This is a genomic window from Pseudomonas linyingensis (assembly GCF_900109175.1).
Classification (GTDB): Bacteria; Pseudomonadota; Gammaproteobacteria; order Pseudomonadales; family Pseudomonadaceae; genus Geopseudomonas; species Geopseudomonas linyingensis.
Genome location: NZ_FNZE01000006.1, coordinates 230,687 through 283,376, shown reverse-complemented (window position 1 = coordinate 283,376; position 52,690 = coordinate 230,687). Strand labels below are relative to the sequence as shown.

Below are 52,690 nucleotides of genomic sequence, written 5' to 3'. Positions count from 1 at the left end.
CCATGATCAAACTCTTCAGTTCACATCATTGCGGGTTTTGAGAAAACCCTAAACTTGGCTCAGCAATCGCAAATAAACTCATGAATTCACGAGACTACTTGTGATGCTGATAATCTTGCGACTGTCAGTCTTATCTCACAAGCACCCACACGAATTGCTTGATTCAACTTGTTAAAGAGCGTTTCGATCAAGTCTTTCGTCTCAACCGAGGCCGCGAATTCTACAGCAGCCTTGCATTCTGTCAAGCGTTTTTCGAAACTTTCTTTTCTACTCAACCACTTGCGTAACTCTCTCACTGCCGTAACCCGGAGGCCGCTGCAGCGAGGAGGCGAATAATACAGCCTTAAAACAGACTGTCAATACCCTCGCGAAACATTGTCCAACGAGCCTAGCTCTCTCCCTCGAACCATGCCAGCTTATCGCGGAGCCGTACCACCTCGCCCACGATCACCAGCGTCGGCGCATGCACCTCATGTTGTGCCACCAACTGCGGGAGGTTGGCCAGAGTGCCGGTAAACACTCGCTGGTGGCGCGTGGTTCCCTGCTGCACTAAGGCCGCGGGAGTCTCTGCAGCGCGCCCGTGCCTGATCAGTTGCTCGCAGATCAGCGGCAAGCCGACCAGCCCCATATAGAACACCAGCGTCTGCCCCGGAGCGACCAGATCGCCCCATGGCAGGTCACAGCTGTGATCCTTCAGATGACCGGTGACAAAACGTACCGACTGCGCGTAATCGCGGTGAGTCAGCGGAATACCTGCATAGGTGGAACAACCGGACGCAGCGGTGATGCCCGGCACCACCTGGAAGGGAATGCCTTCGGCAGCCAATTCCTCGATCTCTTCCCCGCCCCGACCGAAGATGAACGGATCCCCCCCTTTCAGGCGCAGCACGCGCTTGCCATGCTTCGCCAAGTCCACCAACTGGCGATTGATCTGCTCCTGCGGCAGGGCATGCTCGCTACGGCGCTTGCCAACATAGATGCGCTCGGCATCGCGCCGGCACATATCGACGATCGCCGGCGCAACCAGTCGATCGTAGAGCACCACATCGGCCTGCTGCATCAGGCGCAGGGCACGGAAGGTCAGCAGGTCGGGATCGCCGGGGCCGGCGCCGACCAAGTACACCTCGCCCAGTTCGCGCTCGGCGCTGCCGGCCAGCTTGTCAGCCAGCAGGCGCTCGGCCTCCGCCTCGCGGCCTGCCAGCACCTGCTCGGCGATCGCCCCCTGGAATACCTCCTCCCAGAACACCCGGCGCTGCTGCACATCGGTGAAGCGCTGTTTCACCGCACAGCGGAACTTCTGCGCCAGCCCGGCAAGACGGCCATAGGCGGCGGGGATCAGCGTCTCCAGGCGAGCACGCATCAGCCGGGTAAGCACCGGGGCGTCGCCGCCGCTGGACACCGCCACCATCAGCGGCGAGCGATCGACAATGGCCGGGAAGATCACACTGCATAGCGCCGGGGCATCAACCACGTTGACCGGCAGGCTGCGCGTGCCAGCCTCACGAGACACTCGGGCATTGAGCTGCTCGTCGTCGGTAGCGGCGATCACCAGCGCACAGCCATCGAGGTCGCTCTCCTGGTAACCGCGCTCAAGCAGCTCGCCAGCGCCCTGCTCGACCAAAGCGCGCAGCGCATCTTCGATCAGCGGCGCGACCACCCGCAGACGGGCTCCGGCCTCAGCCAGCAGACGCGCCTTGCGCAGAGCGATCTCGCCACCGCCGACCACCAAGACCTGGCGACCACGCAGATTGTGAAACAGAGGAAGAAAGTCCATGGACAGCCTCACGGCAGATGCCGGCCGAATGGAAAAAGCCGGCGACGGGAGTCGCCGACCAGTCTTACGCCCGCGCTGAAACAGCGCGGGCTACTCAGGAACTTGCGGGAAGCGCCTGAAGGTTTTCAGACAGCGATCAACCGATCATCTCAAGATCGCCCATATACGGCTTGAGCACTTCCGGCACGCGGACCGAACCGTCAGCCTGCTGGTAGTTCTCCAGCACAGCGACCAAGGTGCGGCCGACGGCCAGGCCGGAGCCGTTGAGGGTGTGCACCAGCTCGGGCTTGCCGGTTTCCGGATTGCGCCAGCGCGCCTGCATGCGACGCGCCTGAAAGTCGCCGCAATTGGAGCAGGAAGAAATCTCCCGGTACTTGCCCTGGCTCGGCACCCACACCTCCAAGTCGTAGGTCTTGGTAGCGCCGAAGCCCATGTCGCCGGTGCACAGCGCCAGCTTGCGATAGGGCAGCTCCAGCAACTGCAGAACCTTCTCGGCATGGCCGGTCAATGCCTCAAGCGCCTCGAAAGACTTGCCGGGCTCGACCACCTGGACCAGCTCGACCTTGTCGAACTGGTGCTGGCGGATCATGCCGCGGGTGTCGCGGCCGGAGGCACCGGCCTCACTGCGAAAGCAAGGAGTGTGGGCAACGAACTTGAGCGGCAACTGCTTGGCGTCGAGGATCTCACCGGAAACGATGTTGGTGAGCGACACCTCGGCAGTCGGAATCAGGTAGAGGTCGGCCTCGCCTTCACGACTGATCTTGAACAGGTCTTCCTCGAACTTGGGCAACTGGCCGGTACCCAGCAGGGCCGGAGCCTGCACCAGGTACGGCGTGTAAGCCTCCTCGTAGCCGTGCTCGCCGGTGTGCAGGTTGAGCATGAACTGCGCCAGCGCGCGGTGCAGACGTGCAATCGGCCCGCGCATCAGCGCAAAACGCGCGCCGGAGAGTTTGGCTGCGGCCTCGAAATCGAGCCAACCATGCTGCTCGCCGAGGGCGACGTGGTCCTTGACCTCGAAGTCGAACTCACGCGGAACACCCCAGCGACTCACCTCGAGGTTCTCTTCCTCGCTGGCGCCAACCGGCACGGACTCGTGTGGCAGGTTCGGAATGGTCAGCAGCAACGCGTCCAGCTCGGCCTGGATCGCGTCCAACTCCTGCTTGGCCGCCGTCAGCTCGCCCCCCATGCGCTCGACGTCGGCCATCAACGGGGCAATATCCTCGCCGCGCTGCTTGGCCTGGCCGATTCCCTTGGAGCGGGCGTTACGCTCCGCCTGCAACTGTTCGGTGCGGGTCTGGGTTTCCTTGCGCCGGCTTTCCAGCGCCTCGAGGCGCGCTACATCCAGTTGAAAACCGCGAGCCGCCAGACGCTGGGCCACTTCCTGCGGCTGGCCACGAACCAGTTTGGAGTCGAGCATGGAGAGTTCTCATTCAGTCGAGACAGTAGAAATAAGGATTATCGGACCACAGCCTGCGCCAGCCGCAAGGGTCCGGGCCATCCCGTCGCGCTGCCCGTCGTTACGGGATGCGCATGATCAGGGGCAAGAGTTTACCCGGAGCCGGGCCGAAACGGGCAGTCGCCCGCCGTTTTTGCCGCGCAGCCATCACACCCGAGCCAGGATCAGCCCCGCCCAGGTCGCCAGCAGACCACCGCATACACTCAGGCCGGCATAGCCCAGCGCCGTAACCGGTTGCCCGCTTTCCAGAAGACGAAGAGTGTCCAGGGAGAAGGACGAGAAAGTCGTCAGTCCGCCGAGAAAACCAACAACCAGGCCCGCACGAAGGGCCAGCGGCACCTCGGGACGCAGCAGGAAGACCCCGTAGAGATAGCCGATCAGCAGGCAGCCGGCGAGATTCACCGCCAGGGTGGCCCAGTAGAAATGCTGCGGCCAGTGGGCACTGACCCAGTTGGCCGTGGAGAAGCGCAGCAAACAGCCGGCGGCGCCACCAGCTGCCACGGCGAGAGTCACAACGATCATGGTTTTTTTCGCCGCCGCGGGCTGTTGCGGTCCAGCTCGTTCAGGTGCGCAAGCTTTTCGCGGATCTTCAGCTCCAGGCCTCTCGGTACCGGCTGGTAGTAGCGCTGCGCTTCCAGGGCCTCGGGAAAATAGTCCTCGCCGGCAGCATAGGCTTCCGGCTCATCATGGGCGTAGCGGTACTCGTCGCCGTAGCCGAGACTCTTCATCAGCTTGGTCGGCGCGTTGCGCAGGTGCAGCGGCACCTCCAGCGAACCGTAGGCCGCCGCATCGCGCATCGCAGCCTTGAAGCCCGCGTACACCGCGTTGCTCTTCGGTGCGCAGGCCAGATAAACGATGGCTTGCGCGATGGCGAGTTCACCCTCCGGACTACCGAGGCGTTCCTGCACCTCCCAGGCCGCCAGACACAGGTTGAGGGCACGAGGATCGGCGTTGCCGATGTCCTCGCTGGCCATGCGCACCACCCGGCGCGCCAGATACAGCGGATCGCAGCCGCCATCGAGCATGCGCGCGAACCAGTACAATGCGGCATCCGGACTGGAGCCGCGTACCGACTTGTGCAAGGCGCTGATCTGGTCGTAGAAGGCCTCGCCGCCCTTATCGAAACGCCGGCGACTGTCGCCCAGCAAGTTCTCCAACAGCTCGATGCCAATTTCCTCGCCATCCTCCACCAGGTCGGCCGCATTCTCCAGAAAGTTGAGCAGCCGTCGGCCGTCGCCATCGGCCGCCGCCAGCAGCAGGCTGGTCGCCTCCTCGCTGATGCGCAGCTGACGCTTGCCCAGGCCACGCTCCTCGCTCAGCGCCCGCGCCAGCAATTGACGCAAGGCCGCTTCGTCGAGGCTTTTCAGCACGTAGACCCGCGCCCGCGACAGCAGCGCGTTGTTCAACTCGAAGGAAGGATTCTCGGTGGTGGCCCCAATGAAGATCAGCGTGCCGTCTTCGACATAGGGCAGGAAGGCATCCTGCTGCGCCTTGTTGAAGCGATGCACCTCATCGACGAACAGGATGGTACGCCGCCCATACTGCGCAGCCTGCTGCTTGGCCACCTCGACGGCCTGCCGGATCTCCTTGACCCCGGCCAGCACCGCGGAAATGGTTTCGAAGTGAGCATCCCCGATCTCGGCCAGCAGCCGCGCCAGCGTGGTCTTGCCCACCCCCGGCGGCCCCCAGAAGATCATCGAATGCAGGGCCCCCTGCTCCAGCGCTTCACGCAGGGGCTTGCCGTGTCCGAGCACATGCTCCTGGCCGACATAATCATCCAGTCGGGTTGGGCGCATGCGGGCAGCCAGCGGCTGAGCAACGGGGGCGTGGTCGAACAGATCCATGGGCAGGGCTTACTGCTCTTCGATCACGTCGACGCCGGCCGGCGCATTGAAGGTGAACTGGCCGCTGTCCAGCGGCTGATTCATCTTCACACCGAGAAACAGGATATTGGTGCGCTGGCCGATGCTGTCGATCAGCTGCATGTCGTTGATGACGCCATTGCGAAAGGACAGGCGCAGGGTGTCGAACAGCGTGTCCTTGGCCTTCGGTTTGAGAATGAAGTCCACCACGCTGCCACCTTCCTTGTGGGTGATGGTGAAGTTCTCGCGGATCTTCGACACGTCACCGGACAACAGCAGTGCCGGGGTATGGCTCATACGCTGATCCATCGCCTGAATGGTCACCTGCTCGAGATCCGGGTCGTACAACCAGACCTTCTCGCCATTGGACACCAGCAATTGCTCCATCGGCGCATCGGTATGCCAGCGCAGCAGCCCCGGGCGTTTGAGCGCCATCTCGCCGCTGGCCTCCTGCAACTGAGTGCCGGAGCCATCCAGGGTCAGCTGCGAGAAGCGCCCGCTCAGGGTCTGCGCCTGGCCCAGCAGCTCGGTCAGGCGCTGCACGGACTGCTCATCCCCGGCGGCATGGGCAGTCAGCCCGGTCACGGCCAGAGCAGCCAGCATCAACACACGTATCAGACGCATAGAACCTCGCTCAATCTCGAACCGGCGTCGGCGCGATCACTTCGCGCGAGCCATTGGTATTCATGGGGGTGACGACGCCAGCCATTTCCATCGCCTCGATCATCCGTGCGGCGCGGTTGTAACCGATCTTAAGCTTGCGCTGCACTGCGGAAATCGATGCCCGGCGGCTTTCGGTAACAAAGCGCACGGCCTCGTCGTACAGCGGATCTTCCTCGCTCCCTTCACCACTGTCGCCACCGGTCGAATCATAGGATCCACTGCCGCCCTCTTCGGTTCCCGCGAGGATGTCCTCGATGTAGTCCGGCGCACCACGCTGCTTCCAGGCATCCACCGTGCGATGCACCTCGTCGTCGGAAACGAAGGCACCGTGCACCCGGATCGGCAGACCGGTGCCTGGCGGCATGTAGAGCATGTCGCCATGACCAAGCAGCTGCTCGGCACCGCCCTGATCGAGAATGGTCCGCGAGTCGATCTTGCTAGACACCTGGAAAGCGATCCGCGTCGGGATATTCGCCTTGATCAGACCCGTAATCACATCCACCGACGGGCGCTGGGTGGCGAGAATCAGGTGGATGCCGGCAGCCCGCGCCTTCTGCGCGATCCGCGCGATCAGCTCCTCGACCTTCTTGCCGACGATCATCATCATGTCGGCGAATTCGTCGACCACCACCACGATGGTCGGCAGGCTCTTCAGCAGCGGCACCACGTCATCCGGGCTCTCGCGGCGAAACAGCGGATCGGTCAGCGGCGTCCCGGCCTCCTCGGCGTCCTTGATCTTGCGATTGAAGCCCGCCAGGTTGCGCACTCCCATGGCAGCCATCAGGCGGTAGCGGCGATCCATCTCGGCCACGCTCCAGCGCAGGGCGTTGGCGGCCTCCTTCATGTCGGTGACCACCGGGCAGAGCAGGTGCGGAATGCCCTCGTAGATCGACAACTCAAGCATCTTCGGGTCGATCATGATCAGACGCACCTGCTCGGGCGTCGATTTGTAGAGGAGCGACAGCAGCATGGCATTGACCCCGACCGACTTGCCCGAGCCAGTGGTCCCGGCCACCAGCAGGTGCGGCATCTTCGCCAAGTCGGCAGTCACCGGCCGGCCGCCGATGTCGTGACCGAGGGCGATGGTCACCGGCGACTTGGCCTCCTCGTACTCCGGCGTCGACAACACCTCGGAGAACCGCACGATCTGCCGGTCTTCATTGGGAATTTCGATACCCACGGTGGTCTTGCCCGGAATCACTTCGACCACCCGCACGCTGATCACCGCCAGCGAACGCGCCAGATCCTTGGCCAGGTTGGTAATACGACTGACCTTGATGCCGGCCGCCGGCTGGATCTCGAAGCGGGTGATCACCGGGCCGGGATGGGCTGCGACTACCTGCACCTCGACCCCGAACTCCTTGAGCTTGATCTCCAGCAGGCGCGACATGGACTCCAGCGACTCCGGAGAGAAGCTGTTGGGCCTCTTCTGGGCCGGATCGAGCAGCGACAGCGGCGGCAGCGTGCCCGCCACCGCCTCATCGACATAGTGCACCATCGGCTTCGGCGCCTCGAGCGGACGGCGAATCTCTGCAGGACGCGACTCGATGACCCGGACTTCGGCAACCTTCGGCTCGACCGCCCTGAGTTCCTGAGCGTCCCGGCTTGCCCGTAGCGACGCCGCAGCCCCCAGGGCATCGGTCACGGCACTGGCAATGCTCGCCATCACCGGCGTGGCCGGCTTGTCAGCGACAGGCTTGGCCAGCGGCTCCAGATCCAGGTCCGACTCGTCGTCGATTGCAGTCAGACCCAAAACGGGCTCGATGCGCTCACCAGGACTCGTACCCATGACCGTGCGTGTCGAAGGCGACGGCGCCATCACTAACGGCACGGATTTGGCGGGCGAGACAGGCGGCGCGCTGCTTGCCAGCCGGGCAGACGGGGCAGGCTGCGGGGTAGACTCGCGGGCTCCATCAACCTCGCGCAACTGCAACCGCAGCTGGCGATTCGCCTGGCGGGCGCTCCACCAGCGACTGCCCGCCGTGTGGATCAGCTCGCACAGGTCGAGGGTGATCTTGCCGGTCAGATCCATGACCCGGAACCACGACAGATCGGTGAACACCGTGAGACCAAAAAGAAACAGCGCGATGAACAACAACGTGCTGCCCTGAACATTCAGCGCATCCTCGCCCCACTCACCCAGACTCTTGCCGAAAACACCACCGGCCGGCTCTGCGGCGCTGTCGCCCATGACCCCGAACTGGATTTGCGCCAGCGCCGCCATGGACACCAGCAGCAGGGAAAAGCCGATAAGCCGGGAGGAGAACAGCCAGCCATTCCACTGCAGCGGCTGATGGCGCGCGAGGAACAGGTCAAGCACCTTGATGGCAGCCAGTACCGGCAGCAGATAGGCGGCATAACCCAGGCCGAAACGGAAAAAACTGGCGATCCAGGCTCCGACCCGGCCGGCCGCATTCTGCACCTGTACCGAGCCGGTCGAAACATTGACTCCAGGATCCAGGGGGGAATAGGTCAGCAGGGCCATGAAGAAGAAAACACACAACACAATCAGCCCAATCATTGCCGCCTCTTTCAGGCGATAGTGCAACTGCTGGCGCCACGCAGCAGAAGAGGCGTCGCCCCTTGCATTGCTGGCGCCTCTGGCCCTGACTTTGGTGGTATTTGCGGAACTCTTCAAAACGTGTTTCTTCCTGCGCACAGCCAGCGTTCAAAATCGGTAGACAGTCAAAACACTGCCTATTGTAAGACTTTACCTGGAGGATGCCATTCAGGCCGCCCAACCGCTCGAGCAAAAACGCCGCCTTGCCGACACACAGCTGAGACACCCGGATTTTGCCGACCCCACCTGCCCGGTGTAGCATGCTTGGCATCAGTTTCAAGGCGGCTCAATTGGAGCACGCATTATCTTTTGTGACAAAGACTTATGGGGTGTTTTATGAGTGAAGCCAAACATTCGCGCCTGGTCATCCTCGGCTCCGGCCCGGCCGGCTACACCGCCGCCGTGTATGCAGCCCGCGCCAACCTGAAGCCCTTGCTGATCACCGGCCTGCAGGCTGGCGGCCAGCTGACCACCACCACCGAAGTCGACAACTGGCCCGGCGATATCGAAGGCCTGACCGGTCCGGCCCTGATGGAGCGCATGCAGAAACACGCCGAGCGCTTTGCCACCGAGATCGTCTATGACCACATCCACACCGCCGAGTTGCAACAGCGGCCGTTCGTCCTCAAGGGCGACAGCGGTACCTACACCTGCGACGCCCTGATCATCGCCACCGGTGCCTCAGCCCAGTACCTCGGCCTGCCCTCCGAGGAAGCCTTCATGGGCAAGGGCGTATCCGCCTGCGCCACCTGCGACGGCTTTTTCTATCGCAACCAGGTGGTCTGCGTGATCGGTGGCGGCAACACCGCCGTCGAAGAAGCCCTGTACCTGTCCAACATCGCCAGGGAAGTCCACCTGATCCATCGCCGCGACAAGCTGCGCGCCGAGAAGATCCTGCAGGACAAGCTGCTGGAGAAGGCTGCGAACGGCAACATCCGCCTGCACTGGAACCAGACCTTGGACGAGGTGCTGGGCGATGCCAGCGGCGTGACCGGCGTACGCATCAAGGACATGCACAGCGGCACCATGAGCGAGCTGCAGTTGACCGGCGTGTTCATCGCCATCGGCCACAAACCCAACACCGACCTGTTCGAAGGCCAGCTGGCCATGCGTGACGGTTACCTGCAGGTCAAGGGCGGCAGCGAGGGCAATGCCACCGCCGCCAGCATCGACGGCGTATTCGCCGCGGGAGACGTGGCCGACCACGTCTACCGCCAGGCGATCACCTCGGCCGGCGCGGGCTGCATGGCCGCGCTCGACGCCGAACGCTACCTCGACCAGTAAAGGCAACGCGGGCTCCCGGGCCCGCGCCTCCCCGCCACCATGGTCAACTGGCTATCTGCCCACTCCCTGGGCTTCCCTCCGTTGGCGCGCGCCCTGCGCGAGCCGGACGGTCTGCTCGCGGCCGGCGGCGATCTCAGTCCCGAACGACTGATCAGCGCCTACCGGCATGGCTGCTTCCCCTGGTTCCAGGCGGGCCAACCGATCCTGTGGTGGTCGCCCGATCCGCGCATGGTGCTGTTCCCGAACGAACTGCACGTCTCGCGCAGCCTGCGCAAGGCCATTCGCCAGGCGCACTTCGAGGTGAGTTTCGATCGCGACTTTGCCGGCGTGATCCACGCCTGCGCCGAGCCACGCAGTTACGCCGACGGCACCTGGATCACTCCGGCGATGCAGGCGTCGTATCTGGAACTGCACCGCCGCGGCATCGCCCACTCGGTCGAAGTCTGGCAGGAAGGCGAACTGATCGGCGGCCTCTACGGCCTAGCCATCGGCCGCTTGTTCTTCGGCGAGTCGATGTTCAGCCGCGCCACCGACGCCTCGAAGATCGGCTTTGTCACCCTGGTCGAGCATCTGCGCGATTGCGGCTTCGCTCTGATCGACTGCCAGATGCACACCACTCACCTGGCCAGCTTCGGCGCTCGGCAAATTTCCCGCGCCGACTTTGCCGCCTATCTGGCCCGCCATCTCGACCAGACAGGCCCAACACCCTGGGCGAAGGATGAGGCGTGACATACACTGGTTATGAGCTTCTCGCACAGCCCGTTACGGCGAGGATTGCGCCATGACCGAATTTGCCGAGCTGAAGTTCTATGCCACCCAGGCACACGACTGCAGCTATCTGCCTGGCCGCAAGGCTACGACCCTGTTTCTCGACCCGCACCAGGCGATCGATGCGCAGATGTATGCCGATTTGTCCGAAATGGGCTTTCGTCGCAGCGGCGAGCACCTGTACCGACCTCACTGCCAACACTGCCAGGCCTGCATCCCGGCACGCATCCCGACAGAGCGCTTCCACGCGAATCGCCAACAGAAGCGCATCCTCAAGCGCAACCTTGACCTCAGGGTACGCGCCGTACGTCCGGTAGCCAGCGAGGAGTACTACGACCTCTACGCGCGCTATATCATGCAACGCCATGCCGATGGCGACATGTACCCACCCAGCCGCGAGCAGTTCGCCAGCTTCCTGCTGCGCGACCTGCCGTTCTGCATATTCTTCGAGTTCCGCCTGGGTGAGCGCCTGCTGGCCGTCGCGGTGACCGACGTACTACCCAACGGCCTGTCGGCGGTCTATACCTTCTTCGATCCGCTCGAGGAAAAGCGCAGCCTCGGTCGCCTGGCGATTCTCTGGCAGATCGCGGAAGCGGCGCGACGCGGACTTCCAGCCGTCTATCTCGGCTACTGGATTCGCGACTGCCGCAAGATGCGCTACAAGAGCGAGTACCGCCCCCTGGAACTCTACGTGAACCAGCACTGGGTGACGCTCGAGTGAGGCCACTTGGCGCAAGAGGGGATTTTCGGGCACAATGCCTGCCGCTTTTGCCCGACCACGTCAACCGGGCCATCCTAAGGTAATTGAGGGTTTTACTGCATGTCGAAAGAAGACAGCTTCGAAATGGAAGGCACTGTCGTCGACACCCTGCCCAACACCATGTTCCGTGTGGAGTTGGAAAACGGGCACGTCGTCACCGCGCACATCTCCGGCAAGATGCGCAAGAACTACATCCGTATCCTGACCGGCGACAAGGTGCGCGTCGAACTGACGCCCTACGACCTGAGCAAGGGTCGCATCACCTACCGCGCCCGTTGATCGGCGCCAGGTCATGAACGAAAACGCCCGGCTTCGCCGGGCGTTTTCGTTTCTGCGAGCGCATCAGGTCAGGCCGGCAGGGCCTGCGTCTCGTACTCGAAGGCCAGCTCGCCATCGCGCACATCGATATGCACCGTGCCACCATGCTCGGCCAACTCGCCAAACAGGATCTGCTCGGCCAGTGGTCGCTTGACCTTCTCCTGAATCAACCGCGCCATCGGTCGGGCGCCCATCTGCGCATCATAGCCGCGCTCGGCCAGCCAGCCACGCGCCGCCTCGCTGACATCCAGCAGCACCCGCTTGTCCTCCAGTTGCGCCTGCAGCTCGGTGAGGAACTTGTCGACCACACTCTTGATGATCGCGTGATCGAGGCGGCCGAACTGGATGATGGTGTCCAGGCGGTTGCGGAACTCCGGAGTGAAGCTCTTCCTGATCACTTCCATGGCATCACTGGAGTGGTCCTGCTGGGTGAAGCCGATCGATGCGCGCGCCGCGGTTTCCGCTCCGGCATTGGTGGTCATGATCAGTATCACGTTACGGAAGTCCGCCTTGCGACCGTTGTTGTCGGTCAGAGTGCCATGGTCCATCACCTGCAGTAGCAGGTTGAACACCTCCGGATGCGCCTTTTCGATCTCGTCGAGCAGCAGCACACAATGCGGGGTCTTGGTGATCGCCTCGGTCAGCAGGCCACCCTGATCGAAACCAACGTAGCCGGGCGGCGCACCGATCAGGCGCGACACGGTATGCCGCTCCATGTACTCGGACATGTCGAAACGCACCAGCTCCACGCCCATGGCCTTGGCCAACTGGCGCGCCACCTCGGTCTTGCCGACCCCGGTGGGGCCGGCGAAGAGGAACGAGCCGACCGGCTTGTCGGGTGCCTTGAGACCGGCGCGCGACAGCTTGATGGCGGTCGACAGCGCATCGATCGCGGCGTCCTGACCGAACACGGTCAATTTCAGGTCCCGCTCGAGGTTGCGCAGCAGCTCCTTGTCCGAGCTGGTGACGTGCTTGGGCGGAATCCGCGCAATCTTCGCCACCACGTCCTCGACCTGGGCGACATCGATGCACGCCGCACGCCGCGCCTCGGGCAGCAGGCGCTGGTAGGCCCCGGCCTCGTCGATCACGTCGATGGCCTTGTCCGGCATGTGCCGGTCATTGATGTAGCGCGCCGCCAACTCCGCCGCCGCACGCAGCGCCTCGTCGGTGTAACTGATCTTGTGGTGCTGCTCGAAGCGGCTCTTCAGCCCCTTGAGAATACCGATGGTGTCATCCACCGAAGGCTCGAGCACGTCGACCTTCTGGAAGCGCCGCGCCAGCGCACGGTCCTTCTCGAAGATGCCGCGAAACTCCTGGAAGGTGGTCGAGCCGATACAGCGCATCTCACCTGACGACAGCAGCGGCTTGAGCAGGTTCGAGGCATCCATCACCCCGCCCGACGCCGCACCGGCACCGATGATGGTGTGGATCTCGTCGATGAACAGGATTGCGTGCGGCCGGCGGCGCAGCTCGTTGAGCAGTGCCTTGAAGCGCTTCTCGAAGTCGCCGCGGTACTTGGTACCGGCCAGCAGGGCACCGAGGTCGAGCGAGTAGACCACGCTGTTGGCCAGCAGGTCAGGCACCTGGCCATCGACGATGCGCTTGGCCAGGCCCTCGGCAATCGCCGTCTTGCCCACCCCGGCCTCACCGACCAGCAGCGGGTTGTTCTTGCGCCGGCGGGCGAGAATCTGCGCGACGCGCTCGACCTCATGCTCGCGACCGACCAGCGGATCGATGCGACCCTGACGCGCCAGCTCGTTGAGGTTGCCGGCGTAGGCATCCAGCGGATTGCCGGACACCGGATTCTCACCGCCCTCCTCGTCCTGGGATTCCTGCTCCTGCTCGTGCGACTCGCTCTCGCCTGGTACCTTGGAGATGCCGTGGGCGATGTAATTGACCACATCGATGCGCGCGACGCTCTGCTGCTTGAGCAGGAATACCGCTTGGCTTTCCTGCTCGCTGAAGATCGCCACCAACACATTGGCACCGGTCACTTCACGCTTGCCGGAACTCTGCACATGGAAGACCGCACGCTGCAGCACGCGCTGGAAACCAAGGGTCGGCTGGGTTTCGCGCTCGTCCTCATGCACCGGGATCAGCGGCGTGGTCGAGTCGATGAATTCGCGCAGATCGTGCCGCAGCTTGTCCATGTTTGCCCCGCAGGCACGCAGGACGGTAGCGGCGGCACCGTTGTCCAGAAGGGCCAGCAAGAGGTGCTCGACCGTCATGAATTCATGACGTTTGACCCGAGCATCCTTGAAGGCGAGATTGAGGGTGACTTCAAGTTCGCGGTTCAACATACTTCACCTCACTTCACCTCATGCCCAAGGGCCCACAATCAGTCGTCTTTCTCTATCTCGCAGAGTAGTGGGTGCTGACACTCCCGAGCGTACTGGTTGACCTGCATCGCCTTGGTCTCAGCGATATCTCGGGTAAAGACCCCGCATACCGCCCGCCCCTCAGTATGTACCGCCAGCATGATCCTGGTTGCCGTCTCCCGGTCCATGCTGAAGAATCCCTCCAGTACCTCCACCACGAAATCCATCGGCGTGTAATCGTCGTTGAGCAGGATCACCTTGTACATCGCCGGCGGCTTGAGTGCCGGCTTGGCCTCTTGGACCGCGATACCCGCATCCTCATCCACGAACGGTTCGTGGGAGTCCTGATTGAATGTTAGTCGAATCTGGCGGCTTGCATGCATGCTGGAATGGACAACACTGGCTGTAGGGATGGGAGGACAAGGTCGAGTTTGAACTGCTCGGCAACCGAATGCCGCTCTGCCTTGACTATCGGAAAAACGATGTTACAAACACAAAGCCATACCCACACAAGGTAGACGGGCATCGCGGCGCGGATCAGGCTCTCCGCGCCAAGATTCTCGATGGATGATACTCCAGCAATGGAGTCCTTTGCAGAGGGAAGTCAGCATGCTGAGCGGCAAGGTCAAATGGTTCAACAACGCCAAGGGTTACGGTTTCATCGTCGCCGACGACCGGGATGAAGACCTGTTCGCGCACTACTCGGCCATCCAGGGCGATGGCTACAAGACGCTCAAGGCCGGCCAGTCGGTCAACTTCGAAATCCTCCAGGGCCCCAAGGGCCTGCATGCCATCAACATCCTGCCGCTCGGCACCCCACAGCACCAGCGCACGCCCGACGACTGACGGCGCTACCTGCCCCATCGCGACCACAAACGAAAAGGCCGGTCGCAAAGACCGGCCTTTTCTGCATGCCGCCCGGGGCTTACATGTGGGCAATCATCGCATCGCCGAACTGCGAGCAGGACAGCAGCTGGGCATCGTCCATAAGCCGCTCGAAGTCATAGGTCACAGTCTTGGCGGCGATCGCGCCGTCCATGCCCTTGATGATCAGGTCGGCCGCTTCGCTCCAGCCCATGTGGCGCAGCATCATCTCGGCGGAGAGGATGACCGAACCCGGGTTGACCTTGTCCTGTCCGGCGTACTTGGGTGCAGTGCCGTGGGTCGCCTCGAACATGGCCACGGTATCGGATAGGTTGGCCCCCGGCGCGATACCGATGCCCCCCACTTCGGCCGCGAGGGCGTCGGACAGGTAGTCGCCATTGAGGTTCAGGGTGGCGATCACGTCGTACTCGGCCGGACGCAGCAGGATCTGCTGCAGCATGGCATCGGCGATGGCGTCCTTGACCACGATGTTCTTGCCGGTGCGCGGGTTCTTGAACTGCATCCACGGCCCGCCGTCGAGCAACTCGGCACCGAACTCGTCACGGGCGATCTCGTAGCCCCAGTCCTTGAAGGCACCTTCGGTGAACTTCATGATGTTGCCCTTGTGCACGATGGTCAGCGACTCACGGTCGTTGTCCACCACGTACTGCAGGGCCTTGCGCACCAGGCGCTGGGTACCTTCCTTGGATACCGGCTTGATGCCGATACCGCAGTTTTCGGTGAAGCGGATCTTGGTGACGCCCATTTCCTCGGTGAGGAACTTGATGACCTTGTCCGCCTCCGGAGTCCCCGCCTTCCACTCGACACCGGCATAGATGTCTTCCGAGTTCTCACGGAAGATCACCATGTCCACGTCCTGCGGCTTCTTTACCGGGCTCGGCACGCCTTCGAACCAGCGCACCGGACGCAGGCAGACATACAGATCCAGCTGCTGGCGCAGAGCCACGTTCAGGGAGCGGATGCCGCCACCGACCGGCGTGGTCAGCGGCCCCTTGATGGAAACCACGTAGTCACGCACCGCGTCCAGGGTTTCCTGGGGCAGCCAGGTGTCCTGGTCGTACACTTGGGTAGCCTTCTCGCCGGCGTAGACCTCCATCCAGGCGATCTTGCGCTCGCCGCCGTAGGCCTTCTGCACGGCGGCATCGACCACCTTGATCATCACCGGACTGACATCGACACCGATGCCGTCGCCTTCGATGAACGGGATGACCGGGTTGTTCGGCACATTCAGGGACATGTCGGCATTGACAGTGATCTTGTCACCGCCCGCAGGCACCTGGATCTTCTGATATCCCATGCTGGACTCCGTTGCTTTTGTGGACTGGCATCTTGCTGACACCTGAGCTTAGCCAACGGGCCGCGGAGTGGAAAGGCGCGGCACTTCTGCCGTCTGCGCGCTCTGAGAGGCCGCCCGAGCCCGTGAAATCCGGGCTCGCGACGATTTCAGCCCCCGGCATGACACTCGCACCACGCCACCAAGGTACAAGGCAGGTGATGCTAAAGAAGGAAGCGGATCATGCTATAGTCCGCCCCCGACAGCGGGGGCATAGCAACTGAGCCAGTCTGCAGTGCGATTCCTGTCCCAATGTACCGCCCCCGCGCAATGGCCACCTACCGGCCAAGCGTCCGATGCGCTCGGAGTCGCCTCAAAAAGCATCCTCTGCGCACATCACGACTTTGTGTAACCACAGCCACACAGAGGGTTAGATTTAAAAAATGTCCATACGCTCAAAGATCATTTACACCTTCACCGACGAAGCACCTGCGCTGGCAACCTACTCCCTGCTTCCGATCATCAAAGCCTTCACTGCCTCCTCCGGCATCGCTGTGGAAACACGGGACATCTCCCTCGCAGGCCGCATCCTGGCAAGCTTCCCCGAGTACTTGAGCGAGGACCAGAAGATCGGCGACCACCTCGCCGAACTGGGCAAACTGGCCACCACGCCAGAGGCCAACATCATCAAGCTGCCCAACATCAGCGCCTCGGTTCCGCAGCTCAAGGCCGCCATCAAGGAACTCCAGCAGCAAGGCTACAAGCTGCCGGAATATCCCGAAGCCCCGGCCAATGACACCGAAAAAGACGTCAAGACCCGCTACGACAAGATCAAGGGCAGCGCCGTCAACCCGGTCCTGCGCGAAGGCAACTCCGACCGCCGCGCCCCGCTCTCGGTCAAGAACTATGCCCGCAAGCACCCCCACAAGATGGGTGCCTGGAGTGCCGACTCCAAGTCGCACGTAGCCCACATGGACAACGGCGACTTCTACGGCAGCGAAAAAGGCGCCCTGATCGAGGCCGCCGGCAGCGTGAAGATCGAACTGATCGCCGCTGACGGCAGCAGCAAGGTCCTCAAGGAAAAAACCGCCGTTCTGGCCGGTGAAATCATCGACGCTTCGGTCATGAGCCAGAAGGCTCTGCGCAGCTTCGTTGCCGCCCAAATCGAAGACGCCAAGCAGCAGGGCGTGCTGCTGTCGGCCCACCTGAAAGCCACCATGATGAAGGTCTCCGACCCGATCATGTTCGGCTACATCGTCGCCGAGTACTACAAGGACGCCCTCGAGAAGCATGCCGACGTTCTGAAGGAAATCGGCTTCAACCTCAACAACGGCATCGGCGACCTGTACGCGCGCATCAAGTCCCTGCCCGCCGAGAAGCAGGCCGAGATCGAGGCCGACATCCAGGCCGTCTATGCCCAGCGTCCGCCGCTGGCCATGGTGAACTCCGACAAGGGCATCACCAACCTGCACGTGCCGAGCGACGTCATCGTCGACGCCTCCATGCCGGCCATGATCCGCGACTCCGGCAAGATGTGGGGCGCCGATGGCCAGCTGCACGACACCAAGGCACTGATCCCCGACCGCTGCTACGCCGGCGTCTATCAGGTCGCCATCGAAGACTGCAAGAAGCACGGCGCCTTCGACCCGGTGACCATGGGCAGCGTGCCCAACGTCGGCCTGATGGCCCAGCAGGCTGAAGAGTACGGCTCCCACGACAAGACCTTCCAGATCCCGACCGATGGTGTGGTCCGCGTGACCGACGACAAGGGCCAGGTCCTGCTCGAGCAGGCCGTCGAAACCGGCGACATCTGGCGTATGTGCCAGGTCAAGGACGCCCCGATCCAGGATTGGGTCAAGCTGGCCGTCAATCGTGCCCGCGCCAGCAACACCCCGGCCGTGTTCTGGCTGGACCCGGCGCGCGCCCACGACGCCCTGGTGATCGAGAAGGTCCAGCAGTACCTGCAGGACCATGACACCAGCGGCCTGGACATCCAGATCATGTCGCCGGTCGAAGCCACCCAGTTCTCCATCGACCGCATCCGCGCCGGCCTGGACACCATCTCGGTGACCGGCAACGTGCTGCGCGACTACCTGACCGACCTGTTCCCGATCATGGAGCTGGGCACCAGCGCCAAGATGCTGTCGATCGTCCCGCTGATGAACGGTGGCGGCCTGTTCGAGACCGGCGCCGGCGGTTCGGCTCCCAAGCACGTCCAGCAGTTCCTGGAAGAAGGTCACCTGCGCTGGGACTCGCTCGGCGAGTTCCTGGCCCTGGCCGCCTCCCTCGAGCACCTCGGCAACACCTACGACAACGCCAAGGCGAAGGTGCTGGCCAAGACCCTGGACCAGGCCAACGGCCAGTTCCTCGATAGCAACAAGTCGCCGTCGCGCAAGGTCGGCCAGCTCGACAACCGCGGCAGCCACTTCTACCTGGCGCTGTACTGGGCCCAGGCCCTGGCCGCGCAGAGCGAGGACAAGGAACTGCAGGCGCAGTTCACCAACCTGGCCAAGGCGCTGGCCGACAACGAGGAAACCATCGTTGCCGAGCTGAATGGCGCCCAGGGCAAGCCGGTGGACATCGGCGGCTACTACCATGCCGATCCGGAGCTGACCAGCCAGGCCATGCGTCCGAGCGCCACCTTCAATGCCGCCCTGGCGGCACTGGCGTAAGCGCACCGACTGCATGACAGGCGACGCGAGTCGCCTTTAGCCTCGCAAGAACCCCGGCCCCGCGCCGGGGTTCTTGTTTCCGCGGCGCCTCGACATGCCGCGCCGATTCCGGAGCCCCTCATGAAACGCTTCACTCCGCACGTTACCGTGGCCACCGTGGTCGAGGATCAGGGTCGCTTTCTCCTCGTCGAGGAGCATGCCGAAGGCCGCGTGGTGCTCAACCAGCCGGCCGGCCATCTGGAAGCCGACGAAAGCCTGCTCCAGGCCGCCCTGCGCGAAACCCTCGAGGAAACCGGCTGGGAGGTGGAACTGACCGGCGTCACCGGCATCTACCTGTACACCGCCCCGGCCAACGGCGTGACCTACCAGCGCGTGTGCTTCGCCGCCCGCCCGCTGCGCCATCGCCCGGAACTGCCGCTGGACCACGGCATCATCGGCCCGCGCTGGCTGACCCGCGAGGAACTCGAGTCCCGCTCGTCCCAGTGGCGCAGCGTACTGGTGGCCCGCTGCATCGACGACTACCTGGCCGGCACCCCGTATCCGCTGGAGCTGATCCGCGAACCGGCCTGACCGACCCGCGCGCACGCCGCAGCAGTTTTCGCAGCAGCGGCGCAGCCTGATAGAATCTGCCCTTTGCACACCTGCAACGGTTTTCCCGGATGACTATGCGTGACCCAGCCAATACCCGCGTGATCGTCGGCATGTCCGGCGGCGTGGACTCCTCCGTCTCGGCCCTGCTCCTGATGCAGCAGGGTTATCAGGTCGAAGGCCTGTTCATGAAGAACTGGGAGGAGGACGACGGCACCGAGTACTGCACCGCCAGGGAAGACCTGGCCGACGCCCAGGCCGTTTGCGACAGGCTGGGCATCCAGCTGCACACCGCCAATTTCGCCGCCGAGTACTGGGACAACGTGTTCGAGCACTTCCTCGCCGAATACAAGGCCGGGCGCACGCCCAATCCGGACATCCTGTGCAACCGGGAAATCAAGTTCAAGGCATTCCTCGACTATGCCCTGATGCTCGGCGCCGACCTGATCGCCACCGGCCACTACGTGCGCCGCCGCGACGTCGACGGACGCAGCGAGCTGCTCAAGGGCCTCGACCCCAACAAGGACCAGAGCTACTTCCTGCACGCCGTCGGCGGCGAGCAGATCGGCAAGACCCTGTTCCCGGTCGGCGAGCTGGAGAAGCCGGAGGTGCGTGCCATTGCCGAGCTGCATGGCCTGGCCACCGCGAAGAAGAAAGACTCCACCGGCATCTGCTTCATCGGCGAGCGGCGCTTCCGCGACTTCCTCAAGCAGTACCTGCCGGCCCAGCCGGGCGACATCGAGACCACCGACGGCCAGGTGATCGGCCGCCACCACGGCCTGATGTACCACACCATCGGCCAGCGCCAGGGCCTGGGCATCGGCGGCATGAAGGATGCCGGCGACGACGCCTGGTACGTGCTGGCCAAGGACATGGCGCGCAACGTGCTGATGGTCGGCCAGGGCAACGAGCATCCCTGGCTGTTCTCGCGCAGCCTGGAGGCCTCGCAGATCTTCTGGGTCAACCCCGTCGACCTGGAGCAGCCGCGCCGGTTGACCGCCAAGGTGCGCTACCGCCAACAGGACCAGGCCTGCATCCTGGAGCGTACCGCCGACGGCTACCGCGCGACCTTCGAGCAGCCGCAGCGCGCCGTGACTCCAGGCCAGTCGGTGGTGTTCTACGACGGCGAAATCTGCCTCGGCGGCGGCGTGATCGAGTCCGCCACCCCCTGGGATGCGGAGATCCAGCGCCCATGACCCGCGAGCAGGAACGACTGATCGCCCTGGCCGGCGTGTTCGAAGCTGCCGCACTGGTCGACCGCCTGGCCAAGACTGGGCAGGTGCAGGAAGGCCCGCTGGCCTGCCTGCTCGGCAGCCTGCTGGTGCGCAACCCCAAGGACACCCTCGAGGTCTACGGCGGCGACCACCTCAACCTGCGCGATGGTCTGCGCGCCCTGGCCGGAGCGCTGGAGCGCAACCCCGGCAGCCTGCCGCGCGAATCGCTGCGCTACGCCCTGGCGCTGCTCACCCTGCAGCGCCAGCTGGACAAGCGCAGCGACATGCTGCAGGTGATCGGTAGTCGCCTGCAACAGATCGACAGCCAGAGCCAGATGTTCGGCGTCACCCACGACAACGTGATCTCCGCCTGCGCCGCGCTGTACCAGGACACCCTCAGCACCTTCCGCCAACGCATCCAGGTGCACGGCGAGATGCAGCACCTGCAAAACAGCCGCAACGCCGAAAAGATCCGCGCCCTACTGCTCGCCGGCATCCGCAGCGCCATGCTCTGGCACCAGCTCGGCGGCCATCGCTGGCAGCTGCTGTTCAGCCGGCGCAAGCTGCTCGACCAGCTGTATCCGCTGCTGCGCGGCTGAACACTCGATGCCTTCCTCCCCAGCCCCGTCCCGGCACTCCCTGCCGGGACGGGGCGCCGCGCTGCTGGCACTGTCGGCGCTGTTCTTCGCCCTGATGGGCGTGTTCATCCGCGAGGCCACCTTCAGCAACGTCAACAACGAGACGGTGGTGTTCTTCCGCAACGCGGTGGGCGTGCTGTTCTTCCTGCCGCTGGCGCTGACCCGCGGCCTGGCGCCGCTGCGCACCGCCCGCCCCCGGGCCCACCTCAAGCGCACCTTCTGCGGCCTGGCGGCGATGTACTGCTACTTCTACGCCCTCGCCCACCTGCCACTCACCGACGCCATGCTGTTCAGCTACGCCGCGCCGGTATTCACCCCACTGATCGCCTGGCGCTGGCTGCAGGAGCCGCTGACCAGGCGCATGCTGCTGGCCACCGCCATCGGCTTCGCCGGCGTGCTGCTGGTGGCCAAGCCCAGCGGAGCGCTGGTTTCCGGCATCTCGCTGATCGGCATCCTCGCCAGCGTGATGGCCGCCTGCGCCTTCGTGTCGATCCGCGAGATGAGCAACACCGAGCCGGCCTACCGCATCGTCTTCTACTTCGCCCTATTCAGCGCACTGATCTCGGCGCTGCCGCTGCTGTGGGCCTGGCAACCGCTGGAGCGTGGCCAACTGCTCCTGCTGCTAGGCGCCGGCCTGATGGCCAGTCTCGGCCAGCTGAGCATGTCGCAGGCCTACGCATTGGCCCCGCCAGGCCTGATCGGTCCGGTCGCCTACCTGGCCATCGTGTTCGGCGGGATCATCGCCTGGCTGCGCTGGGACGAGGTCCCCAGCAGCGCTTCGCTGCTCGGCGCCGGCTTGATCTTCGCCGCCAGCCTGACCCCGCTGCTGCGCCGCTCGGCCTGAGCGCGGGCCGGCTGCCGTCTTTCCGTGTATAATTCCGCCCCTTTCAGTAGCCCGACTGTCAGAGAACGTCCCCATGCAGCTCTCCTCGCTCACTGCGGTATCCCCCGTCGATGGCCGCTACGGCAGCAAAACCAGCGCCCTGCGCCCGATCTTCAGCGAATTCGGCCTGATCCGTTGCCGCGTTCAGGTGGAAGTGCGCTGGCTGCAGCGCCTGGCTGCCCACGCCGGCATCCCGGAAGTCGCGCCGTTCTCCGCCGAGGCCAACGCCCTGCTCGACGAGCTGGCGGAAAACTTCCAGCTCGAGCATGCCCAGCGCATCAAAGACATCGAGCGCACCACCAACCACGATGTCAAGGCCGTGGAGTACCTGCTCAAGGAGCAGGCCGCCAAGCTGCCGGAACTGGCGGCGGTGAGCGAATTCATCCACTTTGCCTGCACCAGCGAGGACATCAACAACCTGTCCCATGCGCTGATGCTGCGTGAAGGCCGCGACGACGTGCTGCTGCCGCTGATGCGCCAGGTGGCCGAGGCGATCCGCGTCCTGGCCGTGCAGTTCGCCGACGTGCCGATGCTGTCGCGCACCCACGGCCAGCCGGCCTCGCCGACCACCATGGGCAAGGAACTGGCCAACGTGGTCTACCGCCTCGAGCGGCAGATCGCGCAGGTCGCCGCCGTGCCGCTGCTGGGCAAGATCAACGGCGCCGTGGGCAACTACAACGCCCACCTGTCGGCCTACCCGAACGTCGACTGGGAAGCCAACGCCCGCGAATTCATCGAAGGCGACCTCGGCCTGGCGTTCAACCCCTACACCACCCAGATCGAACCGCACGACTACATCGCCGAGCTGTTCGACGCCATCGCCCGCTTCAACACCATCCTCATCGACTTCGATCGCGACATCTGGGGCTACATCTCCCTCGGCTACTTCAAGCAGAAGACCGTGGCCGGCGAGATCGGCTCCTCGACCATGCCGCACAAGGTCAACCCGATCGACTTCGAGAACTCCGAGGGCAACCTCGGCATCGCCAACGCCCTGCTCCAGCACCTGGCCAGCAAGCTGCCGATCTCCCGCTGGCAGCGCGACCTGACCGACTCCACCGTGCTGCGCAACCTCGGTGTCGGCCTGGCCCACAGCCTGATCGCCTACGAGGCCAGCCTCAAGGGCATTGGCAAGCTGGAACTCAACGCCCAGCGCCTGGCCGCCGATCTCGACGCCTGCTGGGAAGTGCTCGCCGAGCCAGTACAGACCGTGATGCGCCGCTACGCCGTGGAAAACGCCTACGAGAAGCTCAAGGAACTGACCCGCGGCAAGGGCATCAGCGCCGAGGCGCTGCGCGAGTTCATTGACGGCCTGGCCATCCCGGAGCAGGCCAAGGCCGAGCTGCGCGTCATGACCCCGGCCAGCTACATCGGCAACGCGGTGGCCCAGGCCAAGCGCATCTGATCCCAGCCTGAACGGCCCTTCGCCCGACCGTCCAGACTGGCAGCCACCTAGCCGGTCTCGAGGTCGGGCGTTTTCATTATTGAAGAGTTGGATATGGCACCCGATACCCCGCTGCAACTGCTGGGCGGCCTTACGCCCCGCGAATTCCTCCGCGACTACTGGCAGCAGAAACCGCTGCTTATCCGTCAGGCGATTCCCGGCTACCAGAGCCCGATTTCCCCGGACGAGCTGGCCGGCCTGTCGCTGGAGGAGGAAGTCGAGTCGCGCATCGTCCTCGAGCACGGCAACAGCCCCTGGGAGCTGCGCCGCGGCCCGTTCGCCGAGGATGCCTACCAGAACCTGCCCGAGCGCGACTGGACTCTGCTGGTGCAGGCCGTCGACCAGTTCGTCCCGGAAACCCGCGAGCTGATGGAGCAGTTCCTGTTCCTGCCCAGCTGGCGCATCGATGATCTGATGATCAGCTACGCCGCACCGGGCGGCGGCGTCGGCCCGCACTACGACAACTACGACGTATTCCTGCTCCAGGCCCACGGCCGCCGCCGCTGGAAGCTCGGCCAGCTGTGCGACAGCGACAGCCCGCTGCTCGAGCACCCGGACCTGCGCATCCTCGCCAACTTCGAGCAGAGCGACGAATGGGTGCTCGAGCCCGGCGACATGCTCTACCTGCCGCCGCGCCTGGCCCACTACGGCATCGCCGAGGACGAGTGCATGACCTTCTCGGTCGGCTTCCGCGCCCCCAGCGCCAGCGAAGTGCTCACCCACTTCACCGACTTTCTCGGCCAGTTCCTCCCCGACGAGGAGCGCTACAGCGATGCCGGCTGCCAGCCTGCCGGCGACCCGCACCAGATCCAGCGCGACGCCCTCGAGCGCCTGCGCGGCCTGATCGACCGCCACATGAGCGACGAAAAGCTGCTGCTGACCTGGTTCGGCCAGTTCATGACCGAGCCGCGCTACCCGGAACTGGTGGCCGGCGACGAGATCGACGAGGCCGAGTTCTTCGCCGCCCTTGGCGACGGCGCCGTGCTGGTGCGCAACCCCAGCGCGCGCATGGCCTGGAGCGAGGTCGACGACTACCTGGTGCTGTTCGCCAGTGGCAACAGTCGCCGCCTCGACGCCTCGCTGCGCGAGCTGCTCAAGCTGGTGTGCAGCGCCGACGCCCTGCACCTGGAAAACCTCGAGCCCTGGCTGGAAAGCGACGAGGCGCTGACCCTGATCCACGAACTTGTGAAGCAGGGCAGCCTGGAGTTTGCCGGCGATGAATAAGATCAGCGTACGGATTGCCGACTGGCACGCCGACAATGCCGACCTGCGGCGCATCCGCGAAGCGGTGTTCATCGTCGAGCAGGGCGTACCGCCGGAACTGGAGTGGGACGCCGACGACACCGATGCCGTGCACTTCCTGGCCTTTGAAGGCGACTTCGCCGTCGGCGCCAGCCGCCTGTTGCTGGACGGCCAGATCGGCCGGGTCTCGGTGCTCAAGGACTGGCGCGGCCTGCACATCGGCGAGCTGCTGATGCAGGCGACCATTGCCGAAGCCGAGCGCCGCGACCTCAAGCAGCAGCGGCTCACCGCCCAGGCCCACGCCATCCGCTTCTACGAGCGGCTAGGCTTCCGGGTAGCCAGCGAGGAATTCCTCGAGGCCGGCATCCCCCACGTCGACATGGTGCGCGACAGCGCCTGAGAGGCCCTCCGATGAGCAACGTCCCGGAACGCGATAACGACAACGGCAACGAACTGCCCGCCCTCGACTTCCACTCTCCGGGGCGTTTTGCCATCCACAATCCGTGCACCGAGGGCGGCGAGCCGACCATTCGGCCGGAACCGGCGCCCTTCATCCTGGGCCAGCATGAGCCCATGGAGGCCGCCAGCTCCCCTGAGCTACTGCGCAGCCATGCCCTCGCCCTGCTCAACCAGGCCGGCCGCAGCTTGTGCCTGTACACGCCGGACCTGGAACCCTGGCTGTACGACCATCGCGCCATCGGTGACGCCTGCAGTCGCTTCCTGCGCGCCCATCCGCGCAACCACCTGCGCATCCTGTTGCGCGACAGCAGCCTGGCCGTGCGTAACGGCCACCGCCTGCTACGCCTCGCCCGGCAGCTGCCGAGCAACTGCCAGATCCGCAAGCTGCATCCGGACTACCCTGCCGACGACCTCGCCTACCTGCTGGCTGACGACTGCGGTCTGCTGTTACGAGCGGCGCCCCAGCTGCCAGCAGCCCAGGTCCACTACCAGGCCCGCGCACGTGTGCGCCAGTTGCAGCACCAGTTCGACCAGGCCTGGAACACCAGCCTGAGCGATCCCGACCTGCGGAGCTTCCTGCTGTGAGAGTGCGCCTGTTGCCGGTGATACTGGGTCTTCTGGGCAGCGTTGCCGTTCAGGCCGCCCCGCGCACCGAGATCCTGCCGCTGCACTATCGCAGCGCCGACGAGCTGCTGCCGCTGGTCCAGTCGCTGCTCGGCAGCGAGGGCCGCGTCAGCGCCTACGGCAACCAGCTGATCGTCAATGCCGAGCCGGACAAGCTGGCCGAACTGCAGGAGCTCCTGCAGCAGCTCGACACCCGCCCGCGCCGCCTGCTGATCAGCGTGGACAGCCAGCAGGAGCGCAGCGCCAACCGCCAGGGCTACCGGGTCGACGGCAGCATCGACGCCGGCAACGTCGAGATCATCGGAGGGCGCGGCGAGCATCATGGCCGCAACGAGGTGCGCATCATCAAGCGCAGCAGCCGCGGCACCGACAGCTCGCTGCAGCAGGTCCAGGCCACCGAAGGCTACCCGGCGCAGATCATGGTCGGCCAGAGCGTGCCGCTGACCAGCTACGGCCGCGACGACTACGGCTACCCGCGCGAGTACACCGAGTACCGCGACGTCAACCGCGGCTTCGAGGTGGTCGCCAGCGTGCAGGGCGACAGCGTCCAGCTGAGCATCCGCAGCCAGCAGGATCGCCTCGGCAACCGCTCCGGGGTGATCGACACGCAGAGCACCGATACCCGCATCAGCGGCCGCCTGGGCGAGTGGATCGACCTTGGCGGGATCAGCGAAAGCACCAGCGACCGCCACTCCGCCATCCTCTCCGGGCAAGCCGGCGGCTCCCGTCAAAACCAGGCGCTACGGCTCAAAGTCGAGCTTCTCGAGTGATCTAGAACTTTTGTAGTAGCTCTTAAAAAAAACTACAAAACCGATTGACGCCCCGCCTCTCTCCTAGCATGATGGCCTCGCTCCCGCTGACCAGAGGCCCGAAACGGCCCCCGGATCGCAGTCCAGACCACCCCTGGAATCGGTTCGTGTCAGTACCACCCACACGGCGGTGCGACAAGGTTGCGACTGGAACGAAGTTGTCCTGAGGGACGGGGAAGCACTGTTTCAACCGGCACGACCAACACGGCCCACCCGGCTGTTGTAGTCACCCCACCGGTCGTCACTACATCCCCTCCTGCGGCCTTCTGCCGAACCAGTCAGTACCTCGACGCTCTGCGGTGAGCTCTTGCAACAATACCGTCAGCACTCAGGTGTTGAATGGGAATGTCGGCGCTCAACGAACACATACATTGAAGGATTGACCATGTCCGCATACCAAAACGACATCAAGGCCATTGCCGCCCTGAAAGAACAATTCGGCAGCAGCTGGAGCGCGATCAACCCTGAGTCGGTCGCCCGCATGCGCGCTCAGAACCGCTTCAAGACCGGTCTGGAAATCGCCCAGTACACCGCCGACATCATGCGCAAGGACATGGCCGAGTACGACGCCGACTCGTCCGTCTACACCCAGTCGCTGGGCTGCTGGCACGGCTTCATCGGTCAGCAGAAGCTGATCTCGATCAAGAAGCACCTGAAGACCACCAACAAGAAGTACCTGTACCTGTCCGGCTGGATGGTTGCTGCCCTGCGTTCCGACTTCGGCCCGCTGCCGGACCAGTCGATGCACGAGAAGACCGCCGTCTCCGACCTGATCGAAGAGCTGTACACCTTCCTGCGTCAGGCCGACTCCCGCGAGCTGGACCTGCTGTTCACCGCCCTGGACGCCGCCCGCGAAGCCGGCGACACCGCCAAGGCCGCTGACATCCAGAACCAGATCGACAACTACGAAACCCACATCGTACCGATCATCGCCGACATCGACGCCGGCTTCGGCAACCCGGAAGCCACCTACCTTCTGGCCAAGCGCATGATCGAAGCAGGCGCTTGCTGCATCCAGATCGAGAACCAGGTTTCCGACGAGAAGCAGTGCGGTCACCAGGATGGCAAGGTTACCGTTCCGCACGTTGACTTCCTCGCCAAGATCGCTGCCGTTCGCTACGCCTTCCTCGAGCTGGGCATCGACAACGGCGTGATCGTTGCACGTACCGACTCCCTGGGTGCCGGCCTGACCAAGCAGATCGCCGTGACCCACCAGCCGGGCGACCTGGGCGACCAGTACAACTCCTTCCTGGATTGCGAAGAAATCACCGAAGCCGAACTGGGCAACGGCGACGTCGTGATCAAGCGTGAAGGCAAGCTGCTGCGTCCGAAGCGTCTGCCGAGCAACCTGTTCCAGTTCCGCAAGGGCACCGGCGAAGCGCGCTGCGTCCTCGACAGCATCACCTCGCTGCAGAACGGTGCCGACCTGCTGTGGATCGAAACCGAGAAGCCGCACGTTGGCCAGATCGCCGCGATGATGAACGAAGTTCGCAAGGTCATCCCGAACGCCAAGCTGGTGTACAACAACAGCCCGTCGTTCAACTGGACCCTGAACTTCCGCCAGCAAGCGTTCGACACCATGGTTGCCGCAGGCAAGGATGTTTCCGCCTACGACCGCGCCCAGCTGATGAGCGTCGAGTACGACGAAACCGAACTGGCCCAGGTCGCCGACGAGATGATCCGCACCTTCCAGCGCGATGGTTCCGCTCAAGCCGGCATCTTCCACCACCTGATCACCCTGCCGACCTACCACACCGCCGCGCTGTCCACCGACAACCTGGCCAAGGGCTACTTCGCCGAAGAAGGCATGCTGGCCTACGTGAAGGGCGTGCAGCGCCAGGAAATCCGTCAGGGCATCGCCTGCGTCAAGCACCAGAACATGGCTGGCTCCGACATCGGCGACAACCACAAGGAATACTTCGCTGGTGAAGCGGCCCTGAAGGCTGGCGGTAAAGACAACACCATGAACCAGTTCTAAGGAACCGGCTCACTCGACCGGATCCCAGGCCAGGTCGAGGCAGCAACAAAAAAACCCCAGTCGCAAGACTGGGGTTTTTCTATTGGCGCCCGGCAAAGCAAGCTGGGCCCCGGCAAAGAGGCCCCGACCTCAGCGCTGGGTCAGCGCATCCTTCGCCGCCTGGTTCTGCGGCTCGGCCAGCAGCCCCGTACTGGTCAGGCGCACCGCGTAGAGCGCGCCATCGGCCAGCGGCAGGAAGGTCACCCGTGTGCCTCGGGCATCGAACAGGAACAGATCATGCTGTCCCTCGCGCAACCAGCGCCACAGGTCGATGCCGTAGGGGCTGCTCGCCAGCACCACGCGACTCGGCTCGGCGCTGGCCTGCTGCTCCGCGGTCAGATAGCGCCCGCTCAACAACTCCAGGCGATAGCCTGGCTGCAGGCCGATCAGCGTCGCCAGCTTCTGCCAGCCGAATACCCGGGCATCCAGCTGCCACAGGTCGCCATTGAGGATCACATTGCGCTCGCGTAGGTCCTCGCGCAGGGTCACCCGGTAACGCTGGTCACCCTCGGCCTTGAAGCTCAGGGTCAGCAACGTCTCGCCCGACGACGGCAGCGGTGCATAACTGCGCAGATCGTAGGCCATGACCGCGACCAGCCCCGCCAGGGCAAGAATCGCCAGACCGCCGGTACCGCGCAGCCAGCCCAGCAACCAGCTGCGATCGAGCAGAATGCGCCCGGCGATCACCAGTACCAGAAGCGCCATCAAGGCGGCCACCCAGGCCAGTCCGTTGTATTGCATGGTGGGAATTCCCTGTTGCAGAAAGTGCCCGCATTATGCGGACGCCTCCGCCCCAGCGGCCAGCGCGAGCACCACACAATCTCTATCGGATCAAGGTTTGCAGGCCTCTGGAACGTGCGCAGGCGCCTTTCCATGGGCGCGCGCCTGCGACGGCTCTGCCTGTCCGCCCGGAGTCAATCGTGAGTGGTGCGGCGTTGACGGAGCAGCTAGCCTGGCAGCACGGGTTCGGCGGTGCCGGAACGACGCGCCAGATAGAGCTCGATCAGGTAACGGGCGATCGACCCGTGTGCCGGAAGCGGCGGCAACTGGTCGGGGGTGAACCAGCGCGCATCCTCGATTTCCTCCGGCTGCGGCACGATCTCGCCCGCCACATAGTCGGCATGGAAGCCGAGCATCAGCGAATGGGGAAATGGCCAGCTCTGGCTGGCGATGTAACGCAGATTGCCGACTTCGAGGGCGACCTCTTCACGCACTTCGCGGCGCACGCACTCCTCGATCGACTCGCCCGGCTCGACAAAACCGGCCAGGGTGCTGTAGACCCCGGCGGCAAAACGCGGCGAGCGCGCCAGCAGCAGCTCGTCGCCGCGGCTGATCAGCACGATGATGCTCGGCGACAGCCTCGGATAGTGGTGCAGCTCGCAGCTCGGGCAGGCCATCGCCCGCTCGCCGGACAGCGGTTGCAGAGGCCCTCCGCAGCTGCCGCAGAAGCGGTGCTGGCGTGCCCATGTCGCGACCTGGGCGGCGTAGCCGAGCATGCGGAAAGTCGCCAGATCACCCTCGTGCATGAACTGGCGCAAGCCTTTCCAGAAACCGCCGGGGAGCAAGTCCCCCGCGTTGTCCGCCAGCTCGAGCACGCAGACCGGCTGGCGGTTGAAATAGCCGACTCCGTGCTCGGCAAGCACCATGGGCTGGGGCAGGTGCGCCTGCAGCAAGGCCCGCGGAAAGAGGACGCCGCGGGCGTCACACAGAAATTGTTGCCGGCAATGCGCCAGCGCCCAACCTCCGGCCTGGCCGGCGTCGATGACGGCCGGTTGCCAGAGGTTGCTGCCGGTCATCAGGCGGCGACCTGCATACCCAGCGCCCGCACGCTGTCGGCCGCGAGATCGAGCACGTCCTGACGCCCCTCCGGTCGCAGGCTGGCGCCGCCCTCCAGGAAGAACTCGAGGCTGGTCAGCGCATCGGCCAGAGTCTCCAGCATCTGTTCGGAGGGGATCTGGGCATTCTCGATCATGTGCGTCTGGATGTAGCCGGCGCAGGCACCCACCAGTTCGGCGGCGCGCTCCAGACCGAGGAACCACAGGCCACCACGTACGGCCTGCAGGCTGGTCGGCACATTGGCCAGATTCAGCTTGTCGCCGCTGGATTCGAGATAGGCGGTGATCGCACGCTTGGCCAGGGCCAGACCGGCCTGCGCCTCGTCGATGACCACGATGCGCGCCTCGTCCAACTGGTGCGTGGCATAGGACTCGCCCTCGCCGCCCCTGGCGGTGGACCGTTGGCGCTGCTCGCTCTGCTCGAGCGTGGCCACCATGCTTTCCACATACAGCAGGGCATCAGCCAGACGCAGCAGCTCGTCCGCCGGCGGATTGTCGCTGCGCTCGCTCCAGGCCCCGACCATCGCCACCAGGCACTGCAGGGCGTTGCCTGCCGAACTCAGGCCGATCATGTCGAGCGTCTTGGCCAGCTTGCCGATCTGGGCATGCAGGGCCTGCTTGCTCTCGAGCTGCGCCGTGCCCCGCTCGATCAGGTCGAGGATATCTTTGACGCCGACCAGCTCGTCGCGGATCGCCAGCGACAGTGAGCGCATGACCTCCTGCCCCGGGCCGCCCAGACGTCTCGACTCCTCTTCCAGCAGATGGTCGGTGAACGGCAACGACGCCAGGCCGAAGATCCTGCGCATCTCGCTGGCGCGCTCGCCCTGGGTACCGGCCAGCGCGACCAGGTAGAGCATTTCCTTGAGCAGGCTGCGCGACGCCTCGAACTGCGGGTTGAGCAGCAACTGACGCAGGTCGCGGTCGATGCGCGCCAGCAGCTGCTTGCGTGCCTTGCTCGGGCGCATCTGCGCCTCGGCCATAGCCTCCAGGGCCGCAGCACCGATCCAGCACAGGCGCGAGCGCTCGCGGCCGCCCAGCAGATCGTCCAGTCGCCCCAGCGCCCGCGACATCAGCTTGAGGGCCGCGCTCAGATTCTGCTCGCGCAGCACGTTCATCAGGCCCAGCTGATACATCTGCCGCAGGCGGGCACCGTCGCGGTTCGCCGCACCGGGCTGGATCTCCACGTTGCGCTGCTGCGGACGCGGCTGGTCCAGACGCACGCTGAAGAAGTAGCTTTCCGGCAGGCTCGGTTGTCCCGTGGACTGGCGCAGCTCGTTGATGATCGGCAGCAGCAGCTCGGGAATTTCCTGGCGATGGATGTCGATGCCTTCCAGGTAGCGGCGCAGCACGAACAGCGCCTTGCCCAGCGCGGCCAACTGCCCGTCGCGCTCCTGACCGGCACCGGCCGGGATATCGGTGGCCAGCAGGAGGATCTCCTGGGCCAGCAGCTCGGCCCCCGCCAGCTCGATCAGTTTGAGAATTCCGCGAATCTGCTGCAGGTATTCAACCGCCTGCTGCAGCAGACTGACATTGAGTCGATCGGCGATGAACAGTTCCAGGCTCTGCTCGGCCTGTTCGATGGTCGCGAACAGCTCGCTGCGCACCAAACCAAGGGATGTGGCTCCGGTTACCATGCGCTTTGTCCGCCTCCAACGCGGTACGAATCCAGCACCCAGACTACGTCCTGTGGCCTCGCGCTGTACAAGCGGTGATCATCCTGAATACTGCTGTGAACTCTCGCCTCAAGCCATCGCGACACGGGGGCGCCTCCTGGCTGTTATTCGACTGAGCGCAGCTGACCGCTGCCCTCTTTTGGTCGGGCACTATAGCAAGCATCGGCGCAAAGGCGTATCCGACCTAAGTGACCCAGATCACGGCGCCCCCCACTTCAGGGGCAAACGCAGTCCACGCTGTAGTGCTGCGCCGCCTCTTCGAGGCCATGTTGCAGCCCGTGAACCCCGGACTCGAAGCCGGGGAACGCCTGCTCGAAATATCGGGTGAACTTCAGGTAGTCGATGATTGGCCGACTGGCTGCGCTGAACCGCTCGCCCGGCATGATCAGTGGAATTCCCGGTGGATAGGGTACCAGCATGACCGCCGCAACGCGCCCTTCCAGAGCATCCAGCGGCACCGCCTCGACTTCGCCGCGCACCAGCCGATCGTAAGCTTCGGCCGGCTTCAGCGCCAGCTCCGGCAACTGCCGGTACATCCGGCTCAGCGCCCGCGGCACCTGGTTGTCGTGGTAGCAGGCATGCAGCTGTGTGCATAGGTCACGCAATCCCATGCCGGCGTAGCGGGCGGCATCGGCTCGCGCCACCGATGGCAGCGCCTCGAGCAGCGGTGTATTGGCCGCATGCAGACGCTTGAACTCGAGTAGCTCGGTGACCAGCGTGCTCCATTTGCCCTTGGTGATGCTCATCGAGAACAACACCAGCAGCGAATACAGGCCGGTCTTCTCCACCACCACGCCGCGCTCCCAGAGGAACTTGCCGACCACCGCCGCCGGAATGCCCTGTTCCTCCAGGCTGCCATCGGCACACAGGCCGGGCATCACCAGGGTGACCTTGAGCGGATCAAGCAGCACGTAGTCCTCGGCGACCTCGCCGAAACCATGCCAGGCGGCCTGCGGTGCCAGCAACCAGTCGGCGGTCTGCACCTGCAGCGCTGACTCGACGTCGCCGGGCTGCCAGATATCGAACCACCAGTCGCCGTCCGGCAGGTGGTGGCGCAGGTTGGCCATGGCCCGGCGAAAGGCCAGCGCCTCATCGAAGCTCTCCTGGATCAGCGAACGCCCTGCCGAACCTTCCATCATCGCCGAGGCCACGTCCAGCGAGGCGAGGATGCCATACTGCGGCGAGGTGGAGGTGTGCATCATGAACGCCTCGTTGAAGCGCGCCACGTCCAGCTGACGCTGGCCGCCATCCTGCACATGGATCATCGAGGCCTGACTGAAGGCGGCCAGCAGCTTGTGGGTGGAGTGGGTGCTGAACACCAGCGGCTCGCGCCCGCCGTCCTCGCGCGAGGTGCCCATGGCGTAGCGCCCGGCATAGAAGTCGTGGAAGGCGGCATAGGCATACCAGGCCTCGTCGAAGTGCAGCACCTCGACGCTGTCGCCCAGCGCCCGCTTGATCAGCTCGGCGTTGTAGCACAGGCCGTCGTAGGTCGAGTTGGTCACCACGGCCAGCTTGACCTTCGCCTCGCGCCCCGCCGCCAGCGGACAGGCGGCGATTTTCGCGGCGATCGACTCGCGACTGAACTCCTCGAGGGGAATCGGTCCGATGATGCCCAGCTCGTTGCGCGCCGGATTGAGGTACAGCGGGATGGCGCCGGTGATGATCAGCGCATGCACCACCGACTTGTGGCAGTTGCGATCCACCAGCACCAGATCGTCGCGACCGACCATCGCCTGCCAGACGATCTTGTTCGCCGTCGAGGTGCCATTGATCACGAAGAAGGTGTGGTCGGCGCCGAAGTTGCGCGCGGCGCGGAGCTCGGCCTCAGCCAGCGGGCCGGTGTGGTCGAGCAGCGAGCCCAGTTCGGGCACCGATACCGACAGATCGGAGCGCAGGGTGTTCTCGCCGAAGAACTGGTGGAACGCCTGCCCCACCGGGCTCTTGCGATGCGCCACGCCGCCCCCGTGCCCCGGGGTATGCCAGGAATAGTGGGAGTCGGCGGTGTGCTGCACCAGCGCGCGGAAGAACGGCGGCAGCAGGGCATCGAGATAACCGCGCGCCGCCCGCGCCACCTGACGGGCGAGAAACGGCACGGTGTCCTCGAACAGGTAGAGGATGCCGCGCAGCTGGTTGAGTTCGGCCATTGCCTCGGCGGGCGCGTTTTCGATGGTGACCTGCTCGCCGAGGGCGAAGATCGGCAGCTGCGGGGCGCGCACCCGCGCCGCGCGGATCAGCTCGACCATGTCCTGCAGCAGGCGCGGATTTTCGCCGGCGCCTTCGGCGGCGACCAGGATGCAGGCCAGGCCATGTTGCGAGGAGGCGACGATGCGCCCCTCGCGGGCGCTGGCGGTGACCAGGATGGGGAAACCCTCCTGCTCCAGTTCGGCCATGATGCCGCGCACGCGCTCGCCGGCCACGCTGTCGGCCTTGATATCGCGATGGACAATCAGTACCGGAAACTTCAGATCCTTGTACATGCCCCAGCCCCCCGCAGCGGGCAGGCAGCGCCTGCCGATGCTTTCAGGGTAGTAGCTGCGGCAGGCCGGCGAAACCGCGGCACTCAGTGCAGGATCGGCGCCTCACCTTCGGCAGCCTGCTCGAGCTGCTGCCAGAGTGCCGGCGCGCCGCAGGACTTGGCCACCGCCGCCAGCCGTGCCGCGTGCTGCTCCAGCTCGGCCTGGCTGGCGCGGATCACCGGAGTGCGCGGACGATCGGCCGGCAGACGGCGGATCTCCGAAACCTGCGGCCCGTTGCCGCCCTCGCCGTCGCTGCTCTGCCCAGCCAGCGACAGGCTGGTCTGCCCGCCGGTCATCGCCAGGTAGACGTCGGCAAGAATCTCGGCATCGAGCAGCGCGCCGTGCAGGTCGCGCCCCGAGTTGTCCACACCGTAGCGCTTGCACAGGGCGTCGAGGTTGTTGCGCTGGCCCGGATGACGTTCGCGCGCCATCAGCAGGGTGTCCAGCACGCTGCAATGGTCGAGCACCTCGCCCAGCTGCGGACGGTCCTTCAGACGGGCGAATTCGTGATTGATGAAACCGATGTCGAACGCCGCGTTGTGGATGATCAGCTCGGCGCCCTTGATGAACTCGAAGAACTCGTCGACCACCTCGCGAAAGCGCGGCTTGTCGGCGAGGAACTCGTTGCTGATGCCGTGCACCGCCATCGCCCCCTCGTCGACCTCACGCTCGGGGTTGATATAGACGTGGAAATGCCGCCCGGTCAGGCGTCGACCGATCAGCTCGACGCAGCCAATCTCGATGATGCGATGCCCTTCGCGGGCCTCGAGGCCGGTGGTTTCGGTGTCAAGGACGACGAATCGCATGAAAAAGACCTGCTTGCCAATGGAGGGATTGAAGAAGTGCCGCGGCCATCACGCGCCCTGGCGGGCACCGTTGACCTCGAGCACGCCGCGGTTGGCCAACTGGTCGGCCCGCTCGTTGCCCGGGTGACCGTTATGCCCGCGTACCCAGTGCCAGTGCACCTCGTGGCGGCTGACCTGGCTGTCCAGCTCCTGCCACAGATCGGCGTTCTTGACCGGCTGGCGACTGGCGGTCTTCCAGCCACGCTTCTTCCAGTTCGGCAGCCACTCCTTGATGCCCTTCATGACATATTCGGAGTCGGTGGTCAGCTGCACCCGGCAATGCCGGTTGAGGGTTGCCAGGGCGCGGATGGCCGCGGTCAGCTCCATGCGATTGTTGGTGGTCGGCGACTCGCCCCCCCAAAGCTCGCGCTCGACGCCCTTGTAGATCAGCAGCGCGCCCCAGCCGCCGGGGCCGGGATTGCCCTTGCAGGCGCCATCGGTATAGATCTCGACACTGTCAGTCATGACTCTTTCTTGCCTGGATGACGGCCGACCTTGGCCACGGAAACCGGACGCAGCGGCGCAACTGCGGCACGCCGGGATTGCGGCAGCGGGCGCAGGCCAGCCATCAGCTTGCGGGCGGCCAGCAGGTAGACGCCGCCGCCGGGCAGCTGCAGGCTCTCGGCCCACGACTCGACGCCGCGCAAACGCGCCTGCCAGCGCGATGAGGAAAGCGGCGGACAATAGCATCCGAACCGGCGTTTCTCCAGCGCAAAGCCGAGCAGGTGCAGCCAATCGGCCAGACGGTTAGGCGCAATGCAGCGCGCGCCGGCCAGGGCATCGCCGGGCAGGAAATGGCGCAGCCCCCAGAGACTCCAGGGGTGGATACCCACCACCAGCAGATGCCCGCCGGGGCGCACGCAGCGTGCCGCCTCGCGCAGCAACTGGTGCGGCGAGACGGCGAAGTCCAGGGCATGCTGCAGCACCACCACGTCCGCGGCATGCTCGAGCACCGGCCAGGCGCCCTCCTCGCAGACGATCTCTACACCCGGCAACGGCGGACCAAGACGGATGTAATGGGTGATCTGGCGCTGCGGGGGCAGCTCGCCGGCCGAGAAGCCGTAGTGCAGCAGAAAGCTGCCGAAGTGACTGCCGAGCTGTTGCTCGAGCAAGGCCTGCTGACTGGCCAGCAGCAATCGACCCAACGGGCCGGCGAACCAGGCCTCGGCCTCCCGCTGCAGGGTCAGCCAGTCGCTGGCGATGGTGGCGCAGGGCGGCTCGTTCATGCTTCCTCCCGTCTGGCGCCAGGCACGTCTGGCGACCTAAGATGCCGGATCGACTCAGCATAACGGCTTGCCTGCTCATGATACAGATCACCGCCCTGCCCGCCTTCTCCGACAATTATATCTGGCTGCTGCAGGATGCCACGCGCCGACACTGCGCGGTGGTCGACCCCGGCGACAGCGCTCCGGTACTGGCCTGGCTGGACGAGCATCCCGGTTGGCAGCTCACCGACATCCTGGTCACCCACCACCACAACGACCACACCGGCGGCGTGCTCGCCCTCAAGGAGCACAGCGGGGCACGGGTGCTCGGCCCGGCGCTGGAGGCGATTGCGGGGCGCGATGTCGCCCTCGAGGACGGCCAGCGGGTCCGCATTCTCGACCTCGACTGGCAGGTATTCCACGTTCCCGGGCACACCGCCGGGCATGTCGCCCTGTTCGCCGAGGATGACGGCCAGCCGCTGCTGTTCTGCGGCGACACCCTGTTCTCCGCCGGCTGCGGCCGTCTGTTCGAGGGCACCGCCGCGCAGATGCACGCCTCGCTGCAACGTCTGGCCAGCCTGCCGGCGTCGACCAGCGTCTACTGCACCCACGAATATACCCAGAGCAACCTGCGCTTCGCCCTGACCGTGGAGCCGGACAATCCGGCCCTGCAACGGCGCGCTGCCGAAGTGGCGGCACTGCGTGAGCAACAGCTGCCAACCCTGCCCTCCACCCTGGCGCTGGAGCTGGCGACCAACCCCTTCCTGCGCGTGACCGAGACTACAGTCCGGGCAAATAGCGAGATCCATGCGCAACACCCTCTGGCGTCGCCCAGCGCGGTGTTTGCGGCGCTGCGCAGCTGGAAGGACAATTTCCGGTAACAATCGACCGCTGGCGAAAACTTGACCACCTCGGGGGCGGTTCCTAGAATCGCCCGACTTTTTATCTGGGAAAGTCCCTCGCCGATGCCACCACCAACGCTTCCGAGCCACGTTCCAGATGTCCTGACCCGCGCCTTGCGCCTGGTGCTGGTCAGCCTCCTGCTGGTCGTGGCCGGTTGCCAGAGCCGCGGCGGCAACGAGCCCGACAGTGATACCGAGCGCGCCGTCAGCATCGGCAAGCAGATCGAGTGGAGCAAGGATCTGCGCCAGGCCGCAGAAGAAGAGGAGCAACACGAGGACATCTGGGAGCGCATCCGCGCCGGCTACCAGTTGCAGGACCAGATCGGCACCAACCCGCGCATCGAGCGCCAGCGCTTCGGCTTCGCCAGCCGACCGGGCTCGATCCAGCAGATTGCCGAGCGCAGCGGCCCGTACATCCACTACATCGTCGAACGCCTCGAAGAAAACAACATGCCGCTGGAGCTGGCCCTGCTGCCGATGATCGAAAGCTCCTACAACCCGCTGGCCTACTCCCACGCCAATGCTGCCGGGCTCTGGCAGTTCATTCCCTCCACCGGCCGTCACTTCAACCTGCGCCAGACCAACTGGTACGACGGCCGCCGCGACATCATGGCCTCGACCAGCGCGGCGATCAGCTACCTCAAGCGCCTGCACGACATGTTCAACGGCGACTGGCTGCTCGCCCTGGCCTCCTACAATGCCGGCGAGGGAACCGTCAGCCGCGCCATCGAGAGCAACCAGCGCCGCGGCCTGCCGACCGACTACTGGAACCTGCCACTGCCCAGGGAAACCCAAGACTACGTGCCCAAGCTGCTGGCCGTATCGCAGATCATCCTCACCCCCGCCAGCTACGGCGTGAGCCTGGCGCCAATCGCCAACCAGCCTTACTTCGAGAAGGTCACCATCCGCCACCAGCTCGACCTGGCGCGGGTCGCCGCCCTGAGCGATGTCGACGAGGACGAGCTGTACCAGCTAAACCCGGCCTTCAAGCGCGGCATCACCCTCGATGGCCCGCGCCACCTGCTGGTGCCGGTGGACAAGGCCGAGGGGCTGAGCGAAAGCCTCGCCCGCCTGTCACCGGACAGCCTGGTGCAATGGCAGCGCTACCAGGTACGCAGCGGCGACAGCCTGCACGGCATCGCCAACCGCCATCACGTCACGGTCAACACCCTGCGCGACATCAACCGTCTGTCCGGCAATCGCGTGCGCGTCGGGCAAACCCTGCTGATTCCCCAGACGCCGGGGGGAGTCACGCCGCCGGGACCGTTGTATGAACGCAGCCAGCCGACACTGGCCGCCAAGGCCAGCCCCCCTGCAGCCAAGACACGCAGCTACCGGGTACGCCGCGGCGACAGCCTGTGGGAGATCGCCAAGCGCCACAACGTCACCCTCGCCGACCTGCAACGCTGGAACGGCCTCAAGGGCAAGTCCCTGCGGGCCGGCCAGGTGCTGACCCTGCACAGCGCCGGCAGCTCCCAGGTCAAGACGACTGGCCAGCGTTCGGCGGTCACCTACTACAAGGTGCGCCGTGGCGACTCGCTGTCCGCGATTGCCCAGCGCTTTGCCGTGCGCACCCAGCACCTCAAGCAGTGGAATCCCTCCCTCGGCCGCACGCTCAAGGCCGGCCAAACGCTGACCCTCCATCTCAAGCGCCGCTGAGTGTTCCCCGGGGCGGCCCGGAGCCACCCTTTTTCCAGCCGATACAAGCTGTTACTGTAGCTTTCTCAACCTACAACACTGCCACGGACCGGACCCTCGTCTGATGAGTCGTCTCCTCGCCCTGCTGCTCGGTCTGGCTGCCTGCCTGCCCGCTGGCGCCGCCATCACGGAACGCCACGGCTACGCCCAATTCGGTTCGCTCAAGTACCCGGCCAACTTCAGCCATTTCGACTGGGTCAACCCCGACGCGCCCAAGGGCGGCAGCGTGCGATTGATGGCCTCCGGCACCTTCGACACCCTCAACCCCTACACCCTCAAGGGCACCAGCCCGGCCGGTACCGGCAACTTCCTGCAGTACGGCGTCTCCGAACTGAATGCCCCGCTGATGGCCGGCACCGGCGCCTACGATCCGTCGGGTGACGAGCCGACCTCCAGCTACGGCCTGATCGCCTCCTCGGTGGAGTACAGCAAGGACCGCAGCTGGGTGGTGTTCAATCTGCGCCCCGAGGCGCGCTTCCACGACGACAAGCCGATCACCGCCTACGACGTGGCCTTCTCCTACCGCCTGCTCAGCCGCGACGGCCATCCGCACTACCGCACCGCCCTCCAGGAAGTCCAGCGAGTCGACATTCTCAACCGCCACCGGGTGCGCTTCGTGTTCAAGCGCAGCGGCAATCCGCTGCTGATCCTGCGCCTCGGCGAGCTGCCGGTGCTGCCGCAGCACTACTGGAGCAAGCGCGACTTCAAGGCCACCAGCTACGAGCCGCCGCTGGGCAGCGGCCCGTACCGCATCACCCAGGTGGTACCGGGGCGTCGTGTGGTGTTCGAACGGGTGAAGAACTGGTGGGGCAAGGACCTGCCGGTCAACCGCGGCAAGTACAATTTCGACCGCGTCGAGGTGGAGTTCTACCGCGACAACCATGTCGCCTTCGAGGCCTTCAAGGCCGGTGAGTTCGACTTCTACATCGAGAACCAGGCGAAGAACTGGGCCAACGGCTACAACATCCCGGCCGTAGAGCGCGGCGACATCGTCAAGGCCGAGATCCCCCACCAGATCCCGACCCAGACCCAGGCGCTGTTCATGAACAGCCGCCGCGCCCATTTCGCCGACGCCCGGGTGCGCGAGGCCATGGGCCTGCTGTTCGATTTCGAGTGGAGCAACCGCACGCTGTTCAACAACGCCTACAGCCGGGCGACCAGCTACTACCCCAACAGCGAGTTCGCCGCCCGCGACATCCCGCAGGGCGAGGAGTGGCTGCTGCTTTCCCCCTTCCGCGAGCAGCTGCCGAGCGAACTGTTCAGCAAGGCGCCGCAGATGCCGCAGACCGACGGCAGCGGCCTGCCGCGCGAAACCCTGCGCCGCGCCCTCGACCTGCTCGCCCAGGCCGGCTGGAAATCCTCCGGCGGTCGCCTGCTCAACAGTCGCGGCCAGCCGCTGCGCTTCGAGATCCTGCTGGTCAACCCGAGCCTCGAGCGCATCCTCCAGCCCTACCGCGACAACCTCGCGCGCATCGGCGTGGAGGCCAGCCTGCGCACCGTCGATCGTGCCCAGTACAAGCAGCGCATCGACGGCTTCGACTACGACATGGTGCTGATGACCCTGCCGCAGACGCTGAGCCCCGGCCTTGAGCAGTGGCAATACTTCCACTCCAGCCAGGTCCACGTGCGCGGCAGCAAGAACTACGCCGGGATCAGCCACCCGGTGGTCGACGCGCTGCTCGACAAGCTGCTCGCCGCGCAGACCCGCAACCAGCAGGTGGCCGCCACCCGCGCCCTCGACCGGGTGCTGCTCTCCCAGCACTACAGCATCCCCAACTGGTACAGCGACCACCACCGGGTCGCCTGGCGCAACCGTTTCGACCACCTCAGCACACCGCCCTACACCCTCGGCCTGCGCGCCTGGTGGCTCAAGACCCCGGAGGCTTCCCGATGACCGTCTTCCTGCGCCGCACCCGCCTGCTCGCCGGCTGCGCCCTGCTGTTCGGTGTGGCCCTGAATGCCGCGGCCGCCGCCAAACATGCGCTGACCCTGTACGACGAGGCGCCGAAGTACCCGGCCAACTTCCAGCACTTCGCCTACGTCAACCCGGACGCGCCCAAGGGCGGCACCCTGCGCCAGGCCGGCTTCGGCGGCTTCGACAGCCTCAACCCGTTCATCAACAAGGGCGTCGCCGCCGACGAGATCGGTCTGGTCTACGACACCCTGACCCGACGCAGCCTCGACGAGCCGTTCACCGAGTACGGCCTGCTGGCCGAGAAGATCGAGAAGGCTGCGGACAACCGCTGGGTGCGCTTCACCCTGCGCCCCGAGGCGCGCTTCCACGATGGACAGCCGGTGACCGCCGCCGACGTAGTATTCACCTTCGACACCCTGATGAAAGACGGCGCCCCGCAGTACCGCGCCTACTACGCCGACGTCGAGAAGGCCATGGCCGAGGGCGAGCGCACGGTGCGCTTCGACTTCCGCCAGGCGGGCAACCGCGAGCTGCCGCTGATCGTCGGCCAGCTGCCGGTGTTGCCCAAGCACGCCTGGGAGGGTCGCGAGTTCGCCCGCACCAGCCTGGAGCCACCGCTGGGCAGCGGCCCCTACCAGGTCGCCGAAGTACAGGCCGGGCGCAGCATCCGCTACGAGCGGGTCAAGGACTGGTGGGGCAAGGACCTGCCGGTCAACCGCGGCCAGTACAACTTCGACAGCCTGACGGTCGACTACTACCGCGACAACACCGTGGCCCTCGAAGCCCTCAAGGCCGGGCAATTCGACTTCTGGGTGGAAAGCAGCGCGAAGAACTGGGCCACCGCCTACGACTCGCCGGCGGTCAAGGACGGCCGGCTGATCAAGGAGGAGATCGCCAACCACAATCCGGCCGGCATGCAGGGCTTCATCTTCAACCTGCGCCGCCCGCAGTTCCAGGATGCCCGCGTACGCGAAGCGCTGGGCCTGCTGTTCGACTTCGAGTGGACCAACCGCCAGCTATTCCACGGCGCCTACGTGCGCACCGGCAGCTACTTCGAGAACTCCGAGCTGGCCGCCAGCGGCCTGCCCTCGCCCGCCGAGCTGAAGCTGCTCGAACCCTGGCGCGCACAGCTGCCGGCCCAGGTGTTCAGCGAGCAATACCAGCCGCCGAAGAGCGACGGCAGCGGGGTGATCCGCGAGCAGCGCCGGCGTGCCTTCGAGCTACTGCAACAGGCCGGCTGGCGCCTGGAGCAGGACCGCATGCTGGATCGCGAGGGCAAGCCGGTGGTGATCGAGTTCCTCCTCGCCCAGATCGAGTTCGAGCGCGTGCTGCTGCCGTTCAAGCGCAACCTGGCCAGCCTCGGCATCGAGCTGCAGATCCGCCGCGCCGACGTCTCGCAGTACATCAACCGCCTGCGCTCGCGGGACTTCGACCTGATCGTCGGCGGTTTCAGCCAGTCCAGCTCGCCAGGCAACGAGCAGCGAGAATATTGGCACTCCAGCAGCGCCGACAACCCCGGCAGCCGCAACCTGATCGGCCTCAAGGACCCGGCCATCGACGCCCTGGTCGAAGGCCTGATCAAGGCCGACAGCCGGCAGAGCCTGATCGACCACACCCGCGCGCTGGACCGCGTGCTGCTGTGGGGCCACTACGTGATCCCCAACTGGCATATCAAGACCTGGCGGGTGGCGCGCTGGGACCGCCTCGAGCATCCGCCGGTGGCGCCGCTGTACGACATCGGCCTGTACACCTGGTGGGCCAGGCCGGATGCCGGCGCGCCGGTCGCGGCCGGGGAGTCACGCTGAATGCTGGCCTACATCTTCCGCCGCCTGCTGCTGATCGTGCCGACCCTGTTCGGCATCCTGCTGATCAACTTCATCATCATCCAGGCCGCCCCCGGTGGTCCGGTGGAGCAGATGATCGCCAAGCTCGAAGGCTTCGATGCCGCCGCTGGCGGCGCCACCGGGCGCATCGCCGGCGGCGGGGCCGAGGTCGCCGCGGCCGGCAATGCCTATCGTGGTGCCCAGGGTCTGGATCCCGAACTGGTCAAGGAGATCGAGCGCATGTACGGCTTCGACAAGCCGGCCAGCGAGCGCTTCTGGATCATGATCAAGAACTACCTGCACTTCGACTTCGGGCAGAGCTTCTTCCGCGACGCTACGGTCACCGAGCTGATCATCGAGAAGATGCCGGTGTCCATCTCGCTCGGCCTGTGGAGCACGCTGATCATGTACCTGGTGTCGATCCCGCTGGGCATCGCCAAGGCCATGCGGCACGGCAGCACCTTCGACGTATGGACCAGCACCGCGATCATCGTCGGCTACGCCATCCCCGCCTTCCTGTTCGCCATCCTCCTGATCGTACTGTTCGCCGGCGGTAGCTACTTCGACTGGTTCCCCCTGCGCGGGCTGACCTCGAACAACTTCGACGAACTGAGCCTGTGGGGCAAGATCACCGACTACTTCTGGCACCTGGCGCTGCCGGTGACTGCCTTGGTGATCGGCAACTTCGCCACCCTGACCCTGCTGACCAAGAACAGCTTCCTCGACGAGATCGGCAAGCAGTATGTGGTCACCGCCCGCGCCAAGGGCTTGTCGGAGAACCGCGTGCTCTACGGCCACGTATTCCGCAACGCCATGCTGATCATCATCGCCGGCTTTCCCTCGGCGTTCATCGGCCTGTTCTTCACCGGCTCCCTGCTGATCGAGGTGATCTTCTCCCTCGACGGCCTCGGCCTGATGAGCTTCGAATCGGCGATCAACCGCGACTATCCGGTGGTGTTCGGCACCCTGTTCATCTTCACCCTGCTGGGACTGATCGTGAAACTGATCGGCGACCTCACCTACACCCTGGTCGATCCGCGCATCCACTTCGAAAGCCGGGAGGGCTGAGCATGGCCCTCTCGCCCATCAACCAGCGCCGCTTCGCGCTGTTCAAGGCGCACAAGCGCGGCTGGTACGCGCTGTGGCTGTTCCTCGGTCTGTTCGTCCTCAGCCTCGGCGCAGAACTGATCGCCAACGACAAGCCGCTGCTGGTCAGCTTCGATGGCCAGTTGTACGTGCCGGTGGTCACGCGCTACCCGGAAACCGCCTTCGGCGGCGAGTTCCCCCTGGAGGCCGACTACAAGAGCCCGTATATGCGCGAGCTGATCGAATCGAAGAACGGCTGGATGCTCTGGCCGCCGATTCCCTACAGCTACGACAGCATCAACTACGAACTCAAGGTGCCGGCCCCCGCGCCGCCCTCGGCGGACAACTGGTTGGGCACCGACGACCAGGGCCGCGACGTGCTGGCGCGGGTCATCTACGGCTTTCGCATCTCGGTGCTGTTCGCCCTGACCCTGACCCTGCTCAGCTCGATCATCGGCGTCGCCGCCGGCGCCCTGCAGGGCTTCTACGGCGGCTGGGTCGACCTGGTCGGCCAGCGCTTCCTGGAGATCTGGTCGGGCCTGCCGGTGCTCTACCTGCTGATCATCCTCGCCAGCTTTGTCGAACCGAACTTCTGGTGGCTGCTGGGCATCATGCTGCTGTTCTCGTGGATGAGCCTGGTCGACGTGGTGCGCGCCGAGTTCCTGCGCGGGCGCAATCTCGAGTACGTGCGCGCCGCCCGCGCCCTAGGCATGGGCAACGGCGCGATCATGTACCGGCATATCCTGCCCAACGCCATGGTCTCGACCATGACCTTCATGCCGTTCATTCTCACCGGGGCCATCGGCACCCTCACCGCGCTGGACTTCCTCGGTTTCGGCCTGCCGCCCGGCTCGCCGTCGCTGGGCGAACTGGTCGCCCAGGGCAAGTCCAACCTGCAGGCGCCGTGGCTGGGCATCAGCGCCTTCGCCGTGCTGGCGCTGATGCTGACCCTGCTGGTATTCATCGGCGAGGCCGCGCGCGATGCCTTCGACCCGAGGAAGTGAGGCCATGAGCAAACCCCTGATCGAGATCCGCGACCTGCAGGTGGCCTTCAGCCATGGCGGCGTGCCGCAGACCGTGGTGCATGGCGTCAGCTTCGACATCCATCCGGGCGAAACACTGGCGCTGGTCGGCGAGAGCGGCTCGGGCAAGTCGGTGACCGCCCATTCGATCCTGCGCCTGCTGCCCTACCCGCAGGCCAGCCATCCGCACGGTAGCATCCACTACGGCGGCGAGGACCTGCTCAAGCTGCCGGAGCGGCGCCTGCGCGGCATCCGCGGCAACCGTATCGCCATGGTTTTCCAGGAGCCGATGACCTCACTCAACCCGCTGCATACGGTGGAAAAGCAGATCGCCGAAGTGCTGGCCCTGCACAAGGGCCTGACCGGCGCCGCAGCGCGGGCACGGGTACTGGAGCTGCTTGAGCTGGTCGGCATCCGCGAGCCGGCCAAGCGCCTGCGCAACTATCCCCACGAGCTGTCCGGAGGCCAGCGCCAGCGGGTGATGATCGCCATGGCCCTGGCCAACGAGCCGGAAATCCTCATCGCCGACGAGCCGACCACCGCGCTGGACGTCACCGTGCAGCTGAAGATCCTCGAGCTGCTCAAGGAGCTGCAGGCGCGCCTGGGCATGGCCATGCTGCTGATCACCCACGATCTCAACCTGGTGCGGCGCATCGCCCACCGGGTATGTGTCATGCAGCGCGGCCGCATCGTCGAACAGGCCGAGTGCGAGCAGTTGTTCCACGCCCCGCAGCATCCCTACACTCAGGAACTGCTCAGCGCCGACCCCAGTGGCGGCCCGGCGGACAATGCCCCCGGCAAGCCGCTGCTCGAGGTCGACGACCTGCGCGTGTGGTTCCCGATCAAGAAGGGCCTGCTGCGCCGCACCATCGATCACGTCAAGGCGGTCGACGGGGTCAACTTCCGCCTGGCCCAGGGGCAAACCCTGGGCATCGTCGGCGAGAGCGGCTCGGGCAAGTCCACCCTGGGCCTGGCGATCCTGCGCCTGATCGGCAGTAGCGGCGGGATCCGTTTCGATGGCCAGGGCCTCGACGGACTCGACCAGCAGGCAGTACGCCCACTGCGCCGACAGATGCAGGTGGTGTTCCAGGACCCGTTCGGCAGCCTGAGTCCACGCATGTCGGTGAGCCAGATCATCGGCGAGGGCCTGGAAATCCATGGCATCGGCACACCAGCCGAGCGCGAACGGGCCATTATTGACGTATTGGGCGAGGTAGGCCTGGATCCGGAGACCCGCCACCGCTACCCTCACGAGTTTTCCGGCGGCCAGCGCCAGCGCATCGCCATCGCCCGCGCCCTGGTGCTGCGCCCACAGCTGATCCTGCTCGACGAGCCGACCTCGGCCCTCGACCGCACGGTGCAGCGCCAGGTGGTGGAGCTGCTGCGCAGCCTGCAGCACAAGTACAATCTGACCTATCTGTTCATCAGCCATGACTTGGCTGTGGTCCGCGCCCTGAGCCATCAACTGATGGTGATCAGGCACGGCAAGGTGGTCGAACAGGGTGAGGCCCGCACGATTTTCCACGCGCCGCAGCACCCCTATACCCAGCAGCTGCTCGAAGCCGCCTTCATGGCTCCGGGCGCTGCCGATTAACCAGAAAGAGGAAGTACACAATGGGTTTTCTCACCGGTAAGCGCGTGCTGATCGTCGGCGTCGCCAGCAAGCTGTCCATCGCCTCCGGCATCGCCGCCGCGATGCACCGCGAGGGTGCGGAACTGGCCTTCACCTACCAGAACGACAAGCTCAAGGGCCGCGTCGAAGAGTTCGCCGCAGGCTGGGGCTCCAGCGCCGACCTGTGCTTCCCTTGCGACGTGGCCAACGATGACGACATCGCCCGCGTGTTCGAGGAACTGGCCAAGAAGTGGGATGGTCTGGACTGCATCGTCCACTCGGTCGGCTTCGCTCCGGGCGACCAGCTGAACGGCGACTTTACCGAAGTCACCACTCGTGAAGGCTTCAAGATCGCTCACGACATCAGCGCCTACAGCTTCGTCGCCCTGGCCAAGGCCGGCCGCGAGATGATGAAGGGTCGCAATGGCAGCCTGCTGACCCTGTCCTACCTGGGTGCCGAGCGCACCATGCCCAACTACAACGTCATGGGCATGGCCAAGGCCAGCCTGGAGGCCGGCGTGCGCTACCTGGCCGGCAGCCTCGGCCCGGAAGGCACCCGCGTCAACTGCATCTCCGCCGGCCCGATCCGCACCCTGGCCGCCTCCGGCATCGCCAGCTTCCGCAAGATGCTGGCCGCCAACGAGCGCCAGACTCCGCTGCGCCGCAACGTCACCATCGACGAAGTCGGCAACGCCGGTGCCTTCCTGTGCTCCGACCTGGCCTCGGGCATCAGCGGTGAAATCATGTACGTCGACGGTGGCTTCAATACCACCGCCATGGGCTCGCTGGAAGACTAAGCGGCCCACACCGACCCGCCGCCGTGCGGGTCGGTTTCCCTCCCCGGCCGTCCGGCCACTCCCGCGCTTCACCTCTCCCCCGTCCTACTGCGCCGTAGCGCACCCGCACAAACAGCCCCATAAAGCTGCGCGCCGCAAAGCACAACGCCCCCAGATGGAGGCGTTGGCGGTGTCATTGCTGCGTGGAAGCGATCAGAATCGCTCGATCTGCGCCTCGGCTTGCAGCTGACGCTGGAAGGCCAGGAAGTCCTGCTGGCCGCTGCGCGAGGCCAGGAAGCGGCGATACATCGCCAGCTCTTCTGCCGACAGCTCAGCCTCGCTGCTGCTCACGCCATTCAGGCGCAGGACCAGATAGTCGCCATTGCCCAGCGACAGTCCGGCAAAGCCCGGCTTGTCGGCAGCCGCCGGCCGCGGCATGCGGAACAGTGCCTGCAGAACCTGCGGATCGACATTCTCCTGGCTGCGCGAGGCCGCCTCGGTCACCTGCCAGGCTTCGCCCGACTCGGCCTGGATCACCGGGGTCTTGCCCGCACGCAGATCGGCCAGCAACGCCTCGCCGCGCACTTTCGCCGCTGCGGCAGCCTGCTCCTGACGGATGCGTTCACGCAGGCGCTCGGCCAGTTGCTCCAGAGGCTGCTGCTCAGGCTTGCGATGCTCCTTGACCCGCAGTACCACCACGGTGTCAGGATCCAGCTCGAGGACGCTGCTGTTGGCGCCGTCGGTCAGCACTTCGGGACTGAAGGCAGCCTGCAGCACCTGGCGATTGGCCGCGATGCCTTCGCCACCCTCACGGCCGAACGGTGCAGCCTGCTTGACCTCGAGACCCAGCTCCTGGGCCGGCTGGGCCAGGTCGGCGGATTCGAAGGCGGCGTCCTCCAGCTGCTTGCTCACCTCGACGAAGCGCTGCTCGACCTGCTGGGCCTTGAGGTCATGCTCGAGCTGCGGGCGCAGGCTCGCCAGCGTGGGCACTTCGGCCGCCTGCACGTCGTCCAGGCGGATCAGGTGCCAGCCGAACTCGCTTTTCACCGGAGCCGACAGCTCGCCGACCTTGAGGGCGAACAGGGCCGCCTCGAACGCCGGATCGTAGACGCCCGCCGCGGCGAAACCGAGGTCGCCGCCATTGGCGGACGAGCCGAGGTCGCTGGAGAACTCCTTGGCCAGGGCCGCGAAGTCCTCACCCTTTTCGATGCGCTGGCGCAGCTCTTCGAGCTTGGCCTTGGCCTGCTCGTCGCTCAGCTTGTCGCCGGTTTCCAGAAGGATGTGCGAAGCCCGGCGCTGCTCACCGAGATTGGCAATTTCCTTCTCGTACGCCGCCTGGATCTCCTCGTCGGAGACCTCGACCTGGTCGAAGAAGACATCCTTCTTCAGCTCGATGTACTCGATCAGCACCTGCTCGGGGGTCATGAACTCGCTGGCATGCTCGTCGTAGTAGGCCTTGACCTGCTGCTCGGAGACTTCGATCTGCTCCGGTCGAGCCTTGATCGCCAAGGTGGCGAAATCGCGGGTCTGCCGTTCGAGGGCGGCAAAGCTGCGGACTTCCTGATCGGTGACAAAGCCGCTGCCTGCCAGACCGGCACGCAGCTGGCCAATGAGCATTTCCTGCTCCAGCAGCGTGCGGAACTGCTGGCGGCTGTAGCCCATCTGACGGATCACCTGATCGAAGCGGTCGGGATCGAACTTGCCATCCTGCTGGAACTCGGGGGTGAGCAGGATCAGCTGGTCGAGGGCCTGCTGGGAAAAGCCGAAACCCGCATCGCCGGCGCTCTGCAACAGCAGCTTGCGATCGATCAGGGCCTTCAGAGCACCCTCGCGCAGCAACTTGTCGTCCAGCAGCGACGCATCGAACTGGCTGCCCAGTTGCTGGGCCAGCTGGCGGCGCTGCATGTCCACGGCGCGGTTCAGTTCATCTTTGCTGACGCTCTCGCCGTTGACTTCGGCGGCGTCCTGGTTGTTGTTCGCGGCGCTCATGATCGCATCGAAGCCGGTCAACGCCATGAGCACGATGATCACGCCAATGATGGTCTTGGCGATCCAGCCCTGCGAGTTGTCCCTGATATTTTGAAGCATGCAGCCCCCAAACGCGGCCGGCACCCTGCCCAGGCAGGCATCCGGCGTGGGTTATGGCAGTGAAGATAAAAGAAAGGCGCATCCGAGGATGCGCCTTCTCGATAACTGGCGGAGCGGACGGGACTCGAACCCGCGACCCCCGGCGTGACAGGCCGGTATTCTAACCGACTGAACTACCGCTCCGCTGCCGGGTCACCCATGGCGACCCGGGGAAACTTGCCAGAAAGACGCTTAGTTGACGGCATCTTTGAGGGCTTTACCAGCCTTGAAGCCGGGGATCTTGGCCGCTTCGATCTCGATCGGCTTGCCGGTCTGCGGGTTGCGACCGGTACGGGCAGCACGCTCTTTCACGGCGAAGGTACCAAAACCAACCAGCACGACCGAGTCACCTTCTTTCAGGGCACCGGTGATGGAGTCGATTACAGCATCCAGCGCACGGCCGGCAACAGCTTTCGGGATATCAGCAGATGCGGCGATGGCATCGATCAGTTCCGACTTGTTCACTCTAAGTCCCCTTTATTCCTGTTGAGTTCGATTTTCGTATCTGGATTTTGGTGCAACAAATATCAGGTCTGCAGTTGGGCTTGCCGACATACGAGGAGGCGCTTTATATCAAGCGCCCGAAAAGAGTGTCAAGAAAGCCTACCGGCTAGTGCGTGCTGATTCGCTCGTTGGCTTCGGCATCGCGCTTGTCATCCGCCCCTGTACGCTCGGGAGCCGCGTCAGGCAAGGGCTCAGGCTTGTATTGCAACGCAATCTGCAGGACCTCGTCAATCCATTTGACCGGTTTGATTTGCAGATCTTGTTTGATGTTCTCCGGGATTTCCTTGAGATCCCGCACATTTTCCTCGGGAATGATCACGGTGGTAATACCGCCGCGGTGGGCCGCCAGGAGTTTTTCCTTGAGACCACCGATGGCCAGCACTTGCCCGCGCAGGGTGATTTCCCCGGTCATAGCCACATCGGCACGCACCGGAATACCGGTCACCGCGGAGACCAGCGCAGTGCACATGCCGATGCCTGCGCTCGGACCGTCCTTGGGCGTGGCGCCCTCCGGCACATGGATGTGGATGTCGCGCTTTTCGTGGAAGTCCGGCGCAATTCCCAGACTCTTGGCCCGGCTGCGCACTACGGTCAGCGCTGCAGTGATCGACTCACCCATCACGTCGCCGAGCGAGCCGGTCTTGATCAGCAAGCCCTTGCCGGGCACCACCGCAGCCTCGATGGTCAGCAGCTCGCCACCCACCTGGGTCCAGGCCAGGCCGGTTACCTGGCCGACCTGATCCTGCTGCTCGGCCTGGCCGTAGCGGAATTTCTTCACGCCCAGGTAATGCTCGAGGCTGTCGCTGGTGACGGTGATCGCGATGCGCTTCGCGCCGGCGCCGTCCTTGACCGCCTTGCGGCAGACCTTGGCAATCTGCCGCTCCAGGTTACGCACCCCGGCCTCGCGGGTGTAGAAGCGGATGATGTCGCGCAGCGCTTCTTCCTCGAAGCTCAGTTCGCCCTTCTTCAGGCCGTTGGCCTCGGCCTGCTTGGTCACCAGGTACTTGGTGGCGATGTTGATCTTTTCCGCCTCGGTGTAACCCGGCAGACGGATGACCTCCATGCGGTCGAGCAGCGGCGCCGGGATGTTCATCGAGTTCGCCGTGCACAGGAACATCACGTTGGACAGATCGTAGTCGACTTCCAGATAGTGATCGTTGAAGTTGTGATTTTGCTCCGGATCGAGCACCTCGAGCAGCGCCGAGGCGGGATCACCACGCATGTCGCTGCCCAGCTTGTCGATCTCGTCGAGCAGGAACAATGGGTTGCGCACGCCGACCTTGGTCATCTTCTGGATCAGGCGACCGGGCATGGAGCCGATGTAGGTACGGCGGTGACCGCGAATCTCGGCTTCGTCACGCACGCCACCGAGCGCCATGCGTACGTACTTGCGGTTGGTCGCCCGGGCGATCGACTCGGCCAGCGAGGTCTTGCCCACCCCCGGCGGGCCGACCAGGCACAGCACCGGCCCCTTGAGCTTCTTCACGCGCTTCTGCACGGCGAGGAACTCAAGGATGCGTTCCTTGACCTCTTCCAGACCATAGTGGTCGGCGTCGAGAATCTCTTCGGCACGCTTGAGGTCGAGACGCACCTTGCTCTCGGCCTGCCACGGCACGTTGGTGAGCCATTCGATGTAGGAGCGCACCACTGTGGCCTCGGCCGACATCGGCGACATCTGCTTGAGCTTGTTCAGCTCGGCATTGGCCTTCTGCAGGGCCTCCTTGCTCATGCCGGCGTTGTCGATGCGCTTCTTCAGCTCGTCGACCTCGCTGTGGCCCTCCTCGCCCTCGCCGAGCTCCTTCTGGATAGCCTTCATCTGCTCGTTCAGGTAGTACTCGCGCTGGCTGCGCTCCATCTGCTTCTTGACCCGGCCACGGATGCGTTTCTCGACCTGCAGCAGGTCGATTTCGGCATCCAGCAGACCGAGCACATGCTCGATCCGGCTGGTCAGGTCGGTAATCTCGAGGATTTCCTGCTTCTGCTCGATGCGCAGCGCCATGTGCGCCGCCATGGTATCAACCAGGCGCGCCGGATCGTCGATACCGCTCAGCGAGCTCAGCACTTCGGCGGGCACCTTCTTGCCCAGCTGCACATACTGCTCGAACTGACTCAGCAGACTGCGGCAGAAGACTTCCGACTCGCGCTCGGCAAGGTCGCCCTCCTCGACCAGGTGCACTTCGGCGCGCGCATGGGTTTCACCATCGATGAAACGCTCAACCGCACCGCGCTGGCCACCCTCGACCAGCACCTTGACCGTGCCATCCGGCAGCTTGAGCAACTGCAGCACGCTGGCCACGGTGCCCACCTGGTACAGCGCTTGCGGGGCGGGATCATCGTCCGCCGGGTTCTTCTGGGCCAGCAGCAGAATCTGCTTGTCTGCGCTCATCGCCGCCTCAAGCGCCTCGATGGACTTTTCACGCCCGACGAACAGCGGGATGACCATGTGCGGATAGACCACCACATCACGTAGCGGCAGAAGGGGCAACTCGATGATTGCGTTCATGCTTTCAACTCTTTGTAGGCCCGACAACAGAGACACCCGGGCGTTGGACATGAATCCAAGATGGGGGGGCAGCGCGGAAAAAACAAGCTTTTGCACCGCACAGAAACAACAAAGGGGCCCGCAGGCCCCTCTGGATG

Annotated in this window: 43 protein-coding genes and 1 tRNA gene; 24 read left to right on the top strand and 20 right to left on the bottom strand. The window is 64.8% G+C overall.

The annotated features are described in order from the left end of the window. Positions 1–388: 388 nt before the first annotated feature. The 6 genes from cysG to BMZ19_RS09905 all read right to left on the bottom strand — a co-directional run bounded on the left by cysG (position 389) and on the right by BMZ19_RS09905 (position 8,303). A complete protein-coding gene (cysG, locus tag BMZ19_RS09930; protein ID WP_090310416.1) occupies positions 389–1,774 on the bottom strand; it encodes a siroheme synthase CysG in 1,386 nt (461 codons plus the stop codon). Between the two features lie 136 nt (positions 1,775–1,910). Continuing rightward, entirely contained in the window at positions 1,911–3,191 is a 1,281-nt protein-coding gene (gene serS / locus BMZ19_RS09925) for a serine--tRNA ligase (RefSeq protein ID WP_090310414.1), read from the bottom strand. A 186-nt stretch (positions 3,192–3,377) separates the two neighbouring features. Next, positions 3,378–3,752 (bottom strand): fluoride efflux transporter CrcB, encoded by a 375-nt coding sequence (crcB, locus tag BMZ19_RS09920; protein WP_090310412.1) that lies wholly within the window; start codon positions 3,750–3,752, stop codon positions 3,378–3,380. Beyond that, a complete protein-coding gene (locus tag BMZ19_RS09915; RefSeq protein WP_090310411.1) occupies positions 3,749–5,074 on the bottom strand; it encodes a replication-associated recombination protein A in 1,326 nt (441 codons plus the stop codon). Before BMZ19_RS09915 ends, crcB begins: the two co-directional genes overlap by 4 nt. A 9-nt stretch (positions 5,075–5,083) precedes the next feature. Further along, entirely contained in the window at positions 5,084–5,716 is a 633-nt protein-coding gene (gene lolA, locus BMZ19_RS09910) for an outer membrane lipoprotein periplasmic chaperone LolA (RefSeq protein ID WP_090310409.1), read from the bottom strand. Positions 5,717–5,726: 10 nt separating this feature from the next. Beyond that, positions 5,727–8,303, bottom strand: coding sequence for a DNA translocase FtsK (locus tag BMZ19_RS09905; RefSeq protein ID WP_244517152.1), 2,577 nt, complete (start codon positions 8,301–8,303; stop codon positions 5,727–5,729). Between the two features lie 348 nt (positions 8,304–8,651). Between BMZ19_RS09905 and trxB the strand changes: the two genes are divergently transcribed. From trxB to infA, 4 genes are all read left to right on the top strand, one after another. Next, the gene (gene trxB, locus BMZ19_RS09900; RefSeq protein WP_090310405.1) at positions 8,652–9,599 is read left to right on the top strand and encodes a thioredoxin-disulfide reductase; all 948 of its coding nucleotides are present in this window, start codon (positions 8,652–8,654) and stop codon (positions 9,597–9,599) included. A gap of 39 nt (positions 9,600–9,638) precedes the next feature. Next, positions 9,639–10,328 carry a leucyl/phenylalanyl-tRNA--protein transferase gene (aat, locus tag BMZ19_RS09895; RefSeq protein ID WP_090310403.1) on the top strand — a complete coding sequence of 230 codons (690 nt, stop codon included), beginning with the start codon at positions 9,639–9,641 and terminating at the stop codon, positions 10,326–10,328. Between the two features lie 52 nt (positions 10,329–10,380). Continuing rightward, positions 10,381–11,088, top strand: a complete 708-nt coding sequence (locus tag BMZ19_RS09890) for an arginyltransferase (RefSeq protein ID WP_090310401.1) — start codon at positions 10,381–10,383, stop codon at positions 11,086–11,088. A 99-nt stretch (positions 11,089–11,187) separates the two neighbouring features. Then, the gene (infA, locus tag BMZ19_RS09885; protein ID WP_002553999.1) at positions 11,188–11,406 is read left to right on the top strand and encodes a translation initiation factor IF-1; all 219 of its coding nucleotides are present in this window, start codon (positions 11,188–11,190) and stop codon (positions 11,404–11,406) included. A 68-nt stretch (positions 11,407–11,474) separates the two neighbouring features. Here infA and clpA read toward each other — a convergent pair whose 3' ends face one another. Both clpA and clpS read right to left on the bottom strand, forming a co-directional pair. Next, on the bottom strand, positions 11,475–13,745 hold the full coding sequence (clpA, locus tag BMZ19_RS09880; protein ID WP_090310399.1) for an ATP-dependent Clp protease ATP-binding subunit ClpA: 2,271 nt from the start codon (positions 13,743–13,745) through the stop codon (positions 11,475–11,477). A 38-nt stretch (positions 13,746–13,783) separates the two neighbouring features. Next, positions 13,784–14,146: an ATP-dependent Clp protease adapter ClpS gene (clpS, locus tag BMZ19_RS09875; RefSeq protein ID WP_090310396.1), complete on the bottom strand. Its 363-nt coding sequence runs from the start codon at positions 14,144–14,146 to the stop codon at positions 13,784–13,786. A gap of 226 nt (positions 14,147–14,372) precedes the next feature. On the opposite strand from clpS, the gene cspD reads away from it, so the two are divergent. Beyond that, complete coding sequence (gene cspD / locus BMZ19_RS09870) at positions 14,373–14,609, top strand: cold shock domain-containing protein CspD (protein ID WP_090310395.1); 237 nt, start codon at positions 14,373–14,375, stop codon at positions 14,607–14,609. A 79-nt stretch (positions 14,610–14,688) separates the two neighbouring features. On the opposite strand, the gene icd is transcribed toward cspD, so the two are convergent. Further along, complete coding sequence (gene icd / locus BMZ19_RS09865; protein ID WP_090310393.1) at positions 14,689–15,945, bottom strand: NADP-dependent isocitrate dehydrogenase; 1,257 nt, start codon at positions 15,943–15,945, stop codon at positions 14,689–14,691. Between the two features lie 419 nt (positions 15,946–16,364). Here icd and BMZ19_RS09860 point away from each other — a divergent pair, with 419 nt between their 5' ends. The 11 genes from BMZ19_RS09860 to BMZ19_RS09810 all read left to right on the top strand — a co-directional run bounded on the left by BMZ19_RS09860 (position 16,365) and on the right by BMZ19_RS09810 (position 28,472). Then, on the top strand, positions 16,365–18,593 hold the full coding sequence (locus BMZ19_RS09860; RefSeq protein ID WP_090310391.1) for an NADP-dependent isocitrate dehydrogenase: 2,229 nt from the start codon (positions 16,365–16,367) through the stop codon (positions 18,591–18,593). Positions 18,594–18,713: 120 nt separating this feature from the next. Continuing rightward, positions 18,714–19,163 (top strand): NUDIX hydrolase, encoded by a 450-nt coding sequence (locus BMZ19_RS09855; RefSeq protein WP_090310389.1) that lies wholly within the window; start codon positions 18,714–18,716, stop codon positions 19,161–19,163. Positions 19,164–19,252: 89 nt separating this feature from the next. Continuing rightward, a complete protein-coding gene (gene mnmA / locus BMZ19_RS09850; protein WP_280142152.1) occupies positions 19,253–20,377 on the top strand; it encodes a tRNA 2-thiouridine(34) synthase MnmA in 1,125 nt (374 codons plus the stop codon). Continuing rightward, the gene (gene hflD / locus BMZ19_RS09845) at positions 20,374–20,994 is read left to right on the top strand and encodes a high frequency lysogenization protein HflD (protein WP_090310384.1); all 621 of its coding nucleotides are present in this window, start codon (positions 20,374–20,376) and stop codon (positions 20,992–20,994) included. The genes mnmA and hflD overlap by 4 nt, the downstream gene beginning before the upstream one ends. A gap of 7 nt (positions 20,995–21,001) precedes the next feature. Continuing rightward, a complete protein-coding gene (locus BMZ19_RS09840; RefSeq protein WP_090310382.1) occupies positions 21,002–21,877 on the top strand; it encodes a DMT family transporter in 876 nt (291 codons plus the stop codon). Between the two features lie 73 nt (positions 21,878–21,950). Beyond that, positions 21,951–23,321, top strand: a complete 1,371-nt coding sequence (gene purB, locus BMZ19_RS09835; protein ID WP_090310380.1) for an adenylosuccinate lyase — start codon at positions 21,951–21,953, stop codon at positions 23,319–23,321. 93 nt (positions 23,322–23,414) lie between these two features. After that, on the top strand, positions 23,415–24,584 hold the full coding sequence (locus BMZ19_RS09830) for a ribosomal protein uL16 3-hydroxylase (protein ID WP_090310378.1): 1,170 nt from the start codon (positions 23,415–23,417) through the stop codon (positions 24,582–24,584). After that, on the top strand, positions 24,577–25,002 hold the full coding sequence (locus BMZ19_RS09825) for a GNAT family N-acetyltransferase (RefSeq protein WP_090310376.1): 426 nt from the start codon (positions 24,577–24,579) through the stop codon (positions 25,000–25,002). The genes BMZ19_RS09830 and BMZ19_RS09825 overlap by 8 nt, the downstream gene beginning before the upstream one ends. An 11-nt stretch (positions 25,003–25,013) precedes the next feature. After that, a complete protein-coding gene (locus tag BMZ19_RS09820; RefSeq protein WP_090310374.1) occupies positions 25,014–25,646 on the top strand; it encodes a DUF7931 domain-containing protein in 633 nt (210 codons plus the stop codon). Beyond that, on the top strand, positions 25,643–26,455 hold the full coding sequence (locus tag BMZ19_RS09815; protein WP_090310373.1) for a secretin N-terminal domain-containing protein: 813 nt from the start codon (positions 25,643–25,645) through the stop codon (positions 26,453–26,455). The genes BMZ19_RS09820 and BMZ19_RS09815 overlap by 4 nt, the downstream gene beginning before the upstream one ends. 424 nt (positions 26,456–26,879) lie before the next feature. Then, positions 26,880–28,472 (top strand): isocitrate lyase, encoded by a 1,593-nt coding sequence (locus BMZ19_RS09810; RefSeq protein ID WP_090310371.1) that lies wholly within the window; start codon positions 26,880–26,882, stop codon positions 28,470–28,472. Between the two features lie 129 nt (positions 28,473–28,601). Here the strand turns inward: BMZ19_RS09810 and BMZ19_RS09805 are convergent, their stop codons facing one another. The 7 genes from BMZ19_RS09805 to BMZ19_RS09775 all read right to left on the bottom strand — a co-directional run bounded on the left by BMZ19_RS09805 (position 28,602) and on the right by BMZ19_RS09775 (position 36,606). Further along, positions 28,602–29,252: a hypothetical protein gene (locus tag BMZ19_RS09805; protein ID WP_090310369.1), complete on the bottom strand. Its 651-nt coding sequence runs from the start codon at positions 29,250–29,252 to the stop codon at positions 28,602–28,604. 206 nt (positions 29,253–29,458) lie between these two features. Beyond that, entirely contained in the window at positions 29,459–30,307 is an 849-nt protein-coding gene (nudC, locus tag BMZ19_RS09800; RefSeq protein ID WP_090310367.1) for an NAD(+) diphosphatase, read from the bottom strand. Next, entirely contained in the window at positions 30,307–31,980 is a 1,674-nt protein-coding gene (locus tag BMZ19_RS09795; protein ID WP_090310365.1) for a FimL-related protein, read from the bottom strand. Before BMZ19_RS09795 ends, nudC begins: the two co-directional genes overlap by 1 nt. 254 nt (positions 31,981–32,234) lie before the next feature. Further along, positions 32,235–34,496, bottom strand: a complete 2,262-nt coding sequence (locus BMZ19_RS09790; protein ID WP_090310363.1) for an Orn/Lys/Arg family decarboxylase — start codon at positions 34,494–34,496, stop codon at positions 32,235–32,237. Between the two features lie 83 nt (positions 34,497–34,579). Further along, positions 34,580–35,341 carry a DNA polymerase III subunit epsilon gene (dnaQ, locus tag BMZ19_RS09785; RefSeq protein ID WP_090310362.1) on the bottom strand — a complete coding sequence of 254 codons (762 nt, stop codon included), beginning with the start codon at positions 35,339–35,341 and terminating at the stop codon, positions 34,580–34,582. Positions 35,342–35,389: 48 nt separating this feature from the next. Then, the gene (rnhA, locus tag BMZ19_RS09780) at positions 35,390–35,845 is read right to left on the bottom strand and encodes a ribonuclease HI (protein WP_090310360.1); all 456 of its coding nucleotides are present in this window, start codon (positions 35,843–35,845) and stop codon (positions 35,390–35,392) included. Beyond that, positions 35,842–36,606: a methyltransferase domain-containing protein gene (locus BMZ19_RS09775; protein WP_090310358.1), complete on the bottom strand. Its 765-nt coding sequence runs from the start codon at positions 36,604–36,606 to the stop codon at positions 35,842–35,844. Before BMZ19_RS09775 ends, rnhA begins: the two co-directional genes overlap by 4 nt. 77 nt (positions 36,607–36,683) lie before the next feature. Here BMZ19_RS09775 and gloB point away from each other — a divergent pair, with 77 nt between their 5' ends. The 8 genes from gloB (at position 36,684) to fabI (ending at position 47,440) form a co-directional block, all read left to right on the top strand. Further along, the gene (gloB, locus tag BMZ19_RS09770; protein ID WP_090310356.1) at positions 36,684–37,466 is read left to right on the top strand and encodes a hydroxyacylglutathione hydrolase; all 783 of its coding nucleotides are present in this window, start codon (positions 36,684–36,686) and stop codon (positions 37,464–37,466) included. A gap of 84 nt (positions 37,467–37,550) precedes the next feature. Next, complete coding sequence (locus BMZ19_RS09765) at positions 37,551–39,146, top strand: LysM peptidoglycan-binding domain-containing protein (RefSeq protein WP_090310354.1); 1,596 nt, start codon at positions 37,551–37,553, stop codon at positions 39,144–39,146. A 103-nt stretch (positions 39,147–39,249) separates the two neighbouring features. Then, positions 39,250–41,079: an extracellular solute-binding protein gene (locus tag BMZ19_RS09760; RefSeq protein WP_090310352.1), complete on the top strand. Its 1,830-nt coding sequence runs from the start codon at positions 39,250–39,252 to the stop codon at positions 41,077–41,079. Continuing rightward, positions 41,076–42,905, top strand: a complete 1,830-nt coding sequence (locus BMZ19_RS09755) for an extracellular solute-binding protein (protein WP_090310350.1) — start codon at positions 41,076–41,078, stop codon at positions 42,903–42,905. The genes BMZ19_RS09760 and BMZ19_RS09755 overlap by 4 nt, the downstream gene beginning before the upstream one ends. Then, positions 42,906–43,991 (top strand): microcin C ABC transporter permease YejB, encoded by a 1,086-nt coding sequence (locus BMZ19_RS09750; RefSeq protein ID WP_090310348.1) that lies wholly within the window; start codon positions 42,906–42,908, stop codon positions 43,989–43,991. A gap of 2 nt (positions 43,992–43,993) precedes the next feature. Then, on the top strand, positions 43,994–45,013 hold the full coding sequence (locus tag BMZ19_RS09745) for an ABC transporter permease (RefSeq protein ID WP_090310346.1): 1,020 nt from the start codon (positions 43,994–43,996) through the stop codon (positions 45,011–45,013). A 4-nt stretch (positions 45,014–45,017) separates the two neighbouring features. Next, entirely contained in the window at positions 45,018–46,625 is a 1,608-nt protein-coding gene (locus BMZ19_RS09740; RefSeq protein ID WP_090310344.1) for an ABC transporter ATP-binding protein, read from the top strand. A 20-nt stretch (positions 46,626–46,645) separates the two neighbouring features. Beyond that, positions 46,646–47,440 carry an enoyl-ACP reductase FabI gene (gene fabI, locus BMZ19_RS09735; RefSeq protein ID WP_090310342.1) on the top strand — a complete coding sequence of 265 codons (795 nt, stop codon included), beginning with the start codon at positions 46,646–46,648 and terminating at the stop codon, positions 47,438–47,440. 192 nt (positions 47,441–47,632) lie between these two features. On the opposite strand, the gene BMZ19_RS09730 is transcribed toward fabI, so the two are convergent. The 4 genes from BMZ19_RS09730 to lon all read right to left on the bottom strand — a co-directional run bounded on the left by BMZ19_RS09730 (position 47,633) and on the right by lon (position 52,553). Continuing rightward, positions 47,633–49,507 carry a SurA N-terminal domain-containing protein gene (locus BMZ19_RS09730; protein WP_090310340.1) on the bottom strand — a complete coding sequence of 625 codons (1,875 nt, stop codon included), beginning with the start codon at positions 49,505–49,507 and terminating at the stop codon, positions 47,633–47,635. Between the two features lie 106 nt (positions 49,508–49,613). After that, positions 49,614–49,690 (bottom strand) — tRNA-Asp (locus tag BMZ19_RS09725). Positions 49,691–49,738: 48 nt separating this feature from the next. Further along, on the bottom strand, positions 49,739–50,011 hold the full coding sequence (gene hupB / locus BMZ19_RS09720; protein ID WP_090215941.1) for a nucleoid-associated protein HU-beta: 273 nt from the start codon (positions 50,009–50,011) through the stop codon (positions 49,739–49,741). 145 nt (positions 50,012–50,156) lie between these two features. Then, the gene (gene lon / locus BMZ19_RS09715) at positions 50,157–52,553 is read right to left on the bottom strand and encodes an endopeptidase La (RefSeq protein WP_090310338.1); all 2,397 of its coding nucleotides are present in this window, start codon (positions 52,551–52,553) and stop codon (positions 50,157–50,159) included. Positions 52,554–52,690 lie beyond the last annotated feature (137 nt).

Bases quoted from the DNA above. Each gene is read 5' to 3' on its own strand.
- crcB (WP_090310412.1), bottom strand. From the start codon at position 3,752: ATGATCGTTGTGACTCTCGCCGTGGCAGCTGGTGGCGCCGCCGGCTGT.
- clpA (WP_090310399.1), bottom strand. From the start codon at position 13,745: ATGTTGAACCGCGAACTTGAAGTCACCCTCAATCTCGCCTTCAAGGAT.
- BMZ19_RS09810 (WP_090310371.1), top strand. From the start codon at position 26,880: ATGTCCGCATACCAAAACGACATCAAGGCCATTGCCGCCCTGAAAGAA.
- purB (WP_090310380.1), top strand. From the start codon at position 21,951: ATGCAGCTCTCCTCGCTCACTGCGGTATCCCCCGTCGATGGCCGCTAC.
- gloB (WP_090310356.1), top strand. From the start codon at position 36,684: ATGATACAGATCACCGCCCTGCCCGCCTTCTCCGACAATTATATCTGG.
- BMZ19_RS09820 (WP_090310374.1), top strand. From the start codon at position 25,014: ATGAGCAACGTCCCGGAACGCGATAACGACAACGGCAACGAACTGCCC.
- BMZ19_RS09825 (WP_090310376.1), top strand. From the start codon at position 24,577: ATGAATAAGATCAGCGTACGGATTGCCGACTGGCACGCCGACAATGCC.
- BMZ19_RS09775 (WP_090310358.1), bottom strand. From the start codon at position 36,606: ATGAACGAGCCGCCCTGCGCCACCATCGCCAGCGACTGGCTGACCCTG.
- aat (WP_090310403.1), top strand. From the start codon at position 9,639: ATGGTCAACTGGCTATCTGCCCACTCCCTGGGCTTCCCTCCGTTGGCG.
- BMZ19_RS09745 (WP_090310346.1), top strand. From the start codon at position 43,994: ATGGCCCTCTCGCCCATCAACCAGCGCCGCTTCGCGCTGTTCAAGGCG.
- BMZ19_RS09790 (WP_090310363.1), bottom strand. From the start codon at position 34,496: ATGTACAAGGATCTGAAGTTTCCGGTACTGATTGTCCATCGCGATATC.
- BMZ19_RS09805 (WP_090310369.1), bottom strand. From the start codon at position 29,252: ATGCAATACAACGGACTGGCCTGGGTGGCCGCCTTGATGGCGCTTCTG.
- BMZ19_RS09830 (WP_090310378.1), top strand. From the start codon at position 23,415: ATGGCACCCGATACCCCGCTGCAACTGCTGGGCGGCCTTACGCCCCGC.
- BMZ19_RS09740 (WP_090310344.1), top strand. From the start codon at position 45,018: ATGAGCAAACCCCTGATCGAGATCCGCGACCTGCAGGTGGCCTTCAGC.
- cysG (WP_090310416.1), bottom strand. From the start codon at position 1,774: ATGGACTTTCTTCCTCTGTTTCACAATCTGCGTGGTCGCCAGGTCTTG.
- icd (WP_090310393.1), bottom strand. From the start codon at position 15,945: ATGGGATATCAGAAGATCCAGGTGCCTGCGGGCGGTGACAAGATCACT.
- BMZ19_RS09915 (WP_090310411.1), bottom strand. From the start codon at position 5,074: ATGGATCTGTTCGACCACGCCCCCGTTGCTCAGCCGCTGGCTGCCCGC.
- BMZ19_RS09840 (WP_090310382.1), top strand. From the start codon at position 21,002: ATGCCTTCCTCCCCAGCCCCGTCCCGGCACTCCCTGCCGGGACGGGGC.
- mnmA (WP_280142152.1), top strand. From the start codon at position 19,253: ATGACTATGCGTGACCCAGCCAATACCCGCGTGATCGTCGGCATGTCC.
- clpS (WP_090310396.1), bottom strand. From the start codon at position 14,146: ATGCATGCAAGCCGCCAGATTCGACTAACATTCAATCAGGACTCCCAC.
- lon (WP_090310338.1), bottom strand. From the start codon at position 52,553: ATGAACGCAATCATCGAGTTGCCCCTTCTGCCGCTACGTGATGTGGTG.
- BMZ19_RS09765 (WP_090310354.1), top strand. From the start codon at position 37,551: ATGCCACCACCAACGCTTCCGAGCCACGTTCCAGATGTCCTGACCCGC.
- trxB (WP_090310405.1), top strand. From the start codon at position 8,652: ATGAGTGAAGCCAAACATTCGCGCCTGGTCATCCTCGGCTCCGGCCCG.
- BMZ19_RS09795 (WP_090310365.1), bottom strand. From the start codon at position 31,980: ATGGTAACCGGAGCCACATCCCTTGGTTTGGTGCGCAGCGAGCTGTTC.
- BMZ19_RS09760 (WP_090310352.1), top strand. From the start codon at position 39,250: ATGAGTCGTCTCCTCGCCCTGCTGCTCGGTCTGGCTGCCTGCCTGCCC.
- serS (WP_090310414.1), bottom strand. From the start codon at position 3,191: ATGCTCGACTCCAAACTGGTTCGTGGCCAGCCGCAGGAAGTGGCCCAG.
- BMZ19_RS09750 (WP_090310348.1), top strand. From the start codon at position 42,906: ATGCTGGCCTACATCTTCCGCCGCCTGCTGCTGATCGTGCCGACCCTG.
- lolA (WP_090310409.1), bottom strand. From the start codon at position 5,716: ATGCGTCTGATACGTGTGTTGATGCTGGCTGCTCTGGCCGTGACCGGG.
- dnaQ (WP_090310362.1), bottom strand. From the start codon at position 35,341: ATGCGATTCGTCGTCCTTGACACCGAAACCACCGGCCTCGAGGCCCGC.
- BMZ19_RS09860 (WP_090310391.1), top strand. From the start codon at position 16,365: ATGTCCATACGCTCAAAGATCATTTACACCTTCACCGACGAAGCACCT.
- hflD (WP_090310384.1), top strand. From the start codon at position 20,374: ATGACCCGCGAGCAGGAACGACTGATCGCCCTGGCCGGCGTGTTCGAA.
- cspD (WP_090310395.1), top strand. From the start codon at position 14,373: ATGCTGAGCGGCAAGGTCAAATGGTTCAACAACGCCAAGGGTTACGGT.
- BMZ19_RS09855 (WP_090310389.1), top strand. From the start codon at position 18,714: ATGAAACGCTTCACTCCGCACGTTACCGTGGCCACCGTGGTCGAGGAT.
- BMZ19_RS09730 (WP_090310340.1), bottom strand. From the start codon at position 49,507: ATGCTTCAAAATATCAGGGACAACTCGCAGGGCTGGATCGCCAAGACC.
- BMZ19_RS09755 (WP_090310350.1), top strand. From the start codon at position 41,076: ATGACCGTCTTCCTGCGCCGCACCCGCCTGCTCGCCGGCTGCGCCCTG.
- BMZ19_RS09890 (WP_090310401.1), top strand. From the start codon at position 10,381: ATGACCGAATTTGCCGAGCTGAAGTTCTATGCCACCCAGGCACACGAC.
- nudC (WP_090310367.1), bottom strand. From the start codon at position 30,307: ATGACCGGCAGCAACCTCTGGCAACCGGCCGTCATCGACGCCGGCCAG.
- infA (WP_002553999.1), top strand. From the start codon at position 11,188: ATGTCGAAAGAAGACAGCTTCGAAATGGAAGGCACTGTCGTCGACACC.
- fabI (WP_090310342.1), top strand. From the start codon at position 46,646: ATGGGTTTTCTCACCGGTAAGCGCGTGCTGATCGTCGGCGTCGCCAGC.
- rnhA (WP_090310360.1), bottom strand. From the start codon at position 35,845: ATGACTGACAGTGTCGAGATCTATACCGATGGCGCCTGCAAGGGCAAT.